At 59.5% G+C, this 55,571-nt stretch carries 63 protein-coding genes (1 of these 63 only partly in view); 34 read left to right on the top strand and 29 right to left on the bottom strand.

The genetic code is table 11. The features are described from left to right. Positions 1–710, bottom strand: partial view of a GGDEF domain-containing protein gene (locus DFP86_RS13745; RefSeq protein ID WP_133682182.1) — the 5' portion only. The gene continues 826 nt to the left of window position 1, outside the view; only the first 710 of its 1,536 coding nucleotides appear in the window; the start codon lies at positions 708–710; its stop codon lies off the left edge, out of view. A gap of 113 nt (positions 711–823) precedes the next feature. Next, positions 824–988 carry a hypothetical protein gene (locus DFP86_RS19355; RefSeq protein WP_166642277.1) on the bottom strand — a complete coding sequence of 55 codons (165 nt, stop codon included), beginning with the start codon at positions 986–988 and terminating at the stop codon, positions 824–826. 179 nt (positions 989–1,167) lie between these two features. Here DFP86_RS19355 and DFP86_RS13740 point away from each other — a divergent pair, with 179 nt between their 5' ends. Then, on the top strand, positions 1,168–2,340 hold the full coding sequence (locus DFP86_RS13740; RefSeq protein ID WP_133682180.1) for an alpha-hydroxy acid oxidase: 1,173 nt from the start codon (positions 1,168–1,170) through the stop codon (positions 2,338–2,340). Positions 2,341–2,444: 104 nt separating this feature from the next. On the opposite strand, the gene DFP86_RS19350 is transcribed toward DFP86_RS13740, so the two are convergent. Beyond that, positions 2,445–2,600, bottom strand: coding sequence for a hypothetical protein (locus DFP86_RS19350; protein WP_166642276.1), 156 nt, complete (start codon positions 2,598–2,600; stop codon positions 2,445–2,447). A 463-nt stretch (positions 2,601–3,063) separates the two neighbouring features. Next, positions 3,064–3,966 carry a LysR family transcriptional regulator gene (locus tag DFP86_RS13735; RefSeq protein WP_133682178.1) on the bottom strand — a complete coding sequence of 301 codons (903 nt, stop codon included), beginning with the start codon at positions 3,964–3,966 and terminating at the stop codon, positions 3,064–3,066. Positions 3,967–4,094: 128 nt separating this feature from the next. Between DFP86_RS13735 and DFP86_RS13730 the strand changes: the two genes are divergently transcribed. The 4 genes from DFP86_RS13730 (at position 4,095) to DFP86_RS13720 (ending at position 6,528) form a co-directional block, all read left to right on the top strand. Beyond that, the gene (locus tag DFP86_RS13730; RefSeq protein ID WP_133682176.1) at positions 4,095–5,546 is read left to right on the top strand and encodes an MFS transporter; all 1,452 of its coding nucleotides are present in this window, start codon (positions 4,095–4,097) and stop codon (positions 5,544–5,546) included. A gap of 88 nt (positions 5,547–5,634) precedes the next feature. Then, positions 5,635–5,772, top strand: coding sequence for a hypothetical protein (locus tag DFP86_RS19475; RefSeq protein ID WP_208108344.1), 138 nt, complete (start codon positions 5,635–5,637; stop codon positions 5,770–5,772). Beyond that, on the top strand, positions 5,735–6,208 hold the full coding sequence (locus DFP86_RS13725) for a HipA domain-containing protein (RefSeq protein WP_279526901.1): 474 nt from the start codon (positions 5,735–5,737) through the stop codon (positions 6,206–6,208). The genes DFP86_RS19475 and DFP86_RS13725 overlap by 38 nt, the downstream gene beginning before the upstream one ends. Then, complete coding sequence (locus tag DFP86_RS13720) at positions 6,205–6,528, top strand: helix-turn-helix transcriptional regulator (protein WP_133682173.1); 324 nt, start codon at positions 6,205–6,207, stop codon at positions 6,526–6,528. The genes DFP86_RS13725 and DFP86_RS13720 overlap by 4 nt, the downstream gene beginning before the upstream one ends. Here DFP86_RS13720 and DFP86_RS13715 read toward each other — a convergent pair. Then, positions 6,520–7,419 carry a LysR family transcriptional regulator gene (locus tag DFP86_RS13715; RefSeq protein WP_133682170.1) on the bottom strand — a complete coding sequence of 300 codons (900 nt, stop codon included), beginning with the start codon at positions 7,417–7,419 and terminating at the stop codon, positions 6,520–6,522. The two genes, DFP86_RS13720 and DFP86_RS13715, sit on opposite strands and share 9 nt — an antisense overlap. Positions 7,420–7,536: 117 nt before the next feature. Between DFP86_RS13715 and DFP86_RS13710 the strand changes: the two genes are divergently transcribed. Beyond that, positions 7,537–9,030: an MFS transporter gene (locus DFP86_RS13710; RefSeq protein ID WP_133682168.1), complete on the top strand. Its 1,494-nt coding sequence runs from the start codon at positions 7,537–7,539 to the stop codon at positions 9,028–9,030. 78 nt (positions 9,031–9,108) lie between these two features. Here DFP86_RS13710 and DFP86_RS13705 read toward each other — a convergent pair whose 3' ends face one another. The 10 genes from DFP86_RS13705 to DFP86_RS13660 all read right to left on the bottom strand — a co-directional run bounded on the left by DFP86_RS13705 (position 9,109) and on the right by DFP86_RS13660 (position 16,873). Next, positions 9,109–9,468 carry a hypothetical protein gene (locus tag DFP86_RS13705; protein WP_133682166.1) on the bottom strand — a complete coding sequence of 120 codons (360 nt, stop codon included), beginning with the start codon at positions 9,466–9,468 and terminating at the stop codon, positions 9,109–9,111. Positions 9,469–9,565: 97 nt separating this feature from the next. Further along, a complete protein-coding gene (locus DFP86_RS13700) occupies positions 9,566–10,969 on the bottom strand; it encodes an ATP-binding protein (RefSeq protein ID WP_133682164.1) in 1,404 nt (467 codons plus the stop codon). Beyond that, on the bottom strand, positions 10,945–11,610 hold the full coding sequence (locus DFP86_RS13695) for a response regulator transcription factor (protein WP_133682162.1): 666 nt from the start codon (positions 11,608–11,610) through the stop codon (positions 10,945–10,947). The genes DFP86_RS13700 and DFP86_RS13695 overlap by 25 nt, the downstream gene beginning before the upstream one ends. Positions 11,611–11,643: 33 nt before the next feature. Then, positions 11,644–12,096 carry a hypothetical protein gene (locus DFP86_RS13690; protein ID WP_133682161.1) on the bottom strand — a complete coding sequence of 151 codons (453 nt, stop codon included), beginning with the start codon at positions 12,094–12,096 and terminating at the stop codon, positions 11,644–11,646. A gap of 15 nt (positions 12,097–12,111) precedes the next feature. Beyond that, entirely contained in the window at positions 12,112–12,894 is a 783-nt protein-coding gene (locus DFP86_RS13685) for a COG4705 family protein (protein WP_133682159.1), read from the bottom strand. Positions 12,895–12,929: 35 nt separating this feature from the next. Further along, a complete protein-coding gene (locus DFP86_RS13680) occupies positions 12,930–13,526 on the bottom strand; it encodes a phosphatase PAP2 family protein (RefSeq protein ID WP_133682157.1) in 597 nt (198 codons plus the stop codon). 308 nt (positions 13,527–13,834) lie between these two features. After that, entirely contained in the window at positions 13,835–14,215 is a 381-nt protein-coding gene (locus DFP86_RS13675; protein ID WP_133682155.1) for a DUF6697 family protein, read from the bottom strand. Between the two features lie 140 nt (positions 14,216–14,355). Next, positions 14,356–14,784: a (R)-mandelonitrile lyase gene (locus DFP86_RS13670; RefSeq protein WP_208108342.1), complete on the bottom strand. Its 429-nt coding sequence runs from the start codon at positions 14,782–14,784 to the stop codon at positions 14,356–14,358. A gap of 26 nt (positions 14,785–14,810) precedes the next feature. Continuing rightward, complete coding sequence (locus DFP86_RS13665) at positions 14,811–15,512, bottom strand: aldo/keto reductase (protein WP_279526900.1); 702 nt, start codon at positions 15,510–15,512, stop codon at positions 14,811–14,813. Between the two features lie 212 nt (positions 15,513–15,724). Continuing rightward, on the bottom strand, positions 15,725–16,873 hold the full coding sequence (locus tag DFP86_RS13660; protein WP_133682153.1) for an iron-containing alcohol dehydrogenase: 1,149 nt from the start codon (positions 16,871–16,873) through the stop codon (positions 15,725–15,727). Between the two features lie 134 nt (positions 16,874–17,007). On the opposite strand from DFP86_RS13660, the gene DFP86_RS13655 reads away from it, so the two are divergent. The 3 genes from DFP86_RS13655 (at position 17,008) to DFP86_RS13645 (ending at position 18,995) form a co-directional block, all read left to right on the top strand. Further along, positions 17,008–17,979: a LysR family transcriptional regulator gene (locus DFP86_RS13655; protein WP_208108341.1), complete on the top strand. Its 972-nt coding sequence runs from the start codon at positions 17,008–17,010 to the stop codon at positions 17,977–17,979. 219 nt (positions 17,980–18,198) lie between these two features. Beyond that, the gene (locus DFP86_RS13650) at positions 18,199–18,456 is read left to right on the top strand and encodes a YjhX family toxin (RefSeq protein ID WP_133682151.1); all 258 of its coding nucleotides are present in this window, start codon (positions 18,199–18,201) and stop codon (positions 18,454–18,456) included. 11 nt (positions 18,457–18,467) lie between these two features. Continuing rightward, positions 18,468–18,995, top strand: coding sequence for a GNAT family N-acetyltransferase (locus DFP86_RS13645; RefSeq protein ID WP_243729398.1), 528 nt, complete (start codon positions 18,468–18,470; stop codon positions 18,993–18,995). A gap of 96 nt (positions 18,996–19,091) precedes the next feature. Here the strand turns inward: DFP86_RS13645 and DFP86_RS13640 are convergent, their stop codons facing one another. Next, on the bottom strand, positions 19,092–19,829 hold the full coding sequence (locus DFP86_RS13640; protein ID WP_133682147.1) for a helix-turn-helix domain-containing protein: 738 nt from the start codon (positions 19,827–19,829) through the stop codon (positions 19,092–19,094). Between the two features lie 115 nt (positions 19,830–19,944). Here DFP86_RS13640 and aas point away from each other — a divergent pair, with 115 nt between their 5' ends. Both aas and lplT read left to right on the top strand, forming a co-directional pair. Then, positions 19,945–22,080, top strand: coding sequence for a bifunctional acyl-ACP--phospholipid O-acyltransferase/long-chain-fatty-acid--ACP ligase (gene aas, locus DFP86_RS13635; RefSeq protein ID WP_133682145.1), 2,136 nt, complete (start codon positions 19,945–19,947; stop codon positions 22,078–22,080). A gap of 26 nt (positions 22,081–22,106) precedes the next feature. Beyond that, on the top strand, positions 22,107–23,345 hold the full coding sequence (lplT, locus tag DFP86_RS13630; RefSeq protein WP_208108340.1) for a lysophospholipid transporter LplT: 1,239 nt from the start codon (positions 22,107–22,109) through the stop codon (positions 23,343–23,345). 20 nt (positions 23,346–23,365) lie between these two features. On the opposite strand, the gene DFP86_RS13625 is transcribed toward lplT, so the two are convergent. The 3 genes from DFP86_RS13625 to DFP86_RS13615 all read right to left on the bottom strand — a co-directional run bounded on the left by DFP86_RS13625 (position 23,366) and on the right by DFP86_RS13615 (position 25,428). Next, the gene (locus tag DFP86_RS13625) at positions 23,366–23,800 is read right to left on the bottom strand and encodes a pyrimidine dimer DNA glycosylase/endonuclease V (protein ID WP_133682143.1); all 435 of its coding nucleotides are present in this window, start codon (positions 23,798–23,800) and stop codon (positions 23,366–23,368) included. 63 nt (positions 23,801–23,863) lie between these two features. Further along, entirely contained in the window at positions 23,864–24,376 is a 513-nt protein-coding gene (locus DFP86_RS13620) for a BON domain-containing protein (protein ID WP_133682141.1), read from the bottom strand. A gap of 68 nt (positions 24,377–24,444) precedes the next feature. Further along, positions 24,445–25,428, bottom strand: a complete 984-nt coding sequence (locus DFP86_RS13615) for a nucleoside hydrolase (RefSeq protein ID WP_133682139.1) — start codon at positions 25,426–25,428, stop codon at positions 24,445–24,447. An 81-nt stretch (positions 25,429–25,509) separates the two neighbouring features. Between DFP86_RS13615 and DFP86_RS13610 the strand changes: the two genes are divergently transcribed. Continuing rightward, positions 25,510–25,914: a hypothetical protein gene (locus DFP86_RS13610; protein ID WP_133682137.1), complete on the top strand. Its 405-nt coding sequence runs from the start codon at positions 25,510–25,512 to the stop codon at positions 25,912–25,914. Between the two features lie 21 nt (positions 25,915–25,935). Here the strand turns inward: DFP86_RS13610 and DFP86_RS13605 are convergent, their stop codons facing one another. Next, on the bottom strand, positions 25,936–26,832 hold the full coding sequence (locus DFP86_RS13605; protein ID WP_133682135.1) for a LysR family transcriptional regulator: 897 nt from the start codon (positions 26,830–26,832) through the stop codon (positions 25,936–25,938). An 86-nt stretch (positions 26,833–26,918) separates the two neighbouring features. On the opposite strand from DFP86_RS13605, the gene DFP86_RS13600 reads away from it, so the two are divergent. After that, the gene (locus tag DFP86_RS13600) at positions 26,919–27,713 is read left to right on the top strand and encodes an NAD(P)H-dependent oxidoreductase (protein ID WP_133682133.1); all 795 of its coding nucleotides are present in this window, start codon (positions 26,919–26,921) and stop codon (positions 27,711–27,713) included. A gap of 139 nt (positions 27,714–27,852) precedes the next feature. Here DFP86_RS13600 and DFP86_RS13595 read toward each other — a convergent pair whose 3' ends face one another. Beyond that, positions 27,853–28,062 (bottom strand): anti-sigma factor family protein, encoded by a 210-nt coding sequence (locus DFP86_RS13595; RefSeq protein ID WP_208108339.1) that lies wholly within the window; start codon positions 28,060–28,062, stop codon positions 27,853–27,855. After that, positions 28,059–28,673 (bottom strand): RNA polymerase factor sigma-70, encoded by a 615-nt coding sequence (locus DFP86_RS13590; RefSeq protein WP_133682131.1) that lies wholly within the window; start codon positions 28,671–28,673, stop codon positions 28,059–28,061. The genes DFP86_RS13595 and DFP86_RS13590 overlap by 4 nt, the downstream gene beginning before the upstream one ends. A 204-nt stretch (positions 28,674–28,877) precedes the next feature. Here DFP86_RS13590 and DFP86_RS13585 point away from each other — a divergent pair, with 204 nt between their 5' ends. The 10 genes from DFP86_RS13585 (at position 28,878) to DFP86_RS13540 (ending at position 35,274) form a co-directional block, all read left to right on the top strand. Then, entirely contained in the window at positions 28,878–29,129 is a 252-nt protein-coding gene (locus tag DFP86_RS13585) for a BufA1 family periplasmic bufferin-type metallophore (protein ID WP_133682129.1), read from the top strand. Between the two features lie 17 nt (positions 29,130–29,146). Beyond that, positions 29,147–30,010 (top strand): MNIO family bufferin maturase, encoded by an 864-nt coding sequence (gene bufB / locus DFP86_RS13580; protein ID WP_133682127.1) that lies wholly within the window; start codon positions 29,147–29,149, stop codon positions 30,008–30,010. Then, positions 29,985–30,773, top strand: a complete 789-nt coding sequence (locus DFP86_RS13575) for an HvfC/BufC family peptide modification chaperone (RefSeq protein ID WP_133682125.1) — start codon at positions 29,985–29,987, stop codon at positions 30,771–30,773. Before bufB ends, DFP86_RS13575 begins: the two co-directional genes overlap by 26 nt. Next, entirely contained in the window at positions 30,770–31,276 is a 507-nt protein-coding gene (locus DFP86_RS13570) for a DoxX family protein (protein ID WP_133682123.1), read from the top strand. The genes DFP86_RS13575 and DFP86_RS13570 overlap by 4 nt, the downstream gene beginning before the upstream one ends. 84 nt (positions 31,277–31,360) lie before the next feature. Further along, positions 31,361–31,993: a LysE family translocator gene (locus DFP86_RS13565; RefSeq protein ID WP_133682122.1), complete on the top strand. Its 633-nt coding sequence runs from the start codon at positions 31,361–31,363 to the stop codon at positions 31,991–31,993. Between the two features lie 137 nt (positions 31,994–32,130). Next, positions 32,131–32,442 carry a helix-turn-helix domain-containing protein gene (locus DFP86_RS13560; RefSeq protein WP_243729396.1) on the top strand — a complete coding sequence of 104 codons (312 nt, stop codon included), beginning with the start codon at positions 32,131–32,133 and terminating at the stop codon, positions 32,440–32,442. Next, positions 32,439–33,674: a type II toxin-antitoxin system HipA family toxin gene (locus DFP86_RS13555; protein WP_133682120.1), complete on the top strand. Its 1,236-nt coding sequence runs from the start codon at positions 32,439–32,441 to the stop codon at positions 33,672–33,674. Before DFP86_RS13560 ends, DFP86_RS13555 begins: the two co-directional genes overlap by 4 nt. Positions 33,675–33,761: 87 nt before the next feature. After that, entirely contained in the window at positions 33,762–34,412 is a 651-nt protein-coding gene (locus tag DFP86_RS13550; RefSeq protein ID WP_133682118.1) for a cysteine hydrolase family protein, read from the top strand. Beyond that, positions 34,400–34,846, top strand: a complete 447-nt coding sequence (locus DFP86_RS13545; protein ID WP_133682116.1) for a MarR family winged helix-turn-helix transcriptional regulator — start codon at positions 34,400–34,402, stop codon at positions 34,844–34,846. Before DFP86_RS13550 ends, DFP86_RS13545 begins: the two co-directional genes overlap by 13 nt. Positions 34,847–34,881: 35 nt before the next feature. Continuing rightward, positions 34,882–35,274, top strand: coding sequence for a RidA family protein (locus DFP86_RS13540; RefSeq protein ID WP_133682113.1), 393 nt, complete (start codon positions 34,882–34,884; stop codon positions 35,272–35,274). Positions 35,275–35,309: 35 nt separating this feature from the next. Here DFP86_RS13540 and DFP86_RS13535 read toward each other — a convergent pair whose 3' ends face one another. Beyond that, a complete protein-coding gene (locus DFP86_RS13535; RefSeq protein ID WP_208108338.1) occupies positions 35,310–35,984 on the bottom strand; it encodes a methyltransferase family protein in 675 nt (224 codons plus the stop codon). A 270-nt stretch (positions 35,985–36,254) separates the two neighbouring features. Between DFP86_RS13535 and DFP86_RS13530 the strand changes: the two genes are divergently transcribed. After that, positions 36,255–36,530 carry a type II toxin-antitoxin system Phd/YefM family antitoxin gene (locus tag DFP86_RS13530; RefSeq protein ID WP_133682111.1) on the top strand — a complete coding sequence of 92 codons (276 nt, stop codon included), beginning with the start codon at positions 36,255–36,257 and terminating at the stop codon, positions 36,528–36,530. Continuing rightward, positions 36,505–36,810, top strand: coding sequence for a Txe/YoeB family addiction module toxin (locus DFP86_RS13525; RefSeq protein ID WP_133682109.1), 306 nt, complete (start codon positions 36,505–36,507; stop codon positions 36,808–36,810). The genes DFP86_RS13530 and DFP86_RS13525 overlap by 26 nt, the downstream gene beginning before the upstream one ends. Positions 36,811–36,949: 139 nt before the next feature. On the opposite strand, the gene DFP86_RS13520 is transcribed toward DFP86_RS13525, so the two are convergent. The 3 genes from DFP86_RS13520 to DFP86_RS13510 form a co-directional block, all read right to left on the bottom strand. Continuing rightward, on the bottom strand, positions 36,950–38,182 hold the full coding sequence (locus DFP86_RS13520) for a sensor domain-containing phosphodiesterase (protein ID WP_133682107.1): 1,233 nt from the start codon (positions 38,180–38,182) through the stop codon (positions 36,950–36,952). A 167-nt stretch (positions 38,183–38,349) separates the two neighbouring features. Continuing rightward, on the bottom strand, positions 38,350–39,960 hold the full coding sequence (locus DFP86_RS13515) for a methyl-accepting chemotaxis protein (RefSeq protein WP_208108337.1): 1,611 nt from the start codon (positions 39,958–39,960) through the stop codon (positions 38,350–38,352). 226 nt (positions 39,961–40,186) lie between these two features. Further along, entirely contained in the window at positions 40,187–41,011 is an 825-nt protein-coding gene (locus DFP86_RS13510) for a helix-turn-helix transcriptional regulator (protein WP_133682105.1), read from the bottom strand. Positions 41,012–41,117: 106 nt separating this feature from the next. Between DFP86_RS13510 and DFP86_RS13505 the strand changes: the two genes are divergently transcribed. After that, positions 41,118–42,002, top strand: coding sequence for an SDR family oxidoreductase (locus tag DFP86_RS13505; RefSeq protein WP_133682103.1), 885 nt, complete (start codon positions 41,118–41,120; stop codon positions 42,000–42,002). Between the two features lie 34 nt (positions 42,003–42,036). Here DFP86_RS13505 and DFP86_RS13500 read toward each other — a convergent pair whose 3' ends face one another. Further along, positions 42,037–42,645: a GyrI-like domain-containing protein gene (locus DFP86_RS13500; RefSeq protein ID WP_133682100.1), complete on the bottom strand. Its 609-nt coding sequence runs from the start codon at positions 42,643–42,645 to the stop codon at positions 42,037–42,039. Between the two features lie 148 nt (positions 42,646–42,793). On the opposite strand from DFP86_RS13500, the gene DFP86_RS13495 reads away from it, so the two are divergent. From DFP86_RS13495 to DFP86_RS13480, 4 genes are all read left to right on the top strand, one after another. After that, positions 42,794–43,540, top strand: coding sequence for a hypothetical protein (locus tag DFP86_RS13495; RefSeq protein WP_133682098.1), 747 nt, complete (start codon positions 42,794–42,796; stop codon positions 43,538–43,540). Between the two features lie 237 nt (positions 43,541–43,777). After that, the gene (locus DFP86_RS13490) at positions 43,778–44,377 is read left to right on the top strand and encodes a hypothetical protein (protein ID WP_133682096.1); all 600 of its coding nucleotides are present in this window, start codon (positions 43,778–43,780) and stop codon (positions 44,375–44,377) included. Positions 44,378–44,570: 193 nt separating this feature from the next. Further along, positions 44,571–44,828, top strand: coding sequence for a hypothetical protein (locus tag DFP86_RS13485; RefSeq protein WP_133682094.1), 258 nt, complete (start codon positions 44,571–44,573; stop codon positions 44,826–44,828). A gap of 67 nt (positions 44,829–44,895) precedes the next feature. Further along, positions 44,896–45,909 carry a virulence RhuM family protein gene (locus DFP86_RS13480; protein WP_133682093.1) on the top strand — a complete coding sequence of 338 codons (1,014 nt, stop codon included), beginning with the start codon at positions 44,896–44,898 and terminating at the stop codon, positions 45,907–45,909. A gap of 516 nt (positions 45,910–46,425) precedes the next feature. Here the strand turns inward: DFP86_RS13480 and DFP86_RS13475 are convergent. Continuing rightward, entirely contained in the window at positions 46,426–47,211 is a 786-nt protein-coding gene (locus DFP86_RS13475) for a hypothetical protein (RefSeq protein WP_133682091.1), read from the bottom strand. 16 nt (positions 47,212–47,227) lie between these two features. After that, positions 47,228–48,784, bottom strand: a complete 1,557-nt coding sequence (locus DFP86_RS13470; RefSeq protein ID WP_133682089.1) for a TolC family protein — start codon at positions 48,782–48,784, stop codon at positions 47,228–47,230. 107 nt (positions 48,785–48,891) lie between these two features. Between DFP86_RS13470 and DFP86_RS13465 the strand changes: the two genes are divergently transcribed. The 4 genes from DFP86_RS13465 to DFP86_RS19345 all read left to right on the top strand — a co-directional run. After that, positions 48,892–51,018, top strand: coding sequence for a type I secretion system permease/ATPase (locus tag DFP86_RS13465; RefSeq protein WP_133682087.1), 2,127 nt, complete (start codon positions 48,892–48,894; stop codon positions 51,016–51,018). Next, entirely contained in the window at positions 51,019–52,437 is a 1,419-nt protein-coding gene (locus DFP86_RS13460; RefSeq protein WP_133682085.1) for an HlyD family type I secretion periplasmic adaptor subunit, read from the top strand. It abuts the gene before it with no gap. A gap of 29 nt (positions 52,438–52,466) precedes the next feature. Beyond that, the gene (locus DFP86_RS13455; protein ID WP_133682083.1) at positions 52,467–53,681 is read left to right on the top strand and encodes an NHL domain-containing protein; all 1,215 of its coding nucleotides are present in this window, start codon (positions 52,467–52,469) and stop codon (positions 53,679–53,681) included. A 17-nt stretch (positions 53,682–53,698) separates the two neighbouring features. Further along, a partial coding sequence (locus DFP86_RS19345; protein WP_166642275.1) for a hypothetical protein occupies positions 53,699–55,571 on the top strand: 1,873 nt, incomplete at its 3' end.

The raw sequence follows: 55,571 nt of genomic DNA, 5'->3' as shown, positions 1-55,571 counted from the left end.
CTTATGCCGGCGGGGTTGGCGATTGGACCCGCCAACGGCAAGATCCGATAGCGCCAGTCGGGGAGATTGGAGGCGAAGATCACCCCTTCCGGCGAGACGATGGCAAAAGGATTGCTCTGCCGACTCAAGGCGGCATCGACCTCGCGAAAACCGATCTTGGCCACCAGCACACCGCTCGGGAGCGCCTGCCGGCGGTCGAGGATCGGCGCGGCAATATAGAAGCCCCGCTCGCCCGAGCGCGTCCCGACGGCCGCATACAGGGTCGGCATCCCGGCCATCGCGGCGGTGAAGTAGGGGCGAAAGGAAAGATCGCGCCCGACGCCGGGAATCGCGTGCGGCGGCGCATCGGGCCGCGGCACGAAGGCCGTCACAATGCCCGACTTATTCAAGACCATGATTTCTTCCAGCGAGAACTGCTGGACGACGTCGGTCAGCGCATTGTTGGCGCGCATGCCGAGCGGGGCGGAGCCTGTTGCGACATCGAAGATCGCTTGATTGGTTTTGCCGAGCGCCAACAACGCGCCCAGCACCAGCAGCTCGTCGTGGCCATTCGAGATATTTTGTGCCAGTTGCCGCGATTGCAGCGCGAATTGCTCGTCCGACTGCATATCGAAGAAATACTGCGCGTACAGCGATGACAGCACAGCGACCATCAGCGCCAAACCGACGCCAAGTAGCGTTTTCGATTTGATCCGACGCCACACTGGCATGGTACGTTCCTTCACGGTAGAACACGGCCAAGAACCTCGGCGGGGATGCTCGCACCTCGCCGCGGTCAATATTAGCTATAGCCGAAAACAGCCGCGTCGGCAGGGGGCGCGACTTATTCCCCGGCGCCCGAATCGATGGCTTCGCTGACCAGACCCTGCATCTGCTGCATCAGCCCACGCACTTGCGCCAGCACCACCGCATCGTTGCGCTCGTTTTCATTGTAGCTCTCGATAATGGCTTGCTGCATCAACCCCAAGACTTGTTGTAGCGTGCTCATGATCTCTCCTCCTATCCATCGCGTGGCCGTCGCGCTTTGCCAAAGCGCTGGGCTTACCCCTATATCGACCGAAATCGGCGCGGCTTCAGCACGACCCGCGACCTGATCGGCAGTTGTCGCCCGCGACGGCTTGGTGTAACTTTTTATGCCAAACAGATTTTTAGTCCGAAGGGATCGCCATGGGCATCATCACCTGCATCGAGGATCTGCGCCGACTGGCACAGCGGCGCGTCCCGCGCATGTTCTACGACTATGCCGACAGCGGATCGTGGACCGAATCGACCTACCGCGCCAACCAACTCGACTTGCAGGCGATCCGCTTGCGACAACGCGTCGCGGTCGACCTGAGCCGGCGCAGTACCGCCAGCGAAATGATCGGTCAGCCGGTGTCGATGCCGGTGGCGTTGGCCCCCACCGGCTTGACCGGCATGCAACACGCCGATGGCGAAATCCTGGCCGCGCGCGCGGCGGCGGCCCACGGCGTGCCGTTCACCCTATCGACCATGAGCATCTGTTCGATCGAGGATGTCGCCGCGGCCACTCGGCAGCCGTTCTGGTTCCAGCTCTACATGATGCGCGACCGCGACTTCATGGCGGATTTGATCCGACGCGCCAAAGCGGCGGGCTGCAGCGCGCTGATGCTGACCCTCGATCTGCAGGTGCTCGGACAACGCCACAAGGATCTCAAGAATGGCCTGTCGACCCCGCCTCGGCCGACCTTGGCCAATCTCTTGCATCTGGCGACGCGCCCGGGCTGGTGCCTCGGCATGCTCAGCACCCCGCGCCGCACCTTCGGCAATATCGTCGGCCATGCGCAGAATGTCTCCGATCTGCGCTCGCTCAGCGTCTGGACCGCCGAGCAGTTCGACCTGACGCTCAACTGGCGCGATATCGAGTGGGTACAGCAGCAGTGGGGCGGCAAGCTGATCCTCAAAGGCATTCTCGATGCGGAGGATGCCCGGCGCGCCGTCGACAGCGGCGCGGAGGCGCTGGTGGTTTCCAATCACGGCGGACGTCAACTCGATGGCGCCCCCTCCTCGATTGCCGCGCTGCCCGGCATCGTCCAAGCAGTGGGCGACCGAATCGAAGTTTGGATGGATGGCGGCATCCGCAGCGGCCAAGACGTCCTCAAGGCGCTTGCGCTGGGCGCGCGCGGCACGCTGATCGGCCGCAGCTTTCTCTACGGTCTTGGCGCGATGGGCGAGGCGGGCGTCGCACAATGCCTGGAGATCATCCGCAAGGAACTGGACACCACCATGGCACTGTGCGGCGTCACTCAGATCGAGCAGATCGACCGCAACGTCCTGTGGGGAGACGCGTCGGGGTCTTCGACCTCGTCCGCGTTTTCTTGAAGGCAGCCGGCCATACCGACCACCATGGCGGCGAGAAATGCCAGGCTAATGATTTCGAACATGATGCCTCCTACGACAAATAAGCGGTGTGCGAGACCGGCCGCTCAATGGCGGCGGGCCTGCCTGCGGGCATGCGCCCAGGCGACAAGACGGGAGAGCAGGGTAGGCCTGGTCGCGGTCGTCGACGGCACGCAGTCGTAGTGGTCGGGCAGAGAGGGTTGTTGTTGCTGAATATCGGACAGCAGCATGGCGTAATGCATGATCATCGCTCCTAGAAAATGCTCGGGAACGCGTGATCCGGATTCTGTTAGTCGATCACGCGCACCCCATGACAGAAAACCTGTGGGGTATCGGACTTCGATCGCCATCGGGGGGCATGGCGGCTCCTTTCGCTAGCGGACAACGGTTCAAATGCAAAGGCATGGACAATGCGGCGCCCTGGCGACGATAAAGGCAAAAAGCCAATCGTCGACAAGCCCGACGTCGGGAAAACATCAGCGGGAGGCACAAAGGGTAGAGCGGGATGTGCGCACCGTCTGCAATCGGCAAGACGGCGGCGGGTAAAACGCGCGGGGTCTTGCCTGGTTAATCGTTCCGTTCGTCAGGGTGACGACTTCGACTGTCCAAGGCAGTTGCTCCAAAAATCGATTTTCTTATTCTATGACATCAGGATTTAAAATCAACCGATAACCGCCATAAAAATGGCCCTTACTGGCCGTTCGGTCATGCCGCCGGCTGCGGCGCACAAACCTCCCACAGACAGCCGCGCAACCAGCGGTGCGCCGGATCGGCATCGAGCCTCGGGTGCCAGAGCATGGCAATGGTGATGTCCGCCATGGGGAACGGCAACGGGAAACTCGCCATGTCGGCGCGCAGATTGCCGGTATGGCGCTCGGGCACCGTGGCGATCAGATCCGAAGCCCGCGCCAGCGCCAACGCGGCGGAAAACCCGCCGACCACCGTCGCGATCTCGCGAGTCAGACCAAGCGGTTTCAATGCCTCGTCCATCGGCCCATGATCGAGCCCCCGGCGCGAGACCAGGATATGCCTGCCGGCGGCGTAACGGGCCGGGGTGAGTTCGCCCTGGCTCAACGGATGCCCCGGGCGCACAACGCCGATGAAACGGTCGCGGAACAACGCCCGCGTGCGGACTTCGGGACTGGTCGTATTACCGACGACGCCGGTATCCAGATCGACCGAGCCATCGCGTAACGGCGTGCTGTCTTTATCGGGTTTCAGCACAAAGCGCAGCCGCACGCCAGGCGCTTGTTCGCCGACGCGCGCGAGGAGGTCGGGTCCGAAATTTTCCACAAAGCCATCGCTGGTGCGCAGCGTAAACGTCCGCACCAACTGCTGGAGATCGAGCGTCTCGGCGGGACGCAACGCAGCCTCGGCTTCCCGCACCAGCGGGCCGACCCGCGAGCGCAATTCGAGCGCGCGCGGCGTGGGCACCAGGCCGCGCCCGGCCCTGACCAAGAGCGGATCGCCCGTCGCCTCGCGCAGTCGCGCCAACGCCCGACTCATGGCCGAGGGACTCAGCCGCAGCCGTTGTGCGGCACGCGCCACGCTGCCCTCGGCGAGCAAGGCATCCAGCGTGATCAGTAAATTGAGATCAGGTATCGACATGCATCCACCATAGCACGACTCGCCGGCGATATGGCGTCATATGCAGGTATAAAGTGCAAACGATGCGTCTTCCGCCATGTCAGCGAAGGACCTACGCTTCAGACTGACCTATCTCGGAATCGCCACCCATGAAATCCACCGCGCAATCCATCGCGGCCGAACCCGGCCGCACGCCACTGGCGCCATCGGTACGCTGGGCGCTGGCCAGCCTATCGCTATCCATGCTGATGCCGTCGCTCGACACCAGCATCGCCAATGTCGGCTTACCGACATTGGCGCAAACGTTCTCCGCGTCGTTCCACGCCGTGCAGTGGATCGTGCTGGCCTATCTGCTCGCCATCACCACCCTGATCGTCGGCGCCGGCCGGCTCGGCGACATCGTCGGCCATCGGCGGTTGTTGTTGATCGGCATTGTGCTGTTCACGACGGCCTCGCTGCTGTGCGGCATCGCGCCCACACTGTGGCTGCTGATCGCCGCCCGGGCGGCGCAGGGGGTCGGCGCGGCCATCATGATCGCCCTCACCATGGCCTTGGTGGGCCAGACGGTGCCAGCGGCGCGCACCGGCAGCGCCATGGGGCTGCTCGGCACGATGTCGGCGATCGGCACCACGCTCGGCCCCTCGCTCGGCGGCCTACTGATCGCCGGGCTGGGCTGGCGGGTCATCTTCCTGGTGAATATCCCGCTGGGCCTGATGAATTTCCTGCTCGCGCAACGTTACCTGCCGCGCGACCAACGCAAAACGCAAAGCGCCCGGGCCCGCATCGATGTGGTCGGGACGCTGCTGCTGGCGCTGACGCTGGCGGCTTACGCGCTCGCCATGACGATCGGCCACGGCCGCTTCGGCGCCCTCAATATGGCGTGGCTAGCGGCGGCCGCCGTCGGCGCGATCGCCTTTGTGTTTGCCGAGTCGAAAACCGCGGCCCCCTTACTCCGACTGCCGATGTTCCGCGATCCGACGCTAAGCGCGGGTCTGGCCATGAGCGCGCTCGTGGCGACGGTGATGATGGCGACCCTGGTGGTCGGCCCCTTCTACCTCTCCCGCGCCCTCGGGCTCGCCCCGGCTTTGGTCGGACTCGCCATGTCGGCCGGCCCGCTGGTGGCGGCACTGACCGGCGTGCCGGCCGGCCGCATCGTCGATCGCTTCGGCGCCCAGCGCATGACCCGCTGCGGACTGATCGGCATGATCGCCGGCTTGTCCGCGCTCGCCATGCTGCCGGCAACCGTTGGCGTGGCCGGCTACCTCGCGCCCCTTGTTCTGGTCACCGCCAATTACGCGCTCTTCCAGGCCGCCAACAACACCGCCATCATGACGGACATCGGCCCGGATCGACGAGGACTGGTTTCCGGCATGCTCAACCTGTCGCGCAATCTCGGCCTCATCACCGGCGCCGCCGTCATGGGCACGATCTTCGCGCTGGCCACGGCGACGGTCGACATCTCGTCCGCACCGCCCGCGGCCATTGCCGGCGGTATGCGCTTCACCTACGCCATCGCGGCGCTACTGATAGCGGTCGCGCTGGCCATCGCAACGGGCGGCCGGGTGCTAGCGCACAAGGCGGGGCAAGCGTCACGGGGTTGAGCGCCAGCCCCTCAACGCTGAGCAAAATTTTGCTCAATTAACCACCATATCATTGTTATTTGAGCAAATATCTGCTCAGAGTAGTGCCATGAATCTCACTATTCAGATTTCCCTGGACAGCACTTGGCATGATGCCGCAACGTTGATCATTCCAAATCCGGAACTCGGCCACCAGGGCCCTATGCAGCTTGGCTACGATATGCCTTCTGCGCTGGATCGGATATAAGGGTCGAGGCAGGTCCTTCGACAAAGCCGCCATCGCCATCGAATGGGTAAAACGCGACTTGCTTAACATTGCCTTTGGCAATAGCGACAACCATGGCCGCAATACCGCCATTATCAAGCGGCCTGGCGGCATCGCACTTTCACCGATTTATGACTTCGCGCCGATGAAGGCCGACCCCGAAGGAGTGACGCGCACGATAACCTGGGGATCGCCTCTGGAAGAAGGCGGTCGCTTTGATTGGATCGGTATCGCCGATCAACTCCAGGAGCTGGTCGCACCTGACCGCTTACTCCAGGAATTGGGTGTGCTCGCCAGGCAACTCTACGGATTGCGCGATCGCCTCTCTGCCCGCGGCGTACCCGAACGCATACTCAATATGCCGGCCATGGGTTTTAGTTACCTCGACAACAAACTGGAAAGCTGGAATCTGCCATGAAAAACCTGTCGCCTATCGAGCGGGAAAATCGCTTGGCAGAGCTGCTGACTCAGTTGATGTCCGGCACGATTACAGAGGGAAAGCTATTGCGCACGCTGCGCAAAGAGGTGCTGGGACTGTCACAGGAACAATATTCGAAGCTGGTGGGCATTAGCCGGCGCACGCTGTCCGATTTAGAGCTGGATCGGGCTAGCCCATCATTGGCACTGCTCAACGCTTCTCTGCGTCCGCTCGGCCTTCAGGTCGGCATATTGCCTCGAGACCCAAGCTTGCGCAGACGATTGTTCGAGCAGCGCGATACCGTCCCGCCTTCAAATTGAGGTCGACACACCGTCGGGTTTCAGCATCCGGCGGCAGACATAATCGACGAAGGTTCTGATTTTCGGGCTGTCGTGCCGGCTGGACGGCCACACGGCCCAGAAGGTGCCGCGCTGCGGCAGGCAGTCGCTCAACACGCTCGTCAGACTGCCCTGGGCCAGCAGATCCCGCACCAGGAAATCCGGCAAATACGCCAGGCCCAAGCCCAGGCACGCGGACTGGATCAGCGCTTCGATGCTGTTGCAAACCAGCGTTGGGGGGATGTGGCCGGCGTCGGGCGAAAGCGCCCAGGGCTGCAGCTTGCCGGTGGTGGGAAATTTATAGTGCAGACAGGCATGCAGGGCCAGATCGGCGGGCAACCGAGGGACACCCCGCCGCTCGAAATACTCCGGCGAGCCCACGATGCAAAAACCGAACGGCGCGATCGTCCGCGCCTTCAGCCTAGAGTCGCGTAGTTGGCCGCTGCGGATCACCACGTCCAGGCCTTCTTCGATGACATCCACCAGCCGGTCGTTGAAATCCAAGTCGAGCGACACCTCTGGATACTGCCGCATGAACTCGCTCAGTATCGGCATCAGCATGCGGTAGCCGATCAGCGGCAGACTGACGCGCAGCTTGCCTTGCGGCGCCTCCCGCGTGCGCGTGATGGCGTGCTCGGCCTCCGCCAGGTCGGCCAAGATCCGCTGGCCGCTGATCAAGAACGTTTCCCCCTCGGCGGTCAGGTGCAGATGGCGCGTACTACGCTGCAACAGACGAACGCCCAAGCGCTCTTCCAAACGCGACACGCTTTTACCGACCGCTGACGCCGACAAGCCCAGCAGCCGGCCGGCGGCGACAAAGCTGCCGCTTTCGGCCGTGCGCACGAAAGCCAGCAATCCGTTCAAGTTCTCCATGCGATTCGATCCAATTTGTCCGTTATGAACGGCAATGAGCGTTATTTTTTTCCTCTATCGAGCAATTTAGCATGGTGCCCCAGGAGAAATCATCTTCGTTCTAATCAAGGAAAATCCATGACTACTTCGCCAACCTTATCGCGAACCCTGGCCTTGCTATCGGTCTGCCTGGCCGCATTGGCCATGCCGTTGTCGTTTACGGCACCGGCCATCGCCATGGCGAGCATCCGGCATGCGCTGGGCGGCAGCCCGGTGGCCCTGGCCTGGGCAACCAATGCCTTCATGCTGGGTTTCGGCGCCAGTTTGATGGCGGCCGGCACGCTGGCCGACCGCTGGGGCCGGAAACGTTTGTTTCTGCTGGGTTCGGCACTGTTCTCGCTGACATCGCTGGGACTGACCGTCGCGCCGGATCTGCTGGCGTTCAATCTGCTGCGTGCGTTACAGGGCCTGGGTGCCGCGGTGGCGTTCGCCGCCGGGCTGGCCGGTCTGGCTCAGCGCTTTGCCGAAGCGGAACGTCTGCAGGCATTCAGTTGGATCGGCACCACCTTCGGCATCGGGCTGGCCTTCGGGCCGATGCTGTCCGGCTTTTTGATCGACGCAGCAGGTTGGCGCGTCATTTTTTGGGCACCGGTGGCGCTGACGGCCTTGGCCTTCCTGCTCGCGGCACGGAGTTGGGAAGAGTCGTCCGACCCCGCCGCGCGCCTGGATGTGCCCGGTCTACTCGGCTTCACCGCGTCGTTGGCGATGCTGACCACCGCGCTACTCTGCCTGCCGGATTGGGGCTGGGCGTCCGGTCGCTTCCGACTGGCCATGCTGGCCTTCCTGCTACTGTCCGCCCTGTATGTGTGGCAAGCGCTGCGGACGGCTCGGCCGATGCTCGACCTGCGGCTGTTCCGCTACCCGCGCTTTGTCGGCGTGCAGACCTTGGCCGCGGCGCCGGCCTATGCCTTCGTGGTCCTGCTGGTATTGCTGCCGGTACGCCTGGTCGGCATCGAGGGCATTAGTCCGCTGGACGCCGGTCTGGATATGATGTGGATGTCGTTGCCGATGCTGGTACTTCCCCTTGCCTCGGCCCGGCTCAGCCGCCGGGTGCCGGCCGCCATGCTGTCGGCGGGAGGACTGCTGCTGTGCGCGCTCGGTTTGTGCCTATTGGGCAACACGGTGCATATCGACGGTAACGGCACGGCTCAGTTGGCCATGATGCTCATCGGTATCGGTATCAGCTTTCCCTGGGGGGTGATGGACGGACTGGCGGTCAGTGTGGTGCCGGTGGAGCGGGCCGGCATGGCCGCCGGCATTTTCAGCACCACGCGGGTCGCGGGCGAAGGCGTCGCACTGGCCGTCGTCGGCGCAGCGCTGGCTGGGCTGATTCACGCGCGCCTGCCGGATGGCGCCGGCAGCGCGGCCGCACAACTGGCCATGGGCAATCTCGCGGCGGCGGCGTCCGGGCTGCCGGGACTATCGCGGGCAGCGCTGACCATCGCCTATGCGCAATCCTTTCAGCTGCTGGTCTACGGCCTGGCCGGCATGACCACGCTGACGGCCTTCACCATCTACCTGTTCCTACGCACCCGCGCGGCTGCCGCCTCGTGTGCAGGGGAACCGATCTGATTGGCAAACAAGCCGTTTCATGCACGCCCCTTCCCCCGGCCAAAGTCGGGAGAAGGGCATGGCACGTCTAACAACCCATCAGATGGGTTTGTTTTGCGGGTGCGCCACCGCTTGTTTGGCGGCCAATTTGGCCTCCAGTTTGACGGCCTGGCGGTCGCCATGCATGGCTTCCTGGGCGGTTTGCGCGGCCGTCTCGGTCAACTCTTGCAAGGCGGCGCGGCCGGCATTGCTGATATTTACCTTGTCGACGACCGGCTGATTGGCGCTTGACGAGGCGGTGGATTCCGTTTTGGTCGTCGAGGCGTCGCCCGTTGCCGCGGTGGCAGAGGCGGTGTCGGCGGTTTTGGCGGGGCTGCCACTCTGGTCGGCACCGCCGACTCTCGGCTGCAATACCGAAGTAGGCAGCACCTGCTGCTGACCAACGGGTGAAATACTCATGATGATGCTCCTTCCACAAGGAATGGCTACCAAGTACGCAATCGTACTCATCAAACATATCGTCCAACAAATCAATAACTTGATAGACGATGCTGCATTAAGTTTCCGTTGAACGATATCCGGTCGAAATGGCGTCGTCGCTTGGCGGCGTTTTGCCAAGCGGTATCGCCACCGACACGGTCAAACCCAGTTTCGCCGTCACATCCGTCCAATCGAGTTCGACTGTCGCGCCCATGCGCTCGGCCATGGCCCTGACAATCGACAAGCCCAGGCCGGAACCGAACTGGTCGTTACCCAATACGCGATAGAAAGGGTCGAAGACCCGCTCGCGCTCGGCGGGCGGAATACCGGGGCCGTTATCGCCCACTTGCAAGACCGCCAGGCCGGGCTTGAGCAAGATCGCCAGATCCACCGTGCCGCCTGCCGGGGTGTAGCGAATGGCGTTGTCGACCAGATTCTTGACCAGCGTCGTCAGATCCTGCGCATGGACAGGCAGCAAGACGTCCTGCCCGCCCGCCACGCCAAGATCAATGTGCTTATCCAGCGCGAGCGGCATCAGGTCTTCCAATACCTGGCGAAAGACCTGCATGGCCGATACCTCGCCTGCCGCATCGACGGTATCGCTTTGCACTCTCGCCAGCATCAGCAGTTGATCCAGCAATTTACGCCCGCGCTCGATCCCCTGTTGCAAGTTGGCGAGACGGTCACGGGCATCGGGCGACATTTCCGCATCGGCCAGGCGGCCGGCTTGTAACGATAGCGCCGTCAGCGGCGAGCGTAATTCATGGGCCGCGTCCGCCACGAAACGCCGTTGTTGTGCCATCGCGTCGGCGACCCGCTGCAACAGACGATGGATGGCCAAGACGAACGGACGGATTTCCGTGGGGAGACGATCTTCGTCAACCGGGGGCAAGGCCGTATCGGCGCGGCGGTCGATTTCCGCCGAAAGTCGCGTGACCGGATGAAAGACCGTGCGGATCAGCACGCCCACCACCACCAGCAACACGGGAACCAGCACCAGGAAGGGCAACAAAGTGCGTAATGCGCTGTCTCGGGCGATTTCATCCCGCATGCCGGTTTCCTGCGAAACGGCGATCCGGCCGCCTTGCGCCATGCTACGAACCAGGACGCGATACGATTCGTGATCGATCCCTAGCGTATGAAAACCATCCGCCAGCGCGACAGGCAAGGGAAGTGGCGCGCCATGCAAGGCTGAGACGGCTGGGGGGCTATTCGATAGCCATTGCACAATCACGCGCGACTCTTCATCGCTTTCGTTCGCATGCGCCTTATCGGGCAGGCCCGTCATCTTGAGGCGTGATTGCTCCAGCAGTGCGGCAATCTGGCGCAAGGTGTCATCCTGCAGCTCATGGGCCTCGTCAAATGCCGAAACGAAGGAACTCGCCCCCGCCGCCAAGGCGATGGCCAAAATCGACAGGGATAGCCAGACGGAGAGCCGAAACTGGATAGACGCCCTCAGACGCTTTTTGAAACCATCCATCCCAGCCCCCTGACGTTCTTGATGGTATCGCTGCCCAGCTTGCGGCGTAGCGCATGGATCAGATACTCCACCGCATTGCTTTCGACTTCTTCCCCCCAGCCATAAATGCGTTCTTCCAGTTGTCCGCGCGACAGGATGGCGCCCGGGCGCAACAACAGCGCGGATAACAAGGCGAACTCCCGGCTGCTCAGTTGCACCGGGTCGCCGCCTTTGAGCCGCGCTTCTTTGGTCACCGTATCCAAAGACACGGTGTCGTTACCCAACAGGGCGGAGGAGGAGCCCCCCTTGCGGCGCAACACCGCGCGCATGCGTGCCAGCAGCTCGGGCATGTCGAAGGGTTTGACGACATAGTCGTCGGCGCCGCCATCCAGCCCGTGCAGGCGATCCGAGAGCCCATCGCGCGCCGAAACGATCACCACCGGGATCGGGTCGTCTTTGGCACGAAGGATCGTCAGGACTTCCAGGCCGCCCTTGCCGGGTAAACCGAGATCCAGCAATACCAGGTCGTAGCACTGCTGCTGCAGCGCCGAAAGCGCCGACTGGCCATCGCAAACCCAATCCGCGGCATATGAGGCATCCTTCAGCGCGGCCTGGATGGCTTCGCCGATCATCCGGTCATCTTCGACCAACAAGACACGCATCGCTCCCCCCCGCTATCGACACCATGCCGCAGTTCACGCTTGGCCTTGCAACATGTCAAAGGTTTTCAGCAGATTCTGCATGGCGGCATGGCTGGCTTGCTGTACCGGGGTGTCGGCACGCAACGTTTCGAGGGCGCGGTCAATGGCCTTGTCGAGTTGGTGCCAGTCGGCCGGCGCCCGAGGCTTCAGGCCGGCTTCCGCGGAATCCCAGGCGATTTCCAGATCGCGGATGCGGGTTTTGGCCGCAGGCAGATTGCCCCGATCGACGAGCGAGGACACCTCGGCGCTAATGTGGCGGAAGCTTGCCAGATCGCCCAGTGCCGAAGCGACATGCCGGCTGGCGGGCGCTGCCGACGTTGCCGCAGCGGCGGCATGTTCCGTGCTAGCCGCCGGCTTCGAACAGCCGGATAGCACCGCCACACAGCCCAGGGCCAGAACCAGTAGTCGGCCTGTCAGACGGCGGGAAGAGGAAAATCGGATTGGCATGATCTCTCCAGCCTGTTATTCAACCGCCTCGAAGGCATTGCTCGTCGCGAAATCGCGTTGTTGCATGGCCACCAGTAACACGATGCTCGCCAGGAACAGCCCACTGGTCCACATCGCTCCCATTCCCAGCCCACCGTACTCGCGGGCTTGGGTCAGCAAGTCCCCCAGCGAGGCGCCGAACGGCCGGGAGAGGATGTAGGCTATCCAGAAGGTCAGCACCGCATGGCATCGCAAACGCCACGCCAACCAGGCAAGACCAATCAGGATGCCAAAGATCGCGACCCCAAGCACAAAGCCCAGGTTCAAGGCCTCGGTCGCCAAGTCGCCCGCCGCCGTCCCCAACGCGAAGGTGCACAGAATCGCCGACCAGTAGAACCACTCGCGCCTTCTGGTGTTGACCGCGTTGATGGACAGGGTGCCCTCGATGCGATACCAGACCGCGAAAATGGCGATCAGCAAGACCGCGAACACGGCGGTGCTGACATACAAGCTGATTCCCCAGCCATCCGTCAGCAAATCGGTAATCTGGGTACCGACGATACTGACCAGCACGACGGTCAGCCAGTACGCCCAAGGAGCGAGACGCTTGCCGCGTAGTTGTAGAAACAAGGCCAGCGCCAGCAACGCGCCCATGACGCCCCGAGTGACGTTCTGACCCCAGCCGGCGTTCACGGCCAGGAAGTCGGCACCGGTTTCGCCGACCGTGGTCGACAGAATTTTGATGATCCAGAACGATAAGGTCGCCTCGGGCACCTTGTTCAGGCAGTGACGCCAGTCCGTGGCGGAAACCGTCTCCATATCGCCTCCTTGCAAAAGGGAAAATCCACGCATGATTAATGTTGCACCCAGCCGCCGGCGATCAATCGGGCAAACAGCAGGCGGTGCAGGTTGATCGAAAACCGAAACAACGACGGCAAATAAAGGAAAGCCCAGCTGGCCGCCAGCCAGGCTGCACAAGCCGAAACGGCGAGGGCTCCCGCCATATCGAGCGGGAAATGCACGCCCAGATAAATTCGAGCCCAGGCAACCGGGATGGCCAGCACGGCGAGCACGCCGCCAACCAGGCGGAAACCGCGGTAATACAGCAAGCTGAAGGCCATGCTGCACATCACCGTCATGTGATCGCTCGGAAACGACGAATCGGCCGCATGAGGCAAGAAGCTGTGGCCAAGGCCGATCATGAACGGCCGGGGGTGCGGCCAAACCAGCCCGATCAGTTGATTGACCGAGAGCGCTAGCAGCGTCGCGGTGGTGGCAACCAAAAACACCCTGCGAGTGTGGTCGCTTCCGCGTAACCAACCGACTACCAGTAACACGGGCACGATCCAGATCATTTTGTCTGCGCACAAAGTGGCAATCGACAAGAGGAACGGATCCGGTTGCGCGGGTGCGTTCATCCAGAGAAACAAAGCCTGGTTCAGCGATTCCATCGGTTTACCTATCGACCGCGGCGAACGTTGAACTGACGAGGAAAAGCTTGCTGAAACGGGACATCACGGTACTCCACATCGCAAAGACGCAAATCGATGTGGTGAAGCATAGAAGGGGAAACTTAGCTGACACTTAGGCTGAAGGTCCAAAACATCGCCGTGTTGTGTGTCGGTATCTGCAACCGGATAGGAAAAGGGGCCAGGCCTCCCTTGTTGCACGCTCTGCCGGCTTTCGGCTCGAACCTGCAACAAGGGAAACCCGACCCCCAAAGTGCGCACGTCCCAGGATCAGCCCGGACGCCGACCCTTCATGTCAGCAACTGCTTCTCCAGCTTCAATACACGCTTGATCTGGCCACGGGTCCAGGGACTGTTGGCGGCGTATTGCGCGCAAACCTGCGGATGCGTGTCGCTGCCGACCACGCGGAACATCCCCTGATATTTCCAAGTGGTGGTGCTTTCCTTGATGAAGACCGGAATCGCCCCGTCCTGACGCGCCAGTTGACCGGCTGCGGCGCGTTCCGGCGGGTTGGCACCGCACAGAATGACCGCGGGCGCCTCCGGATTCAGGTCCTGACGCAGGCATGCCGCCACGACCTTGCCATTCTTGCGCGGCAAGTACGACTGCTTGTTGCCGCCGACGACCAAGTGGATTTCTTCTCGGCTATAGCTCTTACCCTTTTCGAACATGGATCTCTCCGTGAATATCCGCGCGGCCACAGCCCCTTGCCATGGCCATCCGCGGAACGAGCGCACGATATCCGATCCGATATTAAAAACGGATAAAAGCGGGAAAACCCGGACAAAAGGGACAGGCAGACGGGGCGGTATCAGCCCGGATACTGCTCGTTGCCGACCGGCTCCATCCAGGTTACGGCCGAACCGTTCTGTTGCTCCTGAATCGCGATATGGCTCATGGCCGTTGCCGGCGCTGCGCCATGCCAGTGTTTGACGCCGGCCGGAATCGTCACCACATCGCCGGGGCGAATGGTTTCAATCGCGCCGCCTAAATGCTGCACACGTCCGCAACCCGCGGTCACGATCAACGTTTGTCCCAACGGATGGGTATGCCAGTTGGTACGTGCCCCGGGTTCGAAGGTCACCAGCGCCCCGGAGGCCGCCGTCGGTTGCGGTGCCACGAATTGCGGGTCGACACGCACGGTGCCGGTGAACCACTCGGCGGGGCCCGCGTAAGAAGCTTGCGATCCGGCGCGAGCGATCGTCACCGCCAGGGTCGCCGTTTCTGAGGCGATAGCCATGATTTCTCCAAGGAAGTATCGATTGATCAAGTATTGCGTTTTGCCTCGCCCAGCCACTTCACGATGGCCGGATCGCGGTGGTCGAAGAAGGCGCTGACACCCTTGTCCAGGGTGGCGATGGCCGCCATGTCCTCCGGCCCCAACTCGAAATCGAAAACATGAAAATTCTCCGCGATCCGCGCGGGACGAATCGATTTCGGAATGGCGACCACACCGCGTTGCAGCAGCCAGCGCAACACGACCTGGGCAATCGACTTGCCATGGCGGGCGGCGATGGCACCCAGTACCGGATTGGCGAACAGATCGTTGCGCCCTTCGGCAAACGGCCCCCAGGATTCGATCTGCACACCGTGCTCGCGCAAGAACTGCGCCGTCGCGATCTGTTGGCAGAACGGATGCGCTTCGATCTGGTTCACCGCCGGGACAATGCGGTTATGCACCATCAGATCCATCACCCGATCCGGATGGAAATTGCTGATGCCAATCGCACGGATGCGACCGGCTTCGTACAGCTCCTCCATCGCCCGCCAGGCGCCATGCACATCGCTATAGGGCTGATGGATCAAATAGAGATCGAGATAGTCGAGCTGCAAGCGGGCGAGCGAGCGCTCGAACGCACGCAGGGTCTTTTCATACCCCGCATCGGCAAGCCAAAGTTTGGTCGTGATAAACAACGACTCGCGCGCAATCCCGCTACGCGCAACGCCTCGGCCACGCTCTCCTCGCACTCGCTATCGTTGCCCATCTGATAAACGCCGAAACCCAGCATGGGCATCTCGACACCATTATTAAGCGTCGTGGTTTGCATCCTCTTACCTCCAATTCGGTGACTCCCCGATGGGAGCGCTTGTCATTGCACAATTCGTCGCCGTTTTACCGGACGACAGGTTTGCGGCCGCCAGCACCGGGCCGTGTTTGCCGGCGGAATGCGCCTCGCCCATTACAGCGCGCTTCGCAGAATGGCGGTCACGACATCGCGCGGATAGGTTTCGGCCACGCCGAAATAGCGCGCATTGCCCAACACGTTGTCGATGGTGGCCGGCAGATCGGCCTCGGCGATGCCCAGTTGCGACAACCGTGTCGGCGTGCCGATCTTGTCGAACCACTGCTCCAGCGCCGCAATGCCTTCCTCGGCGGTTCTTCGATTGAAAATCGTGCGGGCGAAGCGCTCGAATTGCGCCGGGTTTTTCGTGTGGTACCAGCGCATCCAGGCCGGCATCACCACCGAAAGCCCCGCGCCGTGCGGCACGTTGAATAGCGCCGACAACGCGTGTTCGATCATGTGGTTGGGATAGCTGAACCCCGAGGTGCCGGAATAGATCAGGCCATTGAGCGCCTGGGTAGCGGCCCAGGCGAACTCGGCGCGTGCCGCGTAATCGGCCGGGTTATCCAGCAGGATCTCGGTGGTTTCGATCACTGTGGCGACAATGGCTTCGACCATGCGCGAGTGAAAGCGCGGTTGCACGGTCGCGGTGAAATAACCTTCGATGGCATGGGCGATGATGTCGGCCGCGGAGTACACCAGGTAATCGCGCGATACCGTCTGCATCAGCGCCGGATTGATGATCGACACCTTGGGAAAGCTATGAACGGAGTGAATGGCGAACTTTTCCCGGGTGGCATCGTTCGTCACCACGGCGCCGCTGTTCATCTCGCTGCCGGTCGCCGCCAGCGTCAGGATGTCGAAGACCGGTAAAGACGCGTCGATGCTGCCCTTGCCGATGAACAGATCCCAGACATCACCCTGGTACAAGGTGCCGGCGGCAATCGCCTTGGCGCTATCCAGCACCGAACCGCCGCCGACGCTCAAAACCGCGTCGACCCGGTACTGGCGAGCCATGGCAATCGCCTCGCGCACTTTCGAGATAACCGGATTGCTGACGATGCCGCCGAATTCGACCAACTGGATATCGTGCGCTGCCAGACTGCGTTCGATCGCCGCCCATAGCCCATCGCGCTTGATGCGATCGCTGCCGTAACAGAGCAACACCTTTTTAATGCCGTACTCCGTCAGATATTGGCCGATGTGTTGCTCTTTGCCGGTACCGAATTCGACCCGGGTCGGGTTGTAGAAAGTAAAGTTGTCCATGCGAAGTCCTTTGCGGAAGCTCTGAATAAGGCTGATGGACGGTACTTTAGCGCCTGGATAAACATCGAACTACCGACATATAATTTGAATTATTTACAACTAAAAGATGCGAATCGCGTCGGAAAGCGGTTGGAATGTCGATCAACGAATTGCGCTCCATCACCACTTTTGTCCGTACCGCCGAGTTGGGTAGCTTGAGCCGGGCAGCTCAAGCGCAACAAATTTCGCCGCAGGCCGCCAGCAAGGCACTGGGTCAATTGGAGCAATTCCTCGGTGTGCGCTTATTCCATCGCACGACCCGCAGTATGTCGCTGACCGAAGAAGGACAACGCTTTCTCGAGGCGGTCCACCCGGCATTGGATGGCCTGCAATACGCCCTGCTGGCCGCCCGGCAGACCCGGGAGGATCTGGCCGGCCCGTTGCGCATTGTCGGTCCGCGCACCGTCCTGCAGTCGATCATCGGCCCGGTACTCAACGAATTCTGCCGCCTCTACCCCGAGGTGCAGCCGAACGTCCAGTTGGACGACCGCATCGGCAACTGGGTAGAGGATCGCATCGACGTCGGTTTTCGGCTGGGCAACACCCCGCAGGAAGGGCTGGTGGCACGGCGGCTGTTTCCCATGCAACTGATTATCTGCGCCGCCCCCGACTATCTGCGGCGCCATGGCGTCCCCCAAAGTCTGTACGAATTGAGTTCGCATCGCTGCAGCGCATTCTGCCGCCCCGATAACGGACGCGCCGTGCCGTGGCGCGTGAAAGTCGGCGACGGCACTCAGGATCAGCTCATCAACCCGGCGTTCAGCACCAACGACGAGACGCTGGAGCTGCACGCCGTCCTCGCCGGCGAAATCATCGGTCAGCTCGCCGCCCCGACGGCGGCGCCATGGATTCGCTCGGGCCGCCTCGTCCCCCTGCTACTGCAGCATATGGCCGATCATTACAACCTGTATCTCTATTACGGCAGCCGCAGCGCCCAGCCCGCCCGCGTGCGGCGCTTCATCGATCTGGCCGTCGAGCGACTGACCGACAATGCCGACTTCGTGCTCGGCCATGACGAACTGATCGGCGCGGCAGCCAAAGCCGAAGCGGTGGGCAATGACAAATAATTGCCTTGCTCTTTCTGGCTAAGTTAAAATCATAGCAACGCTCGATGATCGAGCGCCCTTCTTTTCCCTTTGCGTAAGGCTTGCATGTTGGAGATTGCAGCAATCCGATAACGCAGACCTGTTCTCCAGGCTGTCCGTTATCAATATGCCCATAGCCGGTGGCGCCCGCAGCGCGGCGACCGCCTGTTTTGCCATGTGATTGCCGGATCGAAATCCAATATGAATATCTCCAAGCCGGAGCAAAGGACTCTCCACGTCCTCGCCAAAGGTGGCCGCATCGTCCATATCCGCGACGAAGCGGGCCGTATCGCGACTGTCGAATGCTATACCCGCGAAGGATACCTGCTATCCGACTGCACCCTGCTTGTGTTTCAGAAGCTCAGAACCAAGCACCTGATCAGCTCGAAACAAAGCCAGCCCTATCTGATCACCAAGTCGGGCCTGCGAGCCGTGCGCTCGCAGCTCGACAATCAATGACCGCCTCGTTCATGAATGCAGAAAGCAAATCGATGACCATTACCCTCAGGCAAGAACAATCCGCCGATTGCCAAGCCATTTTCGAGCTGACGCGCACGGCTTTTCTCACAGCGCCGCATACCAGCCATACTGAGCAATTCATCGTGGATGCGCTGCGCCACAGCGGCCAACTCGCCTTGTCGCTGGTGGCCGTGGATGGCGACCACTTGGTCGGCCATGTCGCGCTATCGCCTGTCGAGCTCTCGACGGGCGCATCGGGTTGGTATGGCGTGGGCCCCATTTCCGTGGATCCCGGTAGACAGCGACAAGGTATCGGCAGCCTGCTGATGCGCCAGGCGCTGAACTGGTTGCAAGCGCAGCATGCTGCCGGCTGCGTGCTGGTGGGAGACCCGGGCTATTACGCGCGTTTTGACTTCTTCGCTCACCCGGACCTGATTTTTCCGGGGATTCCGGCCGAGTATTTCCTGATACAAGCATTCGGCGGGTCCATACCGAAAGCCACGGTGGCCTTCCACCCGGCCTTTTCGGCAATCGCGTAGGGGAAGGCATCGCGGCTCAAGCTGCTCCTACGAAGGATGTGGGAGCGGCTTGAACGCCGTCCTGGCCGGCACGGTATACGTCTGAGCAGACGTGGGTCACGCCCCTCGCCGCAGCAACGAAAATGCCGCCAGTTCCCATTCGCGGAAGGCCACCACCATGGCTATGCCGTGGCGTTTCGATAGCGGTACGGCAAGGCTTTCGAGGTGTAACTCGGCAAAGCGTTGCCGTAGACGTTTGATTTCCGCGTGCATGGCGGCACAAGCGGTCTCGGTCAGCATGCCGTGGGAGAAGTCGATAATCTGATCCCGCCCGGTAAAATCGCTTCGCAAAAAATCGCCCAAGCCGGCATCGAAGAAAAACGATCGAATCGGCCCTTTGGGTTGCCAGTCGAAATCCCGGGCCACCTGGAGACGCACGCGGTTATTCGGCAAAAGGGCAATCAGTCCCAGTCGATCCAGCCGCACAAGGCGTTCAATACATTCGGCCTCCGTGAGCCGATAAACACCGACAATGTCCTGCAGTTCCCACTGGTTCAATACGCAAACCGCAACCAGCAATAATCGCGGATCGGACACCAGCTCGCGTTCCTGCGCCTCGGTCAGCATATGCAACCGCTTTTCGCTCAGCATCGCATCCTGCGCCAGCTCGGCAAGCGTGAAGCCGAGCAAATTGCTGATTTGCACCAGGCGTTCTACGGTGAAACGATGCGATGCGAACATGCGCTTTACGCCTGGTTCGGATAAGCCGATATCGGCTGCCAAATCCCGGTAGGTCATACCCTGGCGCTTCAAATGTCGTTTGATCGCACTGACTAAATGTTCGGTCTCTGTCATGGCTAAAGTATATAAATGCGATACCATTTATATATTATTAATATGCTTTTCCTTGGAGAGTATATTTTTATTTTGAAACATTGCATGCTGTTATTTTTTCAAGGCCGTCAGCGTTATGTTGAAATTCATTTTGCGCATCATTCTGCGCCCCCTATTCCGCATCCGCGTCGCCGGGGACGGTACGGCGTTCGCTAACGAGCGCACGCTGATCGTGGCAAACCACGAGTCCTTTATCGATGGCATCCTGCTCGCCTTATTCCTGCCGGTCGATGCCACATTCGTGATCCATACCAGCGTGGCCGCCAACCCGTTTTTCGCGCTGCTGCTACGGCACGTCCGGCATCTGGCAGTCGATTCGACCACCCCGCTGTCGATGAAGCTGATCGTCAAGCTGGTCGAAAGCGGGGCGCCGGTCGTGATCTTTCCGGAAGGAAGGCTGACGGTCACCGGCTCGCTGATGAAGGTCTACGACGGCGCCGCCTTCATCGCGGCGCGCAGTGCCGCCACCATCGTGCCCGTGCGCATCGAAGGCACCGGGCGCAGTTATTTTGGGCGGCTATCCGGCATCTACCCGCTCAAACTATTTCCCAGGATCACCATCTCGATCCAGCCGCGCCGCCAGATCCCCATGCCCGATCTGCCCTCGGCCAAGCTGCGCCGCCGCCGCGCCGGCGAACTGATGCGGGACATCCTGCTCGACATGCTGGTGGCGACCCGGCCGCAGCGCACGCTGTACCAGGCATTTCTCGATGCGCGACACACCTTCGGTTCGCGCTACAAACTGGTGGAGGATGTACGGCTAAAAGAAGAGTCGTACGGCTCCTTGCTCAAGATGACGCTAGCGTTGTCGCGCTTGATCCGCCGCTTCAGCGACGAGCATGAAGTCGTCGGCGTCATGACGCCGAATGCCGCGCCTTCGCTCGGGTTGATCTTGGCGCTGAGCGCGCAGAATCGCATCCCGGCGATGCTCAACTATACCGCCGGTGTGGAAAGCGTGCGTGCCGCGCTCCATACCGCACGCATTCGCACCATCGTCACCTCGCGCGCCTTTGTCGAAAAAGCCAAACTGGCCCCGCTGCTCGCGCAGTTATCCGATGTGAGCATCCTTTATCTGGAGGACTTCAAAGCCCGTTTTGGCCTGGCCGACAAACTGTGGGTCCTGTGGCACAGCCAATTTCCGCGTCTGGCCGAGATAGCGCAGCAGCCGGACGATGACGCCATTGTGTTGTTCACTTCCGGCTCGGAAGGCAAGCCGAAGGGGGTGGTTCACTCGCACGCTTCTTTGCTGTCCAACGTCGCGCAAATCCGTGCGGTGGCCGACTTTACGCCGCTGGATAAATTCATGATGGCCTTGCCGCTGTTCCACTCGTTCGGGCTGACCTGCGGTGCGATTCTGCCGCTGGTCTCCGGCTGCAAGGTCTTTCTCTACCCCAGCCCACTGCATTACCGCATCATCCCGGAGCTCACCTACGACCGGAACTGCACCGTACTGTTCGGCACCTCGACATTCCTGGCCCATTACAGCCGTTTCGCCCATCCATACGATTTCGGCCGCTTGCGCTATGTGGTTTCCGGCGCGGAAAAACTGTCCGAAAGCGTTCGACACACCTGGATCGACAAATTCGGCATCCGCATTCTGGAAGGTTATGGCATCACCGAGTGCGCGCCGGTGGTGGCCGTGAACGTCCCGATGGCTTGCCGCAACGGCAGCGTGGGCCAACTGGTGCCCGGCATGCGGCATTATTTGGAACCAGTGCCGGGGATCGAAGTCGGCGGCGCGCTGCACGTACAAGGCCCGAACATCATGAAAGGCTATCTGCTGCATGATCGGCCCGGCGAAATTCAACCGCCGCAATCGCGCGGACCCGGTTGGTATGCCACCGGCGATATCGTGCACATCGACGACGAGGGCTTCGTCCATATCCTGGGTCGTGTGAAACGCTTCGCCAAGATCGCCGGCGAAATGGTGTCGCTGGAGATCGTCGAACAAATCGCCGCCAGCGCCGCGCCGGGCTTCATGCATGCCGTCACCACCCGCACGGATCAGGCGAAGGGCGAAGCGCTGGTGCTGTTCACCACGGCGACGGACATCGCCCGCGAGGCCCTGGGCGCGGCGGCCAAAGCCCTGGGCGCCCCTGAACTGGCCATCCCGCGCAACATTCACCAGGTGGAGGCCATCCCGTTGCTGGGTTCGGGTAAAGTCGATTATGTCAGCCTGAAAAGCATGGCCGAAGCGCTGGCCGCCCGATAACCGCCCGCTATTGGAAAGGATAAGTTTTGAACGTACTTCCCGAGAAAATGGATCTGCCGTTATGGTCGCGCGGCTTGCTCGCCGTGCTGGCGGCGCAGTTCCTGTCGGCCATGGCGGATAATGCCCTGCTGTTCGGCGCGCTGGCGCTGCTCAAAAACCTGCACTATCCCGAATGGTCCGCGCCGCTGTTGCAGGAGTTCTTCGTCGCGGCTTACATCCTGCTCGCCCCGTTCGCCGGCCCCTTGGCGGACGCGCTGCCGAAGGGCCGGGTCATGCTGCTGGCCAACGGCCTGAAGCTGGGCGGCGCGCTCGGCATGTGTCTAGGCCTCAATCCCTTCCTGGCCTATGGGCTGGTCGGCGTGGGCGCCGCGACCTACTCGCCCGCCAAATACGGCATTCTGTCGGAACTGACCTCGTCCGACCGGCTGGTCAAGGCCAACGGCCTGATGGAAGGCTCGACCATCGCGGCGATTCTGATCGGCGCCTTGGCGGGCGGCACCCTGGCCGACTGGAGCGTGCCGGGCACCCTGGTACTGGTCGCCCTGTGCTATGCCTTAGCCGCCGGCGCCAACCTGCTGATCCCGCGTCTGGCGCCGGCACATGTGCTCGAACGGGTATCCCTCAAGGCCATCCTGGGCGACTTCCGCCAAGTGCTGGGCACGCTATGGCGTATGCCCGACACCCGTTTCTCCATCGTCGGCACCAGTCTGTTCTGGGGCGCCGGCTCGACCATGCGCTTTTTGCTGGTCGCCTGGGTACCGGTGGCGCTCGGCATCATGAATAACCGCATGCCGGCCTATCTCAATGCGCTGGTCGCCGTCGGCATCGTGGTCGGCGCGGCACTGGCCGCCCGCTTCGTCACCCTGGAAAAGGTCAACCGCGCCATGCCGGCCGGCGTGCTGATCGGCGTGGCGGTCTGCCTGCTCGCCGGCACCGGCAACCTGGTCGTCGCCTTGGCCATCATGCTGGCCATCGGCGGCTTCGGCGGCTTCTTCGTCGTGCCGCTGAATGCCCTGTTGCAGGAACGCGGCCACAACACCGTCGGCGCCGGTCATGCCATCGCCGTGCAAAATCTGGGCGAAAACCTGGCCATGTTGACCATGATCGGCGCCTATACCCTGGCGCTACGCGCCGGCGCGCCGGTCACGACGATTGCCGCCGGATTCGGTCTGGCCATGGCGCTGGCGATGATAGTGCTGTGGCGCGTGAGAGTGCGCCACGCCCGCGTGGCGGGGAAGTCGGCCGAAGCCGTTCAGACTGTTTGAGTCTCTGCGACCGTCTTTTGCTAGGAATGCGGTCGCTCCCATGATTCAACCTGGCCGGAACGCACTTCGAACATCGGCAGCGGCTCTGGCGTCACGGTTTCATGCCATTGCCGATAAACAACGGGATTGCGGGTTTGCAACTTATTCATCAGGTGCGCCCACTCGAAATCCAATTGCCCGGACGTAACCAGTAATGTCACCGGTTCCGTACCCGCCTGAATCTTGCGCCGATCGAAGGCATAACCACGAGCGACGGCCTCTGCATGCACGGCCTGCAGATATTGAGATATCGCCGCGAGAGGCGCGGCGTGACGCTTGAAACGTTCGAGTTGCGGATGGCTGCGATATCCGCGCGTTTCGCCGCGCAGTACCGCTTGAGCCAACAGCGCTTCCCGCCAAAGGGCGACAAGCCCCTGCGGATCAAGATACTTCGGATGCAACGACCAGAGTCTCATACCGATAGCGCCTTATGAGCGGATACCCCAGGTTGATGACGACTACATATTGGGCCGCCAGGTTCAACCCGGCGTTCGCGCCGGCATCACCGCATAGTTCGGTTTGCCGGTGCCGACGATGGTATTGGCGATCACCAGCTCCACATCCGGCGTGCGCTTGACGAAGTCCTCGATGCCCGACATCGTCCGCTTGCTGCGCACGCACCCTTCGACATACACAAACCGCCGCTGCACCGTGATCCACAAGCTCGCATCGGCAAAGCGACGACTCGCGGCGAACCGGCGCCGAAGATCGTTGGCGATGTCGGCATCGTACAGATAGGCATTGGGCTTTTTACACTTTCCGGCGCGCCAGCAACTGGTGCCGCGCTCCACGCGCGAATGCGCCTGCTGCTTCATCTCGTCTTCCGTGCCATAGGGGCCGAGAGGCTGGGGGCAGCCGGCCATGCGGTGACGCACCTGAAAGAAGGGATCGTTGAACCAGTTCTTGAGCGGCGCCGACGCCAGCGCCACGCTACTGGTCAGCAGCGCCAGACACAGCCATCGAGATCCCAAGACACAAACGGACAATCGCACGGTGGCTCCAACCGATCGGCGTGGAAGTGCATTCAGTTTAGTCCGCCAGGAAATATTCGCCGGCCAGCTCAAGCCAGCAGCGTCGCCATCATCAGCTTCAGCAGCCCGTCGGCATCCACCTCGGTACACACAGACTGCGCCGGGCCCTCTTGCCAAACCGGCGAGCGATACTGCCGCCCGCTGGCGTTCTGGATGGTCTGGCCGACCGCGATGCCATCGGTCACCACGCGGATGGGGCCCGATCTCAGTTGGAACAAACTCGGATCGATCACATAAGCCACGGCGCTGGCGTCGTGCACATAGCAGCCATCGATCCGTTCCTGCCGGGCATAGAACGACAGATATTGCTGGGAAATCCGCCAAAGGAATTGCCCATCCGCACCACCCTCATCGCGCACACGCTCGAACATCGCCCGCGGCATCAGCACTTGGTGCGTCACATCCAGCCCCACCATCACCACAGGCCAAGGCGCGGTCAATACCTGGTCGGCGGCATAAGGATCGCAAATGATATTGGCTTCGGCCACCGGGCTGACATTGCCGATCTGGCCATGAACGCCAAAGGCCCCGCCCATGATCACCACCTGACGCACCAGGCCGGCGATGGCCGGATCCTCTTTCAACGCCAGCGCCAGATTGGTCAACGGCGCCACGGCGACCAGGGTGACCTCGCCCGGGTATTGGCGCACGGTATCGATGATCAGGCGGTGCGCCGGGCGCGGATCGAGCGGATGCCGAGGCGTGGCGATCGGGCCGATATTGCCCAGCGCATCGTCGCCATGCACCATGGCCGGCACATGATCCTTCTTGCCGACCAAGGGCTGAGCGGCGCCGCGCGCCACCGGCACGTCGATGCCGAAGCGGTCGCACAGATACAGCGCATTGCGGGTGGTCACCTCGGTATAGGCATTGCCGTGCACGGTGGTGATGCCGAGCAATTCAATCGCCGGATGACGGTGCAGCAGATAAAGCGCCATGGCATCGTCGATGCCGGGATCGGTATCGAACAGCACTTTATGGCGTGGGTTGGTATGGCTGGATGGGGATGGCATGACACTCGCTTTTCGACGGATACCGGCTAACCGGATGCAAAGTACATATACTACTTCCATCTATTAGCCGATATGCGAAATATGGACAACGACCTTGGCAAAGCACGCAGCAGAACCCCGAAGCATTTGCGCTTTGCCCGCACTTGCTACCGCCACATGGGCGGCGAAATGGCGGTCGCCTTGCATGACAAGATATTGAGCCTGGGCTGGCTCGATGGCGAAACATATCGATTGAGCACAACGGGCAAACAGGCATTCGACCGCCTGGGACTGTCGTACCCGCCACCGACCAAGCGCCGGCCATTGACCTGCGGTTGCCTCGACTGGAGCGAACGTCGAGCGCACCTTGGCGGCCCATTGGGCGCCGCGCTACTGACCGCCTTTTTGCAAAACGGCTGGGTGATCCGCCTAGCGGACAGCCGCGAGTTGCAACTGACACCGGCCGGCAGAGAACAGCTGCGGCAACACTTCGGCCTGACTTTTTGATCGGGCCGGGCATCGGCGCTCTTACACCGCCGCGACGATCAATTCTCGCAACCACTGGTGCGCCGGATCGCGATGCACCCGTTCGTGCCACAACATGAGTATCTCGAAGCCGGGCACTTCGACCGGCGGTTCGACCACTTGCAGTGCGGTGTTACCCTCGACCAGCCGCGACGGCACCATCGCCACCAGATCGGTACTGGCCAGTGCCGCCGACAGAAACAGAAAGTGCGGCACCGACAAAACCACCCGCCGCGTCATCCCCCGTTCGGCCAGCACGGTATCCGTCACGCCATGGAATGCCCCGCCGCTCGGCGACACAATCGCATGGTCGAGTCGGCAGAACTGCGCCAGCGTCGGGCTGCGTTGCAACTGCGGATGCCCGACGCGGCCGGCCAACACGTAGCGTTCGGCAAACAAGACTCGGCTGCGCAGTTCGGGGGGCGCCTCGGTATCGGCGTGAAAGACCAGGTCGATGTCGCCTTGTTCGGCTTTTTTGGCCACCACAGACGGGGCAACTTGCACGACGGAGAGTTTCGTCATGGGCGCGACCGTGCGCAGGGCGCTCAGGGTCGGCAGCAACACCGTGAACTCGCAATAATCGAAGGCCGCGGCGCGCCAGATTCGATCGGACAGAGCGGGGTCGAACGGATTGGCGGGCGCCACCGCCAGCGACAGGGCGGCCAATGCCTGGCGCAGCGGTTCGCGTAGCGCGTCGGCGCGAACGGTGGGGCGCATACCTCTCGGGCCGGGCAACAGCAGCGGGTCGCCAAAGAAGTCCCGCAAGCGGGCGAGCTGTACGCTCACCGTCGGCTGGGACAGGTGCAAGCGCTCGGCGGCACGCGTGACGTTGTGCTCGATCAGCAAAGCATCGAGCGTCACCAGCAGGTTGAGATCGAGTTGGCGCAAGGCATTATTCATGGCAATACCTACAATTCTGGAAATTCATTTCCAATATATCTCAGCCAAACCTATCGTGCTGCTATTTACCGCTGGAGCACAAAGCCATGAACGTTCTACTTGTCTACGCCCACCCCGAACCGCGCTCGCTGACCGGCTCGCTCAAAAACTACGCAGTACGCCGCCTGATGCAAAACGGCCATATGGTCCAGGTATCCGACCTGTACGCCATGCGCTGGAAAACCACCCTGGATAGCGACGACAACACCGCATATCGACCAGGCACGCGCTTCGATCCTTCCGCGGATTCGATGCAGGCTTTCCAGACCGGCACCCAGTCCGCCGACATCGTCGCGGAGCAAGACAAACTGCGCTGGGCCGATGCCGTCATTCTGCAATTCCCGCTGTGGTGGTTCACCATGCCCGCCATCCTGAAAGGCTGGGTGGAGCGGGTCTATGCCTGCGGTTTCGGTTATGGCGTGGGCGAGCATTCCGATACCCACTGGGGCGATCGTTACGGCGAGGGCACGCTAACCGGCAAACGCGCCATGTTGATGGTGACCGCCGGCGGTTGGGAATCGCACTACGCGCCGCGCGGCATCAACGGTCCGATCGACGACGTACTGTTCCCGATCCAACACGGCGTGCTGTACTACCCGGGCTTCGACGTACTGCCGCCGCACGTCGTCTACCGCGCCCACAAAACCGATGCCGCGAAATTCGATCGAATTTGCCACGAACTGGGTCAACGGCTGGATCGGCTGTTCGACACGGCACCCATCCCTTTCCGGCGCCAGAACGCCGGCGACTATCTCATCCCGGAACTGACCTTGCGCCCCGAGATTGCCGCGGATCAATCCGGTTATGGCATTCATGCGGCGCCGAATCGCCCGGAAGATTGAAGACCGTCCGGCCCGATGGCGGTATAAGTGTCATATTGTGACGATGAAACTTGCCGGGTCGGCGTATCTGCTCTGGATCGGCGCGCGGCAGCTACTGGGGCCCGCCAGCCGTCCGGTCGGGCCGGCCGCATAGCGTTTGTCATCGCTTCCCGACGCGTTCGTCGTCCGTGTCGCGCCTTTGGCCGTAGCCACGGGAAATCGTCCGTAACGCATGCATGTGGCGGCGGAAATTGCGGCAACCCGAGCACCATGAGAGATGGATGCCGAGCGTGACGCGCTCCCGCAAGATCAACGGACGCTCCTGCGCCTCGGACAAGAGGCGCGAGGCTTCGAAACAATTCAGCATCATGATGCCTCCTTTGCGAACCAGCGGTCTTCCAAGCACTCGCGCAAGCGCAGCCGTGCCCGATGCAGCATCACGAACAAATTACTGGCGCGGATACCGACCGCGTCGCAAATCTCGTCGGTATCGAGTTCGATCACTTCCCGCATCATGAACACTCGGCCCTGCTGGGCGGGCAAGCGTTCCAAACAGGCTTCGAAAACGGCCCAGAACTGTTGTTGCCGAAACGACTCGACGGGATCTCCCCACCGTTTCGGATGCTCGTCCGCCTCCCAGAAACCTTTGCGGTCGAACAGATCCCGGAAATCCTCTTCCTCCTCGGCCTCGTTCAACAGCTGGCTGGCATCGACCATGCGCCGGTTGTGGCGCAGGATATCGGCGATCTTGTTTTTCAGAATGGCCAGCACCCAGGTCTTCAGCGCGGCCTGGCCGCCGAACGACGCGGCGTTTTTCAGTGCGCCCGCCAAGGCCTCCTGCACCGCGTCTTCGGCCTGATGGCGATCCCCCAGTTGCAAGGTGGCGAATTTGAGCATCTGACGGCGCAACGCCACCAGAAAGGCATGGTCCTGCAAGGCGTCCCAGCCATGGGGGAACGGTTGTAGGCTGTCGTCGTTCATTATCCCGTTTCGTCTTTCATGATTCAGTGTCTTAAATGGTAGGGCCTGTTTAGTCGTTCCGCGGCACAAATTTCTTACACTTCCCGCGACATACTGCGTCGCAGGTGCCGGTCGAAAAAAAATTTTCCTCGATTGTGTAATGAATCGTCTTTCTCCGACGACCAAGCCATACGGGAACCTTCCCGAACTTAACTGGAGAACACCATGAAATCGAATACCGCAATCAAGGCAGCGCTCGCTCTGGGCCTCATCGGCCTCGCCGCAGGCGCGCAGGCGGCACAACCTCCGATGGAAAAGTGCTTTGGCGTCAACGCCGCCCATAAGAACGACTGTCACACCCCCGGTCACTCGTGCGCCGGCCAGGACACCATGGCGCGCGACCCGCAAGCCTTCGTGCTGGTGCCGTCCGGGCTATGCGCCAAGATCGACGGCGGCGCCGAGATGCCCAGCAAGTAAGCCAGGAGAGATCCGCCATGCTCGCCGCCCCTTTTCCCATCGCACCGGTACCGCCCAAGGCCGGCGTCGGACTAAGACCCGCGCACTACCGGCAGGTGTTGTCCGAACAGCCTTCGGTGCCCTGGTTCGAGGTTCACAGCGAAAATTTTTTCTGTGACGGCGGCGAGCTTCCGGCCGTGCTCGAAACCGTGCGCAGCCGCTACCCGCTCAGCTTGCACGGCGTGGGACTCTATCTCGGCTCCCCGAACGGTCTGGATAGCGCCCACCTGGCCAAACTCGGACGACTGATCCGGCGATTCGAGCCGGGCCTGGTGTCCGAGCACCTCTGCTGGGGCAGCGTCGACGGCCGCTTTATGAACGAGCTGCTGCCGCTGCCTTATACCGAAGAAGCGCTGCAACTGGCGATCGAGCGGGTCGAGCAAATCCAGGACGCGCTCGGGCGACAAATCCTGATCGAAAATGTATCGAGTTATCTGACCTATCGACACTCGACGCTACCGGAGTGGACGTTTTTGTCCGAGCTGGCGTGCCGCAGCGGCTGCGGCTTGCTGCTCGATATCAATAACGTCTATGTCAACAGCGTCAATCATGGCTTCGACCCCGCCGACTTCCTGCGCGGCTTGCCGCCGCGGGCGATCGGCGAGATGCACCTGGCCGGGTTTACGCGTAAAGAAGGGCTCGATGCGCCTTTGCTGATCGACACGCACAGCCGGCGCGTGGACGCGGCAGTATGGACGTTATACCGCGCGGCGCTGGCGCGTTTCGGGCCTGTGCCCACGTTGATCGAGTGGGATCAGGATCTGCCGGCGTTCGACGTGCTGCTGGACGAGGCCCGGCTTGCCGAGGAGATGTTGGATGAATACCGCACCGTCCCTGCTTGAACTGCAGCGCGCTTTCGTGCGGAGCGTCGTGGACGGCGACTGCGCGGCGATTGCGCCCTGGGTGCGGCCAAACGGCCTGGACACCGGCGAACGCCTGCGGATTTACCGCAATATGGTGATCAACACACAGACCGGCGCCTTGCAAACCAGTTTTCCGACGGTGCGGCGCCTCGTCGGCGAAGCCTGCTTCGACGGCATGGCGGCGCGCTATATCGCCGGGGCGCCTTCCGCCAGCGGCAATCTGCAGGCGTTCGGCGCCACGTTCGCCTCGTTTCTGGCGTGTCAGGCGGAATTGACCGGCTTGCCCTACCTGCGGGACGTCGCCGCGCTCGACTGGGCACGCCTGCAATCCTATCTTGCCGCGGATGCCGCGCCGATTGCGGCGTCGATGTTGTCCGACCTGTCGGAAGAGGCGCTGTCCCAATGCATCTTCGCTTTTCACCCCGCCATCGGGCTGATCGAAAGCCGCTTTCCACTGTACGACATCTGGCGGTTCTGCCAACAAGATGGCCTATCCCGCCTGTCGCTTGCCGCACCGGCGCAATCGGTGCTGATCTGGCGTAGCGGCACGCAAATCTCGCACTATGCCCTCGCCGAGGACGCCGGCCGCTTCATGCGCGCGCTGCTGTCGGGCAAACCATTGGCACAAGCGCTCGATGCCACGGCGGATGCGGGCGAACGCTTCGATCTGGCCTCGCACCTTGGGCTTCTGCTGCAAAACGGCTTGATCGCCGGATTTCGTATCGAGGGAAAACAACCATGACTCGCCCAATCTGTTACCTCGCCGAGCGCTACACGGCATTGACCCGCCGGCTGGAACTGGCCACACCGTTTAGCCTGCTGCTGTTCCGCCTTTGGGTGGCGCTCGACTTCTGGCACGCGGGGCTCGCCAAGTGGGCCGATCCGGCCGGCACGCTCGCGCTGTTTCAAAGCGAATACCACGTCCCGCTGCTCCCCGCCGAGTGGGCCGCGCCCCTAGGAACCATGATCGAACTGGTCTTACCTTGGCTGCTCGGCCTAGGCCTGGCCGGGCGGGCATCCGCCGCCGTACTGTTCGTCTACAACATCGTCGCCGTGATTTCCTACCCCGACCTATGGCCCCACGGACTGTGGCAAGACTTCTGGGGCGGCGGTTTCATCGATCACAAGGTATGGGGCATGCTGCTGCTGGCACTGACGTTTTCCGGCCCGGGCAAATTGTCGGTCGATGCCATGCTGGCGTATGGCATAAAGCGCGCGCGCATCGCACTACGCAATCGTCAGTGACAGGCGGGCGACCGGCCCGGAGATTGAAGACGCCGCATCCGAATGGCAATATGAGTGCAATACTCAAATTGGATAGGCATACCGATGAGCTGGCATCTCTGGTCGTTGTTCGCCCTGGCCTATCTGGCCACCACCTTATCCCCCGGGCCGAATGTGCTGCTGGTGATTCGCAATACCTTGCGTTACGGGCAGCGGGCGACGTTTGTCACCGTGTTCGGCAATCTGCTGGCGCAATTGGGGGTGATGGTGCTGGTGGCGTGCGGCATCGGCGCCATGCTCAAAACCCTGCCGCCGCTTTTTATCGCGATGAAGCTGATGGGGGCGGCGTATCTGCTCTGGATCGGCGCGCGGCAGTTGCTCGGCCCCGCCAGCCGCCCGGTCGGGACGACCGGGCAGGAAAACGGCGCGGATTATCGCCGTACCCGGGTGCTGCGCGAAGCGCTGTTCGTTTCCGGCAGCAATCCCAAAACCATGATCTTCCTGTCGGCATTTCTGCCGCAGTTTCTTACCAACGATAAACCGCTCTTGCCGCAGTTCGCCGTCATGTATCTGACCATTGCCACCACGGTCTGTCTGGTGCATGCGATCTATGCCTTCAGTGCTCGCCAGATGCAAGCGCGGGTACGAAACGGCAGGCTACTGAATGGCCTGCGACGCGCGGGCGGCGCGCTGTTCATCGGGCTGGGGATCAAGCTGGCGCGTCTGCAGCCGGTGTAAGCGGGATATCGCGGCTGAAGCCACAACATACCACCGAGCCAATGCGCCTTCTTTGTCGGCAACTTGCCTAGCGTAGCTTTTCAGCCTATTGTAAAATTATTTACAATATTGGCAAAAAACCGGGCGAGATAAGCAATATGTTGATTTTTGAACTGGCATCGCCGACCGCCATCGGTTTGGAACTGGGCCGCAGGCTTCGCATGCAGCGGCTTGCACAAAACTTGAGCATGACCGAGCTCGGAGAGCGTGCCGGCGTTTCCTGGGGAACCGTGCGTAATCTCGAAACCAAAGGCCAGGCATCGTTGAGTTCTGTCATATGCGTCGCGAAAGCCCTCGGACTGGCAAACGATCTGAACACGCTGTTTGAACTGAGCTTGAACTCCATCGCCGACATGGAAAAAGCCGCGCAAGCTCGGTCGGCGACACGCGCCAGAAAGGCAGGACGATGATGCGAATGCTCAACGTCTACTACAACGGGTGGGGCGAACGTTTTTTACTCGGTCGGTTGGCCCAAGACCGGCACACCCTGATGTTCGAATACTCCCCGGAGGCCATCGAACGGGATCTATCCCTATCGCCGCTGAAGCTGCCGCTTAGAACTGCCGGATATAGTCGATTTCCCGATTATCAAGAGTACCTGCCCGGTCTGATTGCCGACGCATTGCCGGATGGATGGGGGCGGCTGGTCATGGATCGATTCTTTGCCACCAAAGGGATGGGCCGGGAGTTGATCACTGTGCTCGACCGGTTGGCGTTCATCGGCGACCGCGCCATGGGTGCGCTCAGCTTCGAACCGGAGACGGAACACGGGCTTGAGCCTGCCGACGTGAATCTGTTGACCATCGCCAGAGAAGTACAAGAAGTCAAAGCGGGAGAGGCATCGAATGCCCTGCGGGAGCTGGCGCTCATGGGCGGCTCCCCTCAAGGCGCCAGGCCCAAGGTACTACTGCAGTACGACCGAGCGAACGATCGCGTCAGCACCGATACCAACGCGGCTGGCGAGCCCTGGCTCGTCAAGTTTCCGGGGCAGGGTGAAGACAAAGAAGCTTGTGCATTGGAGTATTGCTATTCGCTCATGGCGCGAGATTGCGGCCTGGATATGCCGGAAACGGCGTATTTCGACTTGGCCGACAACCTGGCGGCATTTGGCATCAAGCGATTTGATCGCCATCATGGCGAGCGGGTGCCGATTCTGACCATGGCGGGCGTGCTGGACGATGATTTCCGGATACCCGCCTGCGACTATGACTCGACACTCATGCCGCTCGTCATGTTCTTGACGAATGACCAACGTGAAGTGTTCAAAGCGTTCGAGCGCTGCGTATTCAACATCATTTTCAACAATCGCGACGACCACACCAAGAATTTCTCGTTTCTTCTCAACCAGAGCCAACGGTGGGAGCTGGCGCCGGCCTATGATCTGACGTATTGCCCCGGGCCAAGTGGCGAGCACCAATTGGCGATTCGCGGGGAGGCTCGCCATCCCGGTCGCGAGCAGTTGCTGGCGATGGTCAAGGAGCATCGACTGGCCCGTACCGCTGCGGAGCAGTGCATCGAGAAAATAGCGGCGGTGGCGCATCGGTTTGACGAGTATGTGTCCGGATATGGCATTCGGCGTAGCACGGTCGCTGAGATCGAGCGGCGTATAGGAGACAATGCGCTGCGTTGCCTATCGCGGTGAAGCTCTGCGGCATGCTTGATTAAAGAACTTGCGCTGCTTATCCGGCGTCCATATAGTTACCATGATAATCAACAAAGGGAACCCATGATGCAGACCGCGACAAACATCGACAAGCAGCGCACGGCACTGGTCTTTATCGAATTCCAAAATGAATGGCTCAACGAGCACGGCCCCTTGTTTCAGAAGCTGGTTGTCGACAAGGCCCCGTTTCGCCAAGCCGTGTCAAATGCCGCGCGGATCGTGGAAACGGCACGCGCCGAAGGCTGGACCGTGGTGCATGCGGGGCTCGACCTGCGCGCCGACCCGCACTACCGCCTGTTTGCCGGCGGCGACAACGTCCTCGGGCTGCGCGCGGCGATTCCCCGCGCCGGCACCTGGACCGGACAAGGCGCCGAATTCGCGCCGCCCTTTGTGCCGCAAGCCGGCGAATTCGTCGTGCAAGGGCGATCCGGCGCCAGCGTGCTGAAGAACTCGACGCTCGATCCCTTCCTGCGCAACAACCGCATCGACACCCTGGTGCTGCTGGGCTTTGCCACCCATGTATGCGTGGAATCCACCCTGCGGGAGGCGCACGACATGGGGCTGAACTGCTGGCTGGCGACCGACGCTTGCGCCGCGTTCAGCCAGGCGCAGCACGATCATGTACTGCAACACGTCCTGCACCATTTCGGCGCCGGCATCGATACCCAGGGCTTGTTGCGCCAGCTCCAAGGAGAGGCCGCCGCATGTTCTTTCTAAAGGAACTTCCCAGCAGGGAAATACTGCAAAGCTATCAAACGCGCTTTCCCGCCATGAATGTCGACAACGTGCATGACGCGCTACACATGCTGCGGCAAGCCAGCCTATTGATGCGGCAACTCGACAACTATTTCGCCGCAAACGACCTGTCGACCCTGCGCTATCTGATCCTCATCGTCCTGGAGCGCGAGGATCTGCCTGAGGGCCTGATGGTGAGCGAACTGGCCGAACGCGTCGATGTTTCGCGCCCGGTCATGACGCGCACGGTGCAAACGCTAGTCGACGATGGCCTGCTCGCGACCCGGGCCTGCGACAACGACGGCCGGATCAAACGCGTTCGCCTAACCGTGGCCGGACACGACACGCTCAATCGCGTGCTACCCGGCTACTATCAGCTGATCGACCGGTTCATGGCGAGCGATACCCGCCTATGAATTCCCCCCATCCCAGCCACGAGAAAGGACCTGCCATGCTGCGCCCGATCAATCCCCCCGGCCCATCGATTCCGGGGCTCTCCAATGCCATGCTGATCGAAAGCGGCCGTCTACTGCTGCTGTCCGGCCACGTGCCGCTCGATGAGACAGGGCGCGTCTGCGCGCCGGACTTGGCCACGCAACTCGACCAAGTGTTCCGCAACATGTCGGCGACGCTGCAAGCGGCGGGAGTCGGTTTCGAAGCGGTCGCACGATTGACCCTCTATATACGCGACTTCGAATCGAGCTTACTGCCGGTCATCCGCGAGGTACGCGATCGCTGGGTCGACGTCGAGCGACCGCCGGCCAGCTCGCTGATTGGCGTGGCTTCGCTGTTCCATCCAGAGGTATTGGTGGAGGTGGATGCTTTTGCGGTTGTGCCGGGGTGAGGGGATGATCGCGGCTGAAGCCGCGATACGATCGATCAATACACCCCAGGAAACAGACGCCAGCGCACCTTGGCGCAATAATCGGCGTAGCCCGGCAACTGGCGGGCCAAGAACTTTTCCTCATCGGCCAAGCGCCAGGCGAAACCCAGCACGGTCAGGGCCGCGGGGATGAGCCCCCACCAAGAGCCCAGTGCCAACGATAGCCCCAGGGTGTAGATCGACGCGCCGCTGTACATCGGGTGGCGCACCGTGGCATATGGGCCCGAGTCGATCACGCGCTGGTTCTCGGCGACTTGGACGGTGGCCGCCCCGAACGAATTGACCCGGAACACCCGATAGCCCCACCACAAGGCCAAGAGAATCACCCCCTCTCCGAGCAGGCACAACCAAAGCGGCACGGCCGACCAGCCAAAGCGCCGATCCAACGCGGGGACGAGATACGCGGCCACGGTCGTCGCCAGCAGAAAGGTGACGATGATTTTTTGGATCGGCCTCGACTCCGCGGTCGGCCCGCTACGCAACCTGCTTTCGCGCAACAAAGGATCTTGGCCGATCAACACCGTGTGGGGAACGCAGGCCAGGGAAACAACCGCGAGCAACAACCAAGCCTGCCAATAATGAACCGTACCCGCGGCCAGCATCAGCCCAACGCCGAGGATGGCGAGCGAAATGGTATAGCGCCGGAAAACTTTCACGATGGGGGTGGTCATGCCTGCAGTATAGCGCCGGAGAATCGCCCCAGCGGCGGTGCGCTCAAGGCGTTGAAATGTATTCCGGCAGCGTTCGCGAAGCAACGCGCGACCTCGACGACATGCATTGTCTGCGGTGAAAGCAAATTGAACTTTTGTACAAATTATGGTACAAACAAATAGCGATACCGTCGCAATATATGGGAGAGCAAAACACCGCTCTGCAACCAAAACGAAAACTGAAAAACGACTGAAACTGAATACAAATATCGATTGAAGAAGGTATCTGCCATGAACGTCTTAACTTACAGCGAGGCCCGTGCCAGCTTTAAGCAGGCGATGGATGAAGTTTGCCGTGACCACGACCCACTGCTGATCACTCGCCAGAAAGGCGAGCATGTTGTGCTGTTATCTTTGGATGACTTCAACAGTATGCAGGAAACGCTGTATCTATTGAGCAGCCCCCAAAATGCGCAGCGGCTATCGGAATCCATTGCTCAAGTAAAAGCTGGTAAGGCTCGGATTATGGGGCTGATTACCAATGAGCACGCAGAAGACAAAAAATAAGCTGTCCGCCAAGGAATCGCTTCTCGCATGGTCTGATCATGCATGGGACGACTACCTTTACTGGCAACAAAAAGACGCCAAGAAGATGGAAGAAATCAACCGTCTGCTTGAAGAATGCAAGAAAGATCCATTCAGGGGAACGGGCAAGCCCGAACCGTTGAAAGGCAGCCTGACGGGGTTCTGGTCGCGGCGAATCGATCGGGAACATCGCTTGGTGTACTTGCCGGAAGACGGGAACATCTATGTCGTGGCGTGCCGCTACCACTACGCAAGCGGATGACGCCATCCTCCCGAGAGGGAAAAGGCCGGGGGTTGGCACACCCGACCTACCAGGCTAAGAACTCAGACAATGGCCAGATCAGCCCTCGTCCGAGGTGAAACAGCGAGGAATCGGGTAAGGCGCGTGGAATATCGCCTGACTACGCAGAATTGCTCCCCCCCAGCGCCGGAAACCCATCGCCCCAAGCCGGCTCGGACGGCAAGGCATCGATCGTGGTCGGGCGCCCTAGCAGATAGCCCTGCGCCTTGTTGACCTTCAATGCGCGCAAGACCTTCAGTTCCTCCACGGTTTCCACCCCTTCGGCGACAATCTTGCTGCCCGTTTCCTCGGCGAAGCGAATGAGCGCCCCGGCCAAGGCCCGACAGCCGGTGTCGCAGTCGATTTGCCGGATCAAACTCACATCAAGTTTGATGATGTCCGGCTGCAACTTGAGGATATGGCGAAAACTGGCGTAGCCCGCGCCGGCGTCGTCCACCGCCAGCCGCAAACCTCTATCCCGCAGCGGCTTGAGGGCGGTGACGATCTGGGCGTAATCGTCGACGGAAGTGTGCTCGGTGACTTCCAGCATCAGACGGTCGAGGGGATAGTCTGCCAGCAGCGCATCCAGCGATCCCTTGAGAATGGTCGCGGGCGAGGCGTTGAGCGACATATAGGTGTCGTCCGGAAAACGAATCAGCCCCTGGAGCGCCTTCCGAATGGTCGCCAGCTCCAGCGCCTCCTGCAGGCCGACTTCCGCCGCCTCGTTGAACCATATGTCCGGCGAGCGTATCGGCTCGGCCGAGAAGCGCGACAGGGCTTCGTAGCCGACGATTCGATGCTGGGCGATATGAATGATCGGCTGGTAGACAATGTTGAAGCGTTCCGCGTCCAGCGTATCTTGCAGGCGGTCGACGATGAGCTGATGGCTATGGCTTTGCTCGATCTGTTGCTCCATCAGCTTGCAGGTCATTTCGGCAAAGAGCCGCAAGGTCCGGATGTCGCGCTCGTTCAGGGTGGCGTCGGGCGCCAAGGAGAAGCAACAGAATGTGCCATAGACATGGCCATCGCTGAAGCGGATGGGCACGCTCAAATGGGCGCCGACCGGCAATGCGGCCGTCACCGGCAAGGTCATGGCTTCGGCATTTTGCCGGGCATCCCGGATCAACTCCGGCAGGCGGCCATCGACCACCCGTTGACAGTAGCTTTCCTCCAGCGGATCCGAGTTACCCACGCAGACCAGGGGAGGCAAGTCTTCGGCGCTGTCGACAAAACGGAAGATCCGACGGCCGTCCTTGAACTCGGAAATGAACGCGATTTGCATCCCAAGCAATGTGCGCACCGAGTGAAGCGTATCCATGATGGTTTCGTCGACGGTACTGTGCTTGGCGTCCATGTCAGCCCTCGTATGCCCATGACGTAATACGAGTGATTATAGATACGGTTGTATTGAAGTTCACCGTGATCGTGGTGGGGTACGGGGAGCACAAGACGCTTGGAGGGCGAGGCATGGCCGGAGACCCCGGAACCCGTCCGGGGTCTTTGGCTGTCGGTCGGACTTCCTCAGACTTTGAAGCTGGCGACAGATTGGTTCAGATCGCCGGCCAGTTTTTCCAGCGCCATGACGCTGTCGCGCGCGGCCTGAACCGACAGCGCCGATTCTTCCACCATATGGGCGATCTTTTCGACATTGCTGGCCACATTGCTGTTGGCGACACTCTGTTCCGATGTCGAGTGGGCCACCTCGCGAATCTTGCTCAAGGTTTCGGCCGTTCCCTCGCGGATCTGGCGCAGGGCGTCGGCGGCCTGAGAGGCCTTGTCCACCCCCAGCGCCACTTGCGGCTTGATCTGCTGCATGCTGCTCACCACCGAGTGGGTGTCTTGCTGAATGGCACTGATCATTTCGGTGATCTTGCCCGTCGCATTGCCGGCCCGTTCCGCCAGCTTACGCACTTCATCGGCCACCACGGCAAAGCCCCGGCCCTGCTCCCCGGCCCGGGCCGCTTCGATGGCGGCATTCAAGGCCAGCAAGTTGGTCTGATCGGCAATATCCTTGATTTCATTGGCGATGGTATCGATGGTGCCGGCCCGTTCGTCCAGCGAAGCGATGGTGCGCGAAGCATCCTCGACTTGGTTTGCGACGCGCTGGATTTCCTCGGCGGCATCATTGACCAATAGCCCGCCCTGTTCGGACAGCTTGCTGGCTTGCGCCGAATTGTTCTCGGTTTCGCGGGCGCTGTCGGAGATCTGATCGACACTGACCGAGAGTTGCTCGATGGCCGATGCCGTGGCGGTCGTGGCGCTAGAGGACTCATGCGAGGCGGAAGAGATTTGTGCCATGCGCTCGGAGAGCGATTGCGCCGTATCGTGCAGCTTGCCGGCCCCTAGCTGGATATCGTGCACGACTTTTTGCAGGTTGTGCTGCATGGTGTTGATGGCGCCCAGCAGACTGTCGCTGGCCGGGTTGCCTTGGATTGCCTGGCTCAGATCGCCGCGTGCGATCGACGTGGCCACTTCGGCGGCATAGTCGGGCTCCCCGCCCAGGCGCCGGTAGATCTGGCGTGCCAGCAGCGCGGCGGCCGCAATCACCAGCAACATGACGGCCAGCCCGATACAGACGAACTTGATGGCCTGTTGCCAGAAAATGGTGTTGACGTCGTCGATATAGGTGCCACAGCCGACCAGCCAATCCCAGTCGTCGATATGGGTGACAGCCACCAGCTTGGGCACCAAGTCGTTCTCGTTGGGACGTTTGGTAATGGTATCGACGAAGCCGATCTTGTTCTGGGCGACGGCGTCGATGTAGCCCTGCATGCTGGTACGGCCATCCGGCAAGAGGCCGCCCGGGTCGATCTTGCCCTCCTTGCGGGCATCCGGGTGAACCAGCACATAGCCATCCATGCGGCGGGCAAACACATAATCATCGGTATCGCGCAGGCCGCGAATGGCGTTCAGGGCTTGCTGCTGCGCCTGCTCGCGCGTCAGCTTGCCGGATTTTTCCAGAGCCTGATAGATGGAAACTTGGTGGCTGGCTAAGCGCAACACCAGCGATAGGCTGGTTCTGCGCTCGTCCATGATGGTGCGGTTGAGGGTTTGCAGTGCCACTCCGCCAATCGCGATCAGGCCGAGAATCGACGTCAGCACGATAATGGCCAGTCTGGTGGACAGTTTCATTTTGCTCTTCTCCAGAAAACGGCGTGTACGAGTTTTTTGTGCAAACGAGGGTTAGGGTTATTGTTGGTCGATGCGCTCATTCTATTTGATAGTAAATCTACTTAGCACCACTTTCCTACTCCAGATCAATATTGTTCACTTTAGGCCAATATTGCGCGGCGCCAGATGGGCCGGGTGGATTTCCGGGTAGCGTGCGTTCGCGAAGCAACGCACGACCTTGGCGGCGCTAAGACTTGGATAACAGCGCGCGAACCTTGGCAACGTCATCCTCCGACGCCGGGTTGTAAATGACCAGCGTGAGATCGGTGCGGCCGTCGACGGCAAACGACGAATACTCCATCGTGATCAGCCCGACCTCGGGATGGCGCAATTGCTTGGTGCCGCCGCCTGGGCTACTCACCTCGTTATCCTTCCACATGCGTTCGAATTCCGGGCTCGAACGCGACAGCTCGTCCACCAGCGCGATGGCGGTTTCGGTCGCGCCGGCCCGGGCCGTTTCGGCGCGAAATGCGGCAACGACGAAGCGGGCGACGCTCTCCCAATCGGTTTGTGCGGAACGGACGCGCGCGCTGGAAAACATCAACCGCAGAATGTTGCGCTGCGCGGGCAGCATGCGGCCGTAGTCGCCCAGCACCGCCGCCGCGGCGCGGTTCCAGGCCACCACATCCCAGGTGGCGGTGCGAACCATGGCGGGGCTGGTTTCCAGAACATCCAGCACCCGCTGCAGGCGTGGCGTAATGCTGTCGACCGAGTGGTAACGCGTTTCCGGCGGGCGACCGAGCGCAAGCAAGAACAAATGCTCGCGTTCCACCTCGGTCAACATCAGCGCACGGGCGATGCGCTCCAGCACTTCCGCCGACGGCGCACCGCCGCGGCCCTGCTCCAGCCAGGTGTACCAAGTGACGCTGACATGCGCCCGCTGGGCGACTTCCTCGCGCCGCAAACCGGGCGTGCGGCGTCGGCTCATCGGCAAGCCCAGCGCTTCGGGATCGAGCCGTGCCCGGCGGTCTTTCAGGTAGGCGCCGAGCGCGCTTTCTTTTTCGCTGACCATACGCATCCTGTTAAAGCTTATACCCGTATAACGTCACTACTTTAAGTCGATAACTAGTCATCATAATAATGCGTGGACGATTACATTGTCCCAAGGAGAAGTCCCCATGCGTGTTTTTGTTACCGGCTCGACCGGCTTTATCGGCACCCCGGTCGTCAACGAGTTGATCGCCGCCGGGCACCAGGTGCTAGGCCTTGCCCGCTCGGATGCGGGCGCTCGAGCGCTGGCTGCGGCAGGCGCAGAAGTCCATCGCGGCTCGCTCGACGACCCGGATAGCCTCAGACGCGGCGCCGCGGCGGCGGATGCGGTAATTCATCTGGCGTTCATCCATGACTTCTCCAGATTCCAGGAGAACTGCGAAGTCGACCGCCGCGCGATCGAAGCGATGGGCGCCGAACTCGCCGGTTCCGGTCGACAGCTCATCGTCACCTCGGGCACCGCCGGCATGGCTCAGCCAGGCCAACTGGCGCGCGAAACGGATGTCTTGCCACCGGATGCGCCCCTGCCGCGCGTCTCCGAGCAGACGGCGCTGGCGCTGCTGGACCGCGGCGTGCGTGCCTCGGTTATGCGCTTGCCGCAGGTGCACGACACGTTAAGGCAGGGGCTGGTGAGCTACTTGATCGCGCTGGCGCGGGAAAAAGGCGTGTCGGCTTATGTCGGCGACGGCAGCAATCGCTGGTCCGCCGCCCATGTGCGGGATGTGGCGCGGCTCTACCGGCTGGCGCTGGAAAAAAACGAAGCGGGCGCGCGCTACCATGGCGTTGCCGAAGAAGGCGTGCCGATGCGGGACATTGCCACCGCGGTCGGCCGTGGCCTGCGGCTGCCGGTGGTGTCGCTGACGCCGGACGAGGCGGCATCCCATTTCGGCTGGCTCGGTATGTTCGCCGGCCACGACCTGTCGGCTTCCAGCGCCATCACGCGGCAAAACTTAAGCTGGCAGCCCACCGGCCCGGGCCTGATCGCCGATCTGGAACAGATGGATTTTGCCTGACCGCGCGGAAGGCCGTCTCGAACCGGGACGGCCGTCACTGCATGGGCTGCCGGATGATGGTTTTCCATTTCGTAGGATCGGCCTTACGGATATCGCTCAAATAAATCTCATGATGCTTGCCGCGACGCTGCCCTCTTGCATCGATGAACTGGTGGACCTTTTCAACCGTGGGGCCTTCCGCGGTGAAGGGGCCGATATGCATGATTTGCGCACACAGGCCCTCCGAAAAGGCTTCGAAGCGTAGCTTGCCCATGGCCGCCGGGTTCTTTTTCTTTTTCACCTCGGCCATGGCGAGCTCGATCATGGCCGGCGTGACGAACGGCGGCTGCGCAATCATCATGGTCCACTGCCAATTCGATTTGTCGTCGGTGGCGAAACTCGCCATATCGTCGGCCCACCACAGCCCTTCCAGTGGCATCACACCGTAATCGATAGCCAACGAGCCTTTTTTCACCATGAACTTCACCGCATAGGCAACGGCATATAACACTTCGATGGCCTCGGCATAGGCCGGCGAAGTGTTGGGATCGCCTTCGCCATCGACCATCAGATAATGGGTTGTCGGCACATCGACCTGAGCCACTTCTTTGGCGGAGGGTTGATAGAGGTGTTTCAGTTCTTTTTTGAAATCGATTTTGTCCACGGAAACTCCCGAGCTCGGTTAACGGGTGTCAGTGTACGTGGCGTCGACACATTGCTGTTACCGCACTGCTGATTTTTTCGCTCTAACGCATAGACCATTATCATTCGAATTACAAAATGATAAAGTATTCCATACCGCACCAATCGGTATGATGCGTCAGCAAATATTTATAATTTCAAAAAGCGGCTACAGCATGGTTTACCTTCGCCAAACCCTTAGCAATTACTCTAAACTCATCGTTTTATTTTCGGCCATTCTGCTCACGGCATGCCAATCTGTTGGTACGCAATATAAGTTTCCCACAGCGGCAGAAAAATCCGCCAATTTTCAACCAGTAGATCGACCATTCTTAGCCAGTCTGGTAGAGACCCATCGGCTATACATCAACAATTTTAACGAAGAGGGCTGCTATAGCGGTCGCACGCTAATCGACGGCCCAGTTAAATTAAGAGCGAACGAGCCGATCACCATCACCTACGAAGCTTCTTTTTCTGCAGAATCCCCCGCGTCGGTGCTGGAAGAAAAATCCTGCCAAATCTTCTTCAGGTTCACCCCCCGCGAAAATGCGCATTACCGCGTTCAGACCGAGATAAATGTCAGCGCAGCGGCCGATACGCCGGGCATCAAAGCCGGCACACCCATTTGCCGCATCATGCTGCAACAGGTGATGAACGATGGCTCGGTCCAACCTGAGCCAATGGTTAGCCTTTCGCTCCGTGCGAAAAAATGGGCTTGCTTCAAGATTCAGTCGAAAGAGGAATGGCTGGCTGAAGCCAAGGCCGACGAAGAGGCCGACGCACGAGAAGAGGCGCAAGACGCAGCGGAAGAGAAGGCAAAAGAAGAGGCTAAGGCTAAAGCCAAAGCGGCAGCCAAAACACCTGTTGTGGCCCAGTGATCCGCGCAAATCGCAAACCGTGCCGGTTTGGTTTGCGAGCGATGGCTTGATTTTCAGCATTTACTGACAGCCGCGCTTGGTTGTCGGCTGGGCGAGGTAGGCGGTGCGGCAGGCGCCGTCAGTGGCGCGGGCTCGTGGTGCGGAAACACTATCGAACCCGCAGACCAAACGAACTCATCACAGGAGCTAATATGGCCAGTCCTGATGTGAAACGCATGAAAGCAATTGGAATTTGAAATGGAAGAGGCAATTACTGAAATCAGAAGGCACTTCAAAAAATCACGCGCTTTTTTGAATAATTTGCGTTACCTGACGATTTCAGAAGAGCAACCTTCGTGGATGAGCATATATGATCCACTGTATGAGGTAATAAAAAAACAGGCTTTCTTGATAAGAAACGGTTCTGTGCATTGGGCTGCCGTAGTCCAGGCAAACTGCATGCTGTTTTCGCCAGGAAAGAACAACTGTCCGGCACACCTTATCTACTGCCCAGGCAATGAACTCGATGCTTCGCTGGATGAGCTGCGTGCCCTCGCGAGTGAAGTCTATCAGCTGAAAAACACAACGCCGGAGGACCCGGAAAAAAGAAAAATAGCCGACATGCTAACCGACGAGTTTGAGCGGGGCATGGGGTGGTATTTGCCAACACAGCTGTCAGACATCCCCGTCAAGTCGACGGCATTTATGGTCTTCCGCAGGCACCTCCCAAACCGGATGTTGACCGCAAGCATATTCCCAATCCTGGCTCACCCTTCCACGGAAGCGACCTTGATGGTTCCCTGCATGTATTGGCCAGCCTCGTTAAAAGAAAAATGGGTACACCATGATTTGGGGTAAGCGGAGCCAAAGCCTCCCGCTCGAATGCTTGCAATATCCAATTTTCAGCATTTACTGACAGCCACGCTTGGTTGTCAGTTGGCGTCTGGCTGGGTAAGGTAGGCGGTGCGGCGTCCGCCGTCAGAGGCGCGGGCTCGAGGTGCGGCAACACCATCGAACCCGCTGACCAAACCAACTCATCTCAGGAGCTAGTATGGCTACTCGAAATGGTAATGCAGTCGCTGTCTTTTCTCAAAACCCGGATTCCCGCCAACAGCAGTTACTTTCCCTGATTTCCGTGTTGTGCTTGCCGCGCGGCAGTCGAGCAAATTCCGACGAGTGCCGCCTGATCGTCGATAGCCGCTTGCCGTGGGCGTTCGAGCCGATCGATGCCAACACCTCATGGATGTATCTGCCCAAGGCCGCGCATGTGCGCGAGCTGGCGGGGTGCCTGGTGCTAACGGCCGATTAAGGCTATCAACCAGAGGCGAGGGGCGTAGCCCCTCGGCTACTGTGAGTACTGAATGCGGGGCGATGTTATGAGTGCACTGATCCTCTATACCACCGAAGACGGCCGCAGCCAGATACAGCTGCGGGCCGAGGAACAAACTGTCTGGCTGACGCAGCTAGAGATGGCCGAGCTATTTGATGCGACCAAACAGAACATCTCGCTGCACCTGAAAAACTTGTTTCAGGACGGGGAGCTGGACTCGGCGGCAACTGTCAAGGAATCCTTGACAGTTCAAACAGAGGGTTCCCGTCAGGTGCAACGCATCGTGGCGCTTTACAACCTGGACGCCATTTTGGCTGTTGGCTACCGGGTGCGCTCGCCACGCGGGGTGCAGTTCCGCCGCTGGGCGTCTACAGTGCTCAAGGCGTATCTGCTCAAGGGTTTTGTGCTGGATGACGAACGCCTGAAGAACCCGGATGGCCGCCCGGACTACTTTGACGAGATGCTGGCGCGCATCCGCGATATCCGTGCCTCGGAGAAGCGCTTTTATCAGAAAGTGCGCGATCTGTTCGCCTTGTCCGTCGACTACGACAAGACCGACCAGGCAACACAGACTTTTTTTGCCACCGTGCAAAACCTGTTGCTCTACGCCGTAACGCAACAGACTGCAGCGGAGCTGATCATAGCCCGCGCCAACCCCAATGACAGCCACTTCGGCCTCTCGCAGTGGCAAGGCACCAAAGTACGCAAGCAGGACATCCTGGTCGCCAAGAACTACCTGACCGAAGACGAGATCGACACCCTGAACCGTCTGGTGGTGATCTTTCTGGAAACGGCGGAACTGCGCACCAAGCGCCGCGAGGCCATCCCCATGAGTTTCTGGCAACAGAATGTGAACCAGATCATCGACAGCAACGGTTTTCCCGTGCTCACGCATGCGGGCAAGGTCAGCCACGTGCAGATGGAACAGGTCGCGAACGAGCGCTACCTGGACTACGACCTGCGTCGCAAACAGGACGAGGCACGTCAGGCCGACGCGCAGGATGAAGCCGAACTGAAAGCGTTGGAAAACACCTTGAAGCAACGCGCCAGAAGACCGTAGTCAACATAACCGGACGAGATCGATCAGGCGACAGGGCCGGGCCTTTCTTGTTGCTCACGGTTCACCATGTTGGCGTTGGATCATGAGTCACTCAGAGCAACGACTCTTCTTTTCCAAGAGAGCACGCACCGGTACGGGAACAGCCCATGCAACAAGAAAGAGCTGACCCAGAGTCCCTGAATGAGGCTAGTCGGTCAATTTATCACGGTAGTCGTCCAGGATTACTTGTACGTTCCGATCATCCTTGTATCTGACGTCAAGCTGTTTGAATTGACGCTTGGCCGCGTTGCAGTAGTGGTTGGCGGTACGCCCCAAGCGTTGCTGCTCTTGGACGGAACTGGGACCGCCAATTTCGCCTAGAAAGTACTCGCACAGGTCTGCGGTATCCACAAATTTTTCACGTCAGGATTCTGCGTGCTAATGGCGAATGCGGGTAATGCCAGTAGCACCAAAACGATGATATCGGCTGGTCTCTACAGAAATCCCAACATGCTCTCTCTTCAAGCCTCGATCTCGCTACGGCAATGGCACAGAGACCGTCCGCAACGCACGACAACAGTTCGCTTGCACAACATAACTGATGAGCCCGCAAACGCCATAGCAGACCACGTAGACCATCAACGGCCACACACTATATATCGCGAAGCTGCTCTTCCCTGCCAAGCCCCACAACGGCAGCACACTGATGACGGACAAAACCAACATCGGTACCCACGCCAACAGGATCAACCCCAAAATGCGCCAAACATTGCCTCGGGCTAACGCCCATGCCTCGGCAATAGGGCGAGCGACACCAAGCGCACGCAATGGCACCGCCAAGACTAAACGCGTGCGTATCCATGCATATACCAACACCAGTGATGCAACCAATCCAGCTGCAATAAACCAATGCCGAAGGTTTATGAATGTCATGATGACAAATGACAGAGGGATTGTGATGGCCATCAATAACGCACCGCTTAGCAAAACCACCAGCACCTGAACCCACAAGCATTGCCACAAAAGACGATCGACTCTGAAAAACCGCCAACCGGGCCGAAACTCACCGTGCGCAGTGGCACGAACGATGCCGATGGAAAACGCCAGATCGGCCAAAAACGCCAACACGCCCATCAGTACAACCACGGAGGAAGAGGATGCTGTTGCCCAATGCAAATGGAGTGCGATATAGATGGGCTGCAGCAACAGCACGCCGATCAGGATCGCAAACGGCCAAGAAAAATTGCCGCGCTCGCGCCAGATAAAATCATAGCTCTCACGCAAAATGGCGATGAATGACAGCTTCTTGTTGATCGTATTCAATGCAGATCCCCCGCACCTATTCGTCCGACAGCATGAGTATGTTCAAAGAGCCTACCGATTCTGCTAACTGCAATCTGGCCAAATACCAATTGGCGACGCTCGCAATTTGCTGTTGATCGGCTTGGCTAAGCGTATTTTGCACTTGAAGCATTTCTACAATGCCAGTGATTCCCAATCGATAGCGCCGTTGTGCTGAGGCCAACGCAGCGCGGGCGGTATCTCTTGTCTCTCGTGCCGAGCGAAGATTCGCTGTCGCCGTCTCCAACGCTTTCTCACTTCGCCAAACATCGTGGGCGACTTGCTGCTCCGCATCCTCGAGCGAGCCTCGTTGCTCGTCCACTTGTGCTTCAGCGGACTTCACCCGGTATAGCCGACCAAAACCTTCAAACAAGGGCACGTCCAGCTGTAAGCCGATATAGCGCTCGTGCATATTGGCATTCAGATTCGGCTCGCCCAATCCTTGGTTCACCGGTTGCGTGTTGCGAGCCAGTTTGCTGACCAGACTGAGTGTTGGCCGCCCCTGCGCCCTCACAAGATCCACATTGGCCTCCGCCGCAGCGAGATTTGCTCGCGCGCTAAGAATAGAGGGATGCAAGCGTGCCGCATCTATCAGCAGTTGCTGTGTCGATTTAACAAACGACATATCGCCATGCGGGGAGTCCGGCATCGGAACCAATTGCAATGGTTGATCTGGCGCGATACCAATATCGAGCGCCAGGGCACCTTGGAAGGTGTCCGCGTCCCCCTCGGCTTTGATTCGATTGAAGGTTGCCTGAGCCAGCGCCGTTTGCGCTTGTAATTGTTCGCTGATTGGCGCGACGCCGCCTTTCAACCGCGCGGAAGCAATTTCCAAGCTCTGCTGGGCAATTGCTTCCGCATCACGAGCGGCCCGTACACTGGCATACCCGGCCAATGTCCCATAATAGTCACGCGCGGTGTTGAGCAGGGTCGTTTGCAGTTGTGCTGCGTCGTCTTGCTGGGAGGCTGTCAATAGCGCCTTGGCTTGATCGAGCGCCGCGCCGCGTACGCCAAAATCGAACAACACCCAGTTGAGACTTAAGCTGTCGGCCTGATAGCGAGCCTTGAGATCGCGACTTAACAGCGGCTGGTTATCGACGCGTGTAGCAGTGGCATCGTGCACAGACTGAATACTGGCACTGACGGTGGGCAGATAGGCCGAACGTGCAACGCCAATCTCGTTAGCACGCTGCATGACGCGCGCCCATGCCGCATGCCCCTTGGGATTAGTACATAGAGCAAGCTGCTCAGCTTCTATCAACGTGAGCGGTAGTCGTACTCCCCCTCTGCAGCCATCACTATCAATAGATTGCCTCTCCGCGACTGTACCCTCCCCTGTGAATAAAGGATCCAGTGCGAACGTCTGTGACACCGTCAGAAAAAATAGGACGACCCCCCAGCCAACACGGCGTACGGCAATGCTCACTTCGAGCATGCGGCCTCTTTCATATGCATTGGGCATTTTTATTTTTAACGCAATCTTCGTTGACATTAAAACAACAAATCCACACCCGGCGATGCACTGAAACAAAACAATAATTTCATTATTAATCAACCTATTGGTTTAAAAATTAACAATTAGCAATGTTTTGGCATAATTAAACATCATTTAAGCTTTATCTTAATTATACCATCGGCAACGTCTAACAATAACGTTTGTTTATGGCATCTATAACGACAGCGGAAGGCCATCCCGCACCAGGTGTCAGCGGTTTGATCCTGATCGCCCATTACCATGGCATTGCGGTCGAGGAGGCGGCGCTACGACATCAAGCCGCGTGCCAGCAAGGGGATTTTGACGAACCGACGTTGCTGCTCAGCGCGCGCACGCTAGGGCTCAAAGCGCGGGCGGTCGATATCCGTCCCGGCCGTCTCGCACGCACTCCGATGCCCTGTTTGGCGCTATGCGCCAACGGCGCGCATTTCGTCATCGCCCGAATCGACGGCGATAAGGCCTTGGTGGTGTTGACACCGGGTGCGCGTCCAGAGGTACGCCCCATATCGGAGCTAACAACCTTCTGGTCGGGAAGAGCGCTCCTCTTTGCCTCGCGCGCATCGCTCGCCGGCGAATTGGCGCGTTTCGATTTCTCTTGGTTCATTCCGGCGCTGGTGAAATATCGACGGCTGTTGCTGGAAGTGTTGGCCGTTTCCCTCGTGCTGCAGTTGTTCGCGCTGATCTCGCCACTGATGTTCCAGGTGGTGATGGACAAGGTGCTGGTCAACCGCACCTATGGCACGTTGGATGTCGTCTGTGTCGCGCTGTTGATCAGCGCCGTGTTCGAAGTGGCGCTGACCGGCTTACGCAGCTTCGTGTTCGCGCACACCACCAACCGAATCGACGTCGAGTTGGGGGCTCGGTTGTTTCGACATTTGTTGGCGCTACCATTGCCATATTTCGGCGCGCGCCGCGTCGGCGATACCGTGGCACGGGTGCGCGAATTGGAGAACATTCGAAACTTTCTGACCGGGCAGACACTGACCGCCGTCATCGATGTGGTGTTCTCCGTCATCTTCATCGGCGTGATGTGCGTTTATAGCGTGAAGCTGACGCTGATTGTCGCGCTCTCGCTGCCAGCTTATGCCTGCGTATCGATGTTGCTCGTGCCTATCTTGCGCGGCCGATTGAACGAGAAATTCGCACGCAACGCCGACAACCAGTCGTTCCTGGTCGAAACCGTGTCGGGCATCGAAACGGTGAAATCCCTCGCCGTCGAACCCCAGTTCACCCAGTTTTGGGACAAACAGCTGGCCAGCTACGTTGCCGCGGGCTTTCGTGTCAGCAGCCTCGCCAATGTGGGCCAACAGGGCATCCAATTGATCGGCAAGCTGGTGAATGTCGCCACGCTCTGGCTGGGCGCGCAATTGGTGATTGAAGGCCAACTGACGGTGGGGCAGTTGATCGCTTTCAATATGATGGCGGGCCGGGTGTCGACGCCGATTCTGCGTCTGGCCCAGTTATGGCAGGACTTCCAGCAGGTCGGCATTTCGATGCAACGGTTGGGCGATATTCTCAACACCCGTAGCGAATTGCCGGCCAGCCGCCAAGCTTTGCCGCAAGTGCGAGGGGCGATTGAATTTGAGCACATTCGCTTCCGCTATACCCCCGATGGCCCGGAAATTCTCAAAGATGTCAGCTTGACTCTGCACCCGGGGGAAATCGTCGGCATTGTCGGCCGCTCCGGTTCTGGCAAGAGTACGCTGACCAAGCTGTTGCAACGGCTGTATCTGCCCGAAGCGGGACGGGTACGCATCGACGGCATCGACCTGGGGCTGGCCGACCCGGCGTGGCTGCGGCGCCAAGTCGGCGTGGTACTGCAGGAAAACCGTCTATTCCATCGCTCCATCCGCGACAACATCGCGCTGGTCGATCCCGCCATGCCGCTGGAGGCGGTGATGCAAGCGGCGAAGCTCGCCGGGGCCCACGACTTCATCGTCGAGCTGCCGGAAGGCTACGACACCAAGGTCGGCGAACAAGGCACCGGGCTCTCCGGCGGGCAACGCCAACGTATCGCCATCGCCCGCGCCCTCATTCACAACCCGCGCATTTTGATCTTCGACGAAGCCACCAGCGCACTCGACTATGAATCGGAGCGCATTATCCAAAACAACATGCAGGCCATCTGCCAGAACCGCACGGTGCTGATCATCGCCCACCGGCTATCCGCAGTGCGCATCGCCCACCGCATCGTCGCCATGGACAAAGGCCAGATCGTGGAGACCGGTCCGCACGAACAACTGCTGCAACAGGGCGGCTACTATGCGCGCCTGGTCGAGCTGCAGGGAGGCTAGATGCGACTGTACTGGCAATCCTTGCGCGACTTGGCGCAACGTTATCGGCAAGTGTTCGCTTACGCCTGGTCGATCCGCGATCAATTGGAAAGCCCCCAACGCCAGCGCGACGAGTTGGCCTTTCTGCCGGCACATCTGGAATTGGCCGAAACCCCGGTACATCCTGCGCCGCAGTGGGCCTTGCGGCTACTGATGGCTTTCAGTCTGCTGGCGCTCCTGTGGTCGGTGTTCGGTAAGCTGGACATCGTGGCCACCGCCCATGGCAAGTTGGAACCGGATGTCATGGTCAAGGTGATACAACCGATGGATACCGGCATCGTGCGCACGATCCAGGTGCAGGATGGTCAGCGCGTGCAGGCAGGCCAACTGCTGCTGGAACTGGATCCGACTCAAGCTCAGGCCGATGCCGGCAAGACCCGGGCCGCGCTGCTCGACGCCAACCTCGCCGCCGCGCGCGCGGAAGCCTTGTTGGCCAGCCTGCAAAATGGCAAACCGCCACGGGTGGCTCCGATCGACGGAGAGCCCACCATCCGCCAACAAGAAGCGCAACATTTCGTCGAAGGTCAATTTGCCGAATATCAGCAAAAGACCGCCGCGAACCAATCCGAATTGTTCAAGCGCCAAGCGGAGCTGCAAACCGCACAGGTCGAAATCGCCAAACTGCAGCAAACCGTGCCGATGGCGCGCCAAGTCGCACAGTCGTATGCGGCGCTACTGCCGAGTGGCGACGTATCCCGGCAGGAATATTTGGAGAAACAGCAAACCTATGTGCAGCAACAGCATGATCTGCTGGCGCAACAGAGCCACGTCCAAGAGCTGCGCGCGGCCACTGAGGAGCAACGTCGCAGCATCGACGCCACCCGCGCCGAATTCCAACGCGACCAACTGGATGCGCTAAATCAGGCGCAACAGGCATTGGCGCAAAGCCAGCAGGAGGCCGCCAAGGCGATCCAGCGCCAACAACGCACCCGCTTGCTAGCACCGGTTAGCGGGACGGTTCAGCAGCTCGCGGTGCACACCGTCGGCGGCGTGGTCACCACCGCCCAATCGCTGATGGAAATCGTGCCGGACGATACGCTGGAAGTAGAAGCGCAGATCGAGAACAAGGATATCGGCTTCGTTTACCCCGGCCAGCCTGCGGAAATCAAAATAGCCACTTTCCCCTATACCCGCTACGGCACCCTGCCGGGCAAAGTCATCCGCGTCTCCAACGATGCCAGCCAGGACAAGAAGCTGGGCCTGGTGTTCAAGGCACGCATCCGTCTGCAAACCAACCGCATCCGGGTGGAAAACAAATGGATCAACTTAACGCCGGGCATGGAGGTGACGGCGGATATTAAGACGGGGAAACGCCGGGTGATCGAGTATTTCCTAAGCCCGTTGGTGGAGTATACGGGCGAGAGTTTTAGAGAGCGGTAAAAACACAGAAGAGGCACATACTAAAAACCATGAAAAACCCGCAAAGCTTAATTAGCAAGTTCAATGGCCTCGTCAACAAAACCGCCGATATATCTGCAAATATAAATAACAAACTATTTATGGAAAATAAAGTGCCACGTTCTAATAAAAATTTCCACATCTTTAAATTTACTATATTTTCACTCATTTGGGCTTTTTCATGCTTCCCACGATATCTATCGGCACAGCCAATTTGTCATTTTCAATTCAAAAAAGAAACAATAAACGCAATAAGAAACTCTCAAGCACGCTCGATTCTCTCTCCTGCGGGCATGGCCGTCGACTCACACGGAATTTTATATATTTGCGACGACAGTGGATCACGAATAATTTCCATAAACCCAAACGGTGTTGTTAAAAATTACGCTGGAACATTCGGACAAAATGGGTTAGCAGATGGAAAAGCAAATAGCGCAAAATTCAATAGGCCTATAGGAATAGCCATTGATGATCACGATACCGTGTTTATTGCCGATGCAGGCAACAACGCAGTCAGGATGATTGCCAACGGAGTTGTTAAAACTCTTTACCACGACGCAGGCGACTCAGAAGAGACCATTAATTTATATTTCCCCAAAGCCATCGTTGTTGACGCACATCGAAATTTATTCATTTCCAATGTCAATACAATAAGCAAGCTATCGAAAAATGTGATTGCTATATTTTCTGGAAACAGAAGTGATAAATGTCTTGGCTTATGCGAAACAATAAGCCGTGACGGAAATGCAAAAAACGCAATGTTTCACAGTGTTGATGGGATGTTCTTAAACAAGAAGGGGGAGATTATCGTTGCCGACAGCGAGGACAACCAGATACGGAAAGTCTCGCCCGATGGAACTGTTTCGACCATAGCAGGATTTTTAGGCAAGCGCGGATACCAAGATGGCAATGTGCTCATTGCTCAGTTCTCGGCACCTACCGATGTAGTTCAGGGGGCTGACGAAAGTATATACGTTGCGGATATGGGCAATCATGTCATCAGAAAAATCTCGACTGATGGCAGTGTAACAACCTTTGCAGGATCGATGTTGAATATCGAAATTAAAGATGGTTTTCGCGCTCAAGCTGGTTTTTCTCGCCCCTCACGGATGGCCATCGACTCTATTGGCAACATCTATATCACCGAATCTTATTCAGGGAAAATCAGGAAAATAGATAAAGAAGGAAATGTAAAAACTGTAGCAGACATAGACAACGTGCATTAATTTAACAAGGAGATGATATGAGTGAAAATACAATAAATGCGAAAGGGCCACTTGGGGGAAATATCTCCATAGACCCTCTAACAAAAACCATAAGCTATACCAGTCCAACAGGAAGCGTATATTCAGCACAATTTGACGCTGAGCAAACAAAATTTTCCTTACACATTCCTGGGGCAGGCGATCTTACATTCTCAAAAAATTCCAACAACACCTACTCAATTGGTGGTGATTTTTCGAATGTAAAATCTGGATATGACATATCCGGTAGTATATCGATAGATCCAAAATCTCTCGCCATGCAAGGAGTCTCGATTGACGTAAGATTTGGCACAGAAAGCAATAATATTTTTGGATCGATGAGTTTTTCTATCAACCCCAATGGCAACATCGTCAACCAAACGGATTTTGGGATTACCGTTTTAGGAAAAAAGGTCGACATTCAAACCAATGGCACTTACGATCTCAATAGCTTCTTTGACAATTACAAAGTCAATGAGATCAAAGAGCTTAATTTGCTTTACGGTCAATATTCAGAAACAGAAACAACAGTTCTTGACTCGACTACGGTGCAAAAATTGGCCGAAGCCGTCTACCCATACCCTCAAGTCGCCTCAAACAGCGATACTATCCCGGCGGATCCTTATGCCGCACAGCGGCAGGCCCTAGTCAATCAACTCTCCTCGATCACTAGCACGCAAGACTCCGCACCAAGTGCTACAAGTACAACATCCACTATCACAAACCCAGATGGTAGCAGCCAAGTAACGACCACCAACCCGGATGGCAGCGGTTACAGCATAACGTATTCACCGTCTGGAACGATTGAAAGCGTCAGCCAAGTTGCTACCGACGGCTCGACCAGTTCGGTTACAGATAACCCAGACGGCACAATCAGCGGAGTATCCATCCGCCTTGATGGCACAGCCACTTACACCTCCACTTACTCGGACGGCACATTCCTGTCAGACAGTTACAATGCGGCTGGACAAGAAGTGAGCGAACAATGGAGTGATAACCAGAATACGGTCTACAGCAAAACCATCAATCCTGATGATGGCACTGCTACGACCTCCGCGCAGTTTACGGATGGCAGCCAACAGGTCACGACCGAGAATGCTGATAGCACTAGTAGTAGCGTAACTTACTCCGCTACGGGTACGGTGATCGGTACTAGCGAAACCGCCGCCGACGGCACGGTCACCTCGACCACCACTAATCCGGACGGTACAGTCAGTAGCTCCACCATCAACGCCGATGGTTCGGCCAGCTATACCACGAAGTACCAGAACGGCACTTACCTCTCCGATAACTATGACCCCAATGGGGTGGAAGTGAGCGCCAAATGGACTGACGACCAAAACACCACCTACAGTGAAACCTTCGACGCCAACGGGACTTCAACCACCACCGCCAGTTTCAGCGACGGTAGCCGTGAAGTAACTACCGACAACGCTGATAACACCAGCAACAGTACCACCTACTCCGCCACGGGCGCAGTAATTGGCACTAGCGAAACCACTGCCGACGGCACGGTCACCTCGACCACCACCAATCCGGACGGTACAGTCAGCAGCTCCACCATCAACGCCGATGGTTCGGCCAGCTATACCACGAAGTACCAGAACGGCACTTACCTCTCCGATAACTATGACCCCAATGGGGTGGAAGTGAGCGCCAAATGGACTGACGACCAAAACACCACCTACAGTGAAACCTTCGACGCCAACGGGACTTCAACCACCACCGCCAGTTTCAGCGACGGTAGCCGTGAAGTAACTACCGACAACGCTGATAACACCAGCAACAGTACCACCTACTCCGCCACGGGCGCAGTAATTGGCACTAGCGAAACCACTGCCGACGGCACGGTCACCTCGACCACCACCAATC

Origin of the sequence: Paludibacterium purpuratum (assembly GCF_004363805.1) — a bacterium.
Classification (GTDB): Bacteria; Pseudomonadota; Gammaproteobacteria; order Burkholderiales; family Chromobacteriaceae; genus Paludibacterium; species Paludibacterium purpuratum.
This window is presented reverse-complemented; position numbering and strand designations above follow the sequence as displayed.

Coding starts and splice junctions, on each gene's coding strand:
- DFP86_RS19355 (WP_166642277.1), bottom strand. CDS start 988: ATGAGCACGCTACAACAAGTCTTGGGGTTGATGCAGCAAGCCATTATC.
- DFP86_RS13705 (WP_133682166.1), bottom strand. CDS start 9,468: ATGAGTATTTCACCCGTTGGTCAGCAGCAGGTGCTGCCTACTTCGGTA.
- DFP86_RS13550 (WP_133682118.1), top strand. CDS start 33,762: ATGCAGACCGCGACAAACATCGACAAGCAGCGCACGGCACTGGTCTTT.
- DFP86_RS13625 (WP_133682143.1), bottom strand. CDS start 23,800: ATGAGACTCTGGTCGTTGCATCCGAAGTATCTTGATCCGCAGGGGCTT.
- DFP86_RS13455 (WP_133682083.1), top strand. CDS start 52,467: ATGAAAAACCCGCAAAGCTTAATTAGCAAGTTCAATGGCCTCGTCAAC.
- DFP86_RS13505 (WP_133682103.1), top strand. CDS start 41,118: ATGCGTGTTTTTGTTACCGGCTCGACCGGCTTTATCGGCACCCCGGTC.
- DFP86_RS13460 (WP_133682085.1), top strand. CDS start 51,019: ATGCGACTGTACTGGCAATCCTTGCGCGACTTGGCGCAACGTTATCGG.
- DFP86_RS13650 (WP_133682151.1), top strand. CDS start 18,199: ATGAATATCTCCAAGCCGGAGCAAAGGACTCTCCACGTCCTCGCCAAA.
- DFP86_RS13730 (WP_133682176.1), top strand. CDS start 4,095: ATGAAATCCACCGCGCAATCCATCGCGGCCGAACCCGGCCGCACGCCA.
- DFP86_RS19475 (WP_208108344.1), top strand. CDS start 5,635: ATGAATCTCACTATTCAGATTTCCCTGGACAGCACTTGGCATGATGCC.
- DFP86_RS13740 (WP_133682180.1), top strand. CDS start 1,168: ATGGGCATCATCACCTGCATCGAGGATCTGCGCCGACTGGCACAGCGG.
- DFP86_RS13525 (WP_133682109.1), top strand. CDS start 36,505: ATGAGCACGCAGAAGACAAAAAATAAGCTGTCCGCCAAGGAATCGCTT.
- DFP86_RS13610 (WP_133682137.1), top strand. CDS start 25,510: ATGGACAACGACCTTGGCAAAGCACGCAGCAGAACCCCGAAGCATTTG.
- DFP86_RS13530 (WP_133682111.1), top strand. CDS start 36,255: ATGAACGTCTTAACTTACAGCGAGGCCCGTGCCAGCTTTAAGCAGGCG.
- DFP86_RS13495 (WP_133682098.1), top strand. CDS start 42,794: ATGATGCGTCAGCAAATATTTATAATTTCAAAAAGCGGCTACAGCATG.
- DFP86_RS13480 (WP_133682093.1), top strand. CDS start 44,896: ATGAGTGCACTGATCCTCTATACCACCGAAGACGGCCGCAGCCAGATA.
- DFP86_RS13510 (WP_133682105.1), bottom strand. CDS start 41,011: ATGGTCAGCGAAAAAGAAAGCGCGCTCGGCGCCTACCTGAAAGACCGC.
- DFP86_RS13700 (WP_133682164.1), bottom strand. CDS start 10,969: ATGGATGGTTTCAAAAAGCGTCTGAGGGCGTCTATCCAGTTTCGGCTC.
- DFP86_RS13735 (WP_133682178.1), bottom strand. CDS start 3,966: ATGTCGATACCTGATCTCAATTTACTGATCACGCTGGATGCCTTGCTC.
- DFP86_RS13655 (WP_208108341.1), top strand. CDS start 17,008: ATGTCGATCAACGAATTGCGCTCCATCACCACTTTTGTCCGTACCGCC.
- DFP86_RS13675 (WP_133682155.1), bottom strand. CDS start 14,215: ATGTTCGAAAAGGGTAAGAGCTATAGCCGAGAAGAAATCCACTTGGTC.
- DFP86_RS13560 (WP_243729396.1), top strand. CDS start 32,131: ATGTTGATTTTTGAACTGGCATCGCCGACCGCCATCGGTTTGGAACTG.
- bufB (WP_133682127.1), top strand. CDS start 29,147: ATGCTCGCCGCCCCTTTTCCCATCGCACCGGTACCGCCCAAGGCCGGC.
- DFP86_RS13595 (WP_208108339.1), bottom strand. CDS start 28,062: ATGATGCTGAATTGTTTCGAAGCCTCGCGCCTCTTGTCCGAGGCGCAG.
- DFP86_RS13685 (WP_133682159.1), bottom strand. CDS start 12,894: ATGGAGACGGTTTCCGCCACGGACTGGCGTCACTGCCTGAACAAGGTG.
- DFP86_RS13690 (WP_133682161.1), bottom strand. CDS start 12,096: ATGCCAATCCGATTTTCCTCTTCCCGCCGTCTGACAGGCCGACTACTG.
- DFP86_RS13570 (WP_133682123.1), top strand. CDS start 30,770: ATGACTCGCCCAATCTGTTACCTCGCCGAGCGCTACACGGCATTGACC.
- DFP86_RS13715 (WP_133682170.1), bottom strand. CDS start 7,419: ATGGAGAACTTGAACGGATTGCTGGCTTTCGTGCGCACGGCCGAAAGC.
- DFP86_RS13565 (WP_133682122.1), top strand. CDS start 31,361: ATGAGCTGGCATCTCTGGTCGTTGTTCGCCCTGGCCTATCTGGCCACC.
- DFP86_RS13640 (WP_133682147.1), bottom strand. CDS start 19,829: ATGACAGAGACCGAACATTTAGTCAGTGCGATCAAACGACATTTGAAG.
- DFP86_RS13585 (WP_133682129.1), top strand. CDS start 28,878: ATGAAATCGAATACCGCAATCAAGGCAGCGCTCGCTCTGGGCCTCATC.
- DFP86_RS13660 (WP_133682153.1), bottom strand. CDS start 16,873: ATGGACAACTTTACTTTCTACAACCCGACCCGGGTCGAATTCGGTACC.
- DFP86_RS13575 (WP_133682125.1), top strand. CDS start 29,985: ATGAATACCGCACCGTCCCTGCTTGAACTGCAGCGCGCTTTCGTGCGG.
- DFP86_RS13615 (WP_133682139.1), bottom strand. CDS start 25,428: ATGCCATCCCCATCCAGCCATACCAACCCACGCCATAAAGTGCTGTTC.
- DFP86_RS13670 (WP_208108342.1), bottom strand. CDS start 14,784: ATGGCTATCGCCTCAGAAACGGCGACCCTGGCGGTGACGATCGCTCGC.
- DFP86_RS13590 (WP_133682131.1), bottom strand. CDS start 28,673: ATGAACGACGACAGCCTACAACCGTTCCCCCATGGCTGGGACGCCTTG.
- DFP86_RS19350 (WP_166642276.1), bottom strand. CDS start 2,600: ATGCATTACGCCATGCTGCTGTCCGATATTCAGCAACAACAACCCTCT.
- DFP86_RS13485 (WP_133682094.1), top strand. CDS start 44,571: ATGGCTACTCGAAATGGTAATGCAGTCGCTGTCTTTTCTCAAAACCCG.
- DFP86_RS13490 (WP_133682096.1), top strand. CDS start 43,778: ATGGAAGAGGCAATTACTGAAATCAGAAGGCACTTCAAAAAATCACGC.
- DFP86_RS13520 (WP_133682107.1), bottom strand. CDS start 38,182: ATGGACGCCAAGCACAGTACCGTCGACGAAACCATCATGGATACGCTT.
- DFP86_RS13515 (WP_208108337.1), bottom strand. CDS start 39,960: ATGAAACTGTCCACCAGACTGGCCATTATCGTGCTGACGTCGATTCTC.
- DFP86_RS13555 (WP_133682120.1), top strand. CDS start 32,439: ATGATGCGAATGCTCAACGTCTACTACAACGGGTGGGGCGAACGTTTT.
- DFP86_RS13645 (WP_243729398.1), top strand. CDS start 18,468: ATGAATGCAGAAAGCAAATCGATGACCATTACCCTCAGGCAAGAACAA.
- DFP86_RS13545 (WP_133682116.1), top strand. CDS start 34,400: ATGTTCTTTCTAAAGGAACTTCCCAGCAGGGAAATACTGCAAAGCTAT.
- DFP86_RS13535 (WP_208108338.1), bottom strand. CDS start 35,984: ATGACCACCCCCATCGTGAAAGTTTTCCGGCGCTATACCATTTCGCTC.
- DFP86_RS13680 (WP_133682157.1), bottom strand. CDS start 13,526: ATGGAATCGCTGAACCAGGCTTTGTTTCTCTGGATGAACGCACCCGCG.
- DFP86_RS13465 (WP_133682087.1), top strand. CDS start 48,892: ATGGCATCTATAACGACAGCGGAAGGCCATCCCGCACCAGGTGTCAGC.
- DFP86_RS13710 (WP_133682168.1), top strand. CDS start 7,537: ATGACTACTTCGCCAACCTTATCGCGAACCCTGGCCTTGCTATCGGTC.
- DFP86_RS13720 (WP_133682173.1), top strand. CDS start 6,205: ATGAAAAACCTGTCGCCTATCGAGCGGGAAAATCGCTTGGCAGAGCTG.
- DFP86_RS13600 (WP_133682133.1), top strand. CDS start 26,919: ATGAACGTTCTACTTGTCTACGCCCACCCCGAACCGCGCTCGCTGACC.
- DFP86_RS13695 (WP_133682162.1), bottom strand. CDS start 11,610: ATGCGTGTCTTGTTGGTCGAAGATGACCGGATGATCGGCGAAGCCATC.
- DFP86_RS13605 (WP_133682135.1), bottom strand. CDS start 26,832: ATGAATAATGCCTTGCGCCAACTCGATCTCAACCTGCTGGTGACGCTC.
- DFP86_RS13540 (WP_133682113.1), top strand. CDS start 34,882: ATGCTGCGCCCGATCAATCCCCCCGGCCCATCGATTCCGGGGCTCTCC.
- aas (WP_133682145.1), top strand. CDS start 19,945: ATGTTGAAATTCATTTTGCGCATCATTCTGCGCCCCCTATTCCGCATC.